The sequence below is a fragment of the Methanooceanicella nereidis genome, assembly GCF_021023085.1.
In the GTDB taxonomy this organism is placed as follows: domain Archaea; phylum Halobacteriota; class Methanocellia; order Methanocellales; family Methanocellaceae; genus Methanooceanicella; species Methanooceanicella nereidis.
Map to the genome: position 1 here is coordinate 114,151 of NZ_PGCK01000007.1, position 56,752 is coordinate 170,902.

At 43.6% G+C, this 56,752-nt stretch carries 64 protein-coding genes (1 of these 64 cut by a window edge); 21 read left to right on the top strand and 43 right to left on the bottom strand.

The features are described 5' to 3' along the window. The 3 genes from CUJ83_RS09565 to CUJ83_RS09575 all read left to right on the top strand — a co-directional run. On the top strand, window positions 1-5 hold the 3' end of the coding sequence (locus CUJ83_RS09565; RefSeq protein ID WP_230742080.1) for a DUF5683 domain-containing protein. It extends 304 nt beyond the left edge of the window; 5 of the gene's 309 nt are visible here — the last part of the coding sequence; its start codon lies off the left edge, out of view; the stop codon is at window positions 3-5. A gap of 129 nt (window positions 6-134) precedes the next feature. Next, window positions 135-617 (top strand): hypothetical protein, encoded by a 483-nt coding sequence (locus CUJ83_RS09570; protein ID WP_230742081.1) that lies wholly within the window; start codon window positions 135-137, stop codon window positions 615-617. Window positions 618-739: 122 nt separating this feature from the next. Next, window positions 740-1,228, top strand: a complete 489-nt coding sequence (locus CUJ83_RS09575) for a PHD finger domain-containing protein (RefSeq protein WP_230742082.1) — start codon at window positions 740-742, stop codon at window positions 1,226-1,228. On the opposite strand, the gene CUJ83_RS15725 is transcribed toward CUJ83_RS09575, so the two are convergent. The 9 genes from CUJ83_RS15725 to CUJ83_RS09615 form a co-directional block, all read right to left on the bottom strand. Further along, window positions 1,220-1,354 (bottom strand): hypothetical protein, encoded by a 135-nt coding sequence (locus tag CUJ83_RS15725; RefSeq protein WP_255668475.1) that lies wholly within the window; start codon window positions 1,352-1,354, stop codon window positions 1,220-1,222. The genes CUJ83_RS09575 and CUJ83_RS15725 overlap by 9 nt on opposite strands. Window positions 1,355-1,388: 34 nt before the next feature. Continuing rightward, window positions 1,389-2,159, bottom strand: coding sequence for an ABC transporter permease (locus CUJ83_RS09580; protein ID WP_230742083.1), 771 nt, complete (start codon window positions 2,157-2,159; stop codon window positions 1,389-1,391). Further along, window positions 2,152-3,096 (bottom strand): ABC transporter ATP-binding protein, encoded by a 945-nt coding sequence (locus CUJ83_RS09585; RefSeq protein ID WP_230742084.1) that lies wholly within the window; start codon window positions 3,094-3,096, stop codon window positions 2,152-2,154. Before CUJ83_RS09585 ends, CUJ83_RS09580 begins: the two co-directional genes overlap by 8 nt. 19 nt (window positions 3,097-3,115) lie before the next feature. Continuing rightward, window positions 3,116-3,904, bottom strand: coding sequence for a 2-amino-3,7-dideoxy-D-threo-hept-6-ulosonate synthase (locus CUJ83_RS09590; protein WP_230742085.1), 789 nt, complete (start codon window positions 3,902-3,904; stop codon window positions 3,116-3,118). Window positions 3,905-4,140: 236 nt separating this feature from the next. Then, window positions 4,141-4,638: a pyridoxamine 5'-phosphate oxidase family protein gene (locus tag CUJ83_RS09595; protein ID WP_230742086.1), complete on the bottom strand. Its 498-nt coding sequence runs from the start codon at window positions 4,636-4,638 to the stop codon at window positions 4,141-4,143. Window positions 4,639-4,768: 130 nt separating this feature from the next. Further along, window positions 4,769-6,205 (bottom strand): alanine/glycine:cation symporter family protein, encoded by a 1,437-nt coding sequence (locus CUJ83_RS09600; protein ID WP_230742087.1) that lies wholly within the window; start codon window positions 6,203-6,205, stop codon window positions 4,769-4,771. 228 nt (window positions 6,206-6,433) lie between these two features. Next, on the bottom strand, window positions 6,434-6,571 hold the full coding sequence (locus tag CUJ83_RS09605; RefSeq protein WP_230742088.1) for a hypothetical protein: 138 nt from the start codon (window positions 6,569-6,571) through the stop codon (window positions 6,434-6,436). 259 nt (window positions 6,572-6,830) lie between these two features. Continuing rightward, window positions 6,831-7,190 (bottom strand): ArsR/SmtB family transcription factor, encoded by a 360-nt coding sequence (locus CUJ83_RS09610; protein WP_230742089.1) that lies wholly within the window; start codon window positions 7,188-7,190, stop codon window positions 6,831-6,833. 117 nt (window positions 7,191-7,307) lie between these two features. Further along, window positions 7,308-8,069, bottom strand: coding sequence for an ArsR/SmtB family transcription factor (locus tag CUJ83_RS09615; protein ID WP_230742090.1), 762 nt, complete (start codon window positions 8,067-8,069; stop codon window positions 7,308-7,310). A 197-nt stretch (window positions 8,070-8,266) separates the two neighbouring features. Between CUJ83_RS09615 and CUJ83_RS09620 the strand changes: the two genes are divergently transcribed. The 4 genes from CUJ83_RS09620 to pdxS all read left to right on the top strand — a co-directional run bounded on the left by CUJ83_RS09620 (window position 8,267) and on the right by pdxS (window position 11,421). Beyond that, on the top strand, window positions 8,267-8,431 hold the full coding sequence (locus tag CUJ83_RS09620) for a hypothetical protein (RefSeq protein ID WP_230742091.1): 165 nt from the start codon (window positions 8,267-8,269) through the stop codon (window positions 8,429-8,431). Window positions 8,432-8,661: 230 nt separating this feature from the next. Beyond that, complete coding sequence (locus tag CUJ83_RS09625) at window positions 8,662-9,582, top strand: ABC transporter ATP-binding protein (RefSeq protein WP_230742092.1); 921 nt, start codon at window positions 8,662-8,664, stop codon at window positions 9,580-9,582. Between the two features lie 2 nt (window positions 9,583-9,584). Further along, a complete protein-coding gene (locus tag CUJ83_RS09630; RefSeq protein WP_230742093.1) occupies window positions 9,585-10,313 on the top strand; it encodes an ABC transporter permease subunit in 729 nt (242 codons plus the stop codon). Between the two features lie 211 nt (window positions 10,314-10,524). Further along, window positions 10,525-11,421 carry a pyridoxal 5'-phosphate synthase lyase subunit PdxS gene (gene pdxS / locus CUJ83_RS09635; protein WP_230742094.1) on the top strand — a complete coding sequence of 299 codons (897 nt, stop codon included), beginning with the start codon at window positions 10,525-10,527 and terminating at the stop codon, window positions 11,419-11,421. 13 nt (window positions 11,422-11,434) lie between these two features. Here pdxS and CUJ83_RS09640 read toward each other — a convergent pair whose 3' ends face one another. Then, entirely contained in the window at window positions 11,435-11,863 is a 429-nt protein-coding gene (locus tag CUJ83_RS09640) for a M67 family metallopeptidase (RefSeq protein ID WP_230742095.1), read from the bottom strand. Between the two features lie 128 nt (window positions 11,864-11,991). Between CUJ83_RS09640 and CUJ83_RS09645 the strand changes: the two genes are divergently transcribed. Continuing rightward, entirely contained in the window at window positions 11,992-12,615 is a 624-nt protein-coding gene (locus CUJ83_RS09645; protein ID WP_230742096.1) for a hypothetical protein, read from the top strand. A 263-nt stretch (window positions 12,616-12,878) separates the two neighbouring features. On the opposite strand, the gene nucS is transcribed toward CUJ83_RS09645, so the two are convergent. The 3 genes from nucS to CUJ83_RS09660 form a co-directional block, all read right to left on the bottom strand. Further along, window positions 12,879-13,631, bottom strand: coding sequence for an endonuclease NucS (gene nucS, locus CUJ83_RS09650; protein ID WP_230742097.1), 753 nt, complete (start codon window positions 13,629-13,631; stop codon window positions 12,879-12,881). 181 nt (window positions 13,632-13,812) lie between these two features. Continuing rightward, complete coding sequence (locus CUJ83_RS09655; RefSeq protein WP_230742098.1) at window positions 13,813-14,097, bottom strand: hypothetical protein; 285 nt, start codon at window positions 14,095-14,097, stop codon at window positions 13,813-13,815. 18 nt (window positions 14,098-14,115) lie between these two features. Further along, window positions 14,116-15,048 carry a deoxyhypusine synthase gene (locus CUJ83_RS09660; protein ID WP_230742099.1) on the bottom strand — a complete coding sequence of 311 codons (933 nt, stop codon included), beginning with the start codon at window positions 15,046-15,048 and terminating at the stop codon, window positions 14,116-14,118. 117 nt (window positions 15,049-15,165) lie between these two features. On the opposite strand from CUJ83_RS09660, the gene CUJ83_RS09665 reads away from it, so the two are divergent. The 4 genes from CUJ83_RS09665 (at window position 15,166) to CUJ83_RS09680 (ending at window position 18,630) form a co-directional block, all read left to right on the top strand. After that, entirely contained in the window at window positions 15,166-16,065 is a 900-nt protein-coding gene (locus tag CUJ83_RS09665; RefSeq protein ID WP_230742100.1) for an ABC transporter ATP-binding protein, read from the top strand. Window positions 16,066-16,091: 26 nt separating this feature from the next. Beyond that, window positions 16,092-17,057 carry a GNAT family N-acetyltransferase gene (locus CUJ83_RS09670; RefSeq protein ID WP_230742101.1) on the top strand — a complete coding sequence of 322 codons (966 nt, stop codon included), beginning with the start codon at window positions 16,092-16,094 and terminating at the stop codon, window positions 17,055-17,057. A gap of 13 nt (window positions 17,058-17,070) precedes the next feature. Beyond that, entirely contained in the window at window positions 17,071-18,039 is a 969-nt protein-coding gene (thiL, locus tag CUJ83_RS09675; RefSeq protein WP_230742102.1) for a thiamine-phosphate kinase, read from the top strand. 93 nt (window positions 18,040-18,132) lie between these two features. Next, complete coding sequence (locus tag CUJ83_RS09680) at window positions 18,133-18,630, top strand: nitroreductase family protein (RefSeq protein WP_230742103.1); 498 nt, start codon at window positions 18,133-18,135, stop codon at window positions 18,628-18,630. Between the two features lie 16 nt (window positions 18,631-18,646). On the opposite strand, the gene CUJ83_RS09685 is transcribed toward CUJ83_RS09680, so the two are convergent. From CUJ83_RS09685 to CUJ83_RS09780, 20 genes are all read right to left on the bottom strand, one after another. After that, the gene (locus tag CUJ83_RS09685) at window positions 18,647-18,970 is read right to left on the bottom strand and encodes a PDGLE domain-containing protein (RefSeq protein WP_230742104.1); all 324 of its coding nucleotides are present in this window, start codon (window positions 18,968-18,970) and stop codon (window positions 18,647-18,649) included. Window positions 18,971-18,979: 9 nt separating this feature from the next. Then, window positions 18,980-19,702, bottom strand: a complete 723-nt coding sequence (cbiM, locus tag CUJ83_RS09690) for a cobalt transporter CbiM (RefSeq protein WP_230742105.1) — start codon at window positions 19,700-19,702, stop codon at window positions 18,980-18,982. A gap of 299 nt (window positions 19,703-20,001) precedes the next feature. Further along, a complete protein-coding gene (locus CUJ83_RS09695; RefSeq protein ID WP_230742106.1) occupies window positions 20,002-20,832 on the bottom strand; it encodes an energy-coupling factor ABC transporter ATP-binding protein in 831 nt (276 codons plus the stop codon). A 9-nt stretch (window positions 20,833-20,841) separates the two neighbouring features. Further along, window positions 20,842-21,780: a cobalt ECF transporter T component CbiQ gene (cbiQ, locus tag CUJ83_RS09700; protein ID WP_230742107.1), complete on the bottom strand. Its 939-nt coding sequence runs from the start codon at window positions 21,778-21,780 to the stop codon at window positions 20,842-20,844. A gap of 9 nt (window positions 21,781-21,789) precedes the next feature. Beyond that, a complete protein-coding gene (gene nikR / locus CUJ83_RS09705) occupies window positions 21,790-22,212 on the bottom strand; it encodes a nickel-responsive transcriptional regulator NikR (protein ID WP_230742108.1) in 423 nt (140 codons plus the stop codon). Between the two features lie 193 nt (window positions 22,213-22,405). After that, entirely contained in the window at window positions 22,406-23,527 is a 1,122-nt protein-coding gene (locus CUJ83_RS09710; RefSeq protein ID WP_230742109.1) for a TIGR04084 family radical SAM/SPASM domain-containing protein, read from the bottom strand. Window positions 23,528-23,630: 103 nt separating this feature from the next. Further along, entirely contained in the window at window positions 23,631-24,182 is a 552-nt protein-coding gene (locus CUJ83_RS09715) for a hypothetical protein (RefSeq protein WP_230742110.1), read from the bottom strand. A 637-nt stretch (window positions 24,183-24,819) separates the two neighbouring features. After that, complete coding sequence (locus tag CUJ83_RS09720; protein WP_230742111.1) at window positions 24,820-25,749, bottom strand: alpha/beta hydrolase; 930 nt, start codon at window positions 25,747-25,749, stop codon at window positions 24,820-24,822. Between the two features lie 26 nt (window positions 25,750-25,775). Further along, window positions 25,776-27,389 (bottom strand): methyl coenzyme M reductase system, component A2, encoded by a 1,614-nt coding sequence (gene atwA, locus CUJ83_RS09725; RefSeq protein WP_230742112.1) that lies wholly within the window; start codon window positions 27,387-27,389, stop codon window positions 25,776-25,778. A 4-nt stretch (window positions 27,390-27,393) separates the two neighbouring features. Then, complete coding sequence (locus CUJ83_RS09730; RefSeq protein ID WP_230742113.1) at window positions 27,394-28,269, bottom strand: Mrp/NBP35 family ATP-binding protein; 876 nt, start codon at window positions 28,267-28,269, stop codon at window positions 27,394-27,396. Between the two features lie 13 nt (window positions 28,270-28,282). Further along, the gene (locus CUJ83_RS09735; protein WP_230742114.1) at window positions 28,283-28,681 is read right to left on the bottom strand and encodes a NifB/NifX family molybdenum-iron cluster-binding protein; all 399 of its coding nucleotides are present in this window, start codon (window positions 28,679-28,681) and stop codon (window positions 28,283-28,285) included. Then, the gene (locus CUJ83_RS09740) at window positions 28,656-29,153 is read right to left on the bottom strand and encodes a DUF134 domain-containing protein (protein ID WP_230742115.1); all 498 of its coding nucleotides are present in this window, start codon (window positions 29,151-29,153) and stop codon (window positions 28,656-28,658) included. The genes CUJ83_RS09735 and CUJ83_RS09740 overlap by 26 nt, the downstream gene beginning before the upstream one ends. Before the next feature lie 214 nt (window positions 29,154-29,367). Continuing rightward, window positions 29,368-30,513: a TIGR04083 family peptide-modifying radical SAM enzyme gene (locus tag CUJ83_RS09745; RefSeq protein WP_230742116.1), complete on the bottom strand. Its 1,146-nt coding sequence runs from the start codon at window positions 30,511-30,513 to the stop codon at window positions 29,368-29,370. Window positions 30,514-30,637: 124 nt separating this feature from the next. Continuing rightward, on the bottom strand, window positions 30,638-31,141 hold the full coding sequence (gene larC2, locus CUJ83_RS09750; protein ID WP_230742117.1) for a nickel pincer cofactor biosynthesis protein LarC2: 504 nt from the start codon (window positions 31,139-31,141) through the stop codon (window positions 30,638-30,640). 15 nt (window positions 31,142-31,156) lie between these two features. Continuing rightward, window positions 31,157-32,935 (bottom strand): hypothetical protein, encoded by a 1,779-nt coding sequence (locus CUJ83_RS09755; RefSeq protein ID WP_230742118.1) that lies wholly within the window; start codon window positions 32,933-32,935, stop codon window positions 31,157-31,159. A 233-nt stretch (window positions 32,936-33,168) separates the two neighbouring features. Next, window positions 33,169-33,741, bottom strand: a complete 573-nt coding sequence (locus CUJ83_RS09760; protein ID WP_230742119.1) for a hypothetical protein — start codon at window positions 33,739-33,741, stop codon at window positions 33,169-33,171. A 68-nt stretch (window positions 33,742-33,809) separates the two neighbouring features. Continuing rightward, a complete protein-coding gene (locus tag CUJ83_RS09765) occupies window positions 33,810-34,481 on the bottom strand; it encodes a flavodoxin family protein (RefSeq protein WP_230742120.1) in 672 nt (223 codons plus the stop codon). A 67-nt stretch (window positions 34,482-34,548) separates the two neighbouring features. After that, the gene (locus CUJ83_RS09770) at window positions 34,549-35,313 is read right to left on the bottom strand and encodes an SDR family NAD(P)-dependent oxidoreductase (RefSeq protein ID WP_230742121.1); all 765 of its coding nucleotides are present in this window, start codon (window positions 35,311-35,313) and stop codon (window positions 34,549-34,551) included. 44 nt (window positions 35,314-35,357) lie between these two features. Beyond that, window positions 35,358-35,582 (bottom strand): DUF8156 family protein, encoded by a 225-nt coding sequence (locus CUJ83_RS09775; RefSeq protein ID WP_230742122.1) that lies wholly within the window; start codon window positions 35,580-35,582, stop codon window positions 35,358-35,360. Window positions 35,583-36,000: 418 nt separating this feature from the next. Further along, complete coding sequence (locus tag CUJ83_RS09780) at window positions 36,001-36,255, bottom strand: DUF3006 family protein (RefSeq protein WP_230742123.1); 255 nt, start codon at window positions 36,253-36,255, stop codon at window positions 36,001-36,003. Between the two features lie 139 nt (window positions 36,256-36,394). On the opposite strand from CUJ83_RS09780, the gene CUJ83_RS09785 reads away from it, so the two are divergent. The 4 genes from CUJ83_RS09785 (at window position 36,395) to CUJ83_RS09800 (ending at window position 41,552) form a co-directional block, all read left to right on the top strand. Beyond that, complete coding sequence (locus CUJ83_RS09785; RefSeq protein ID WP_230742124.1) at window positions 36,395-37,876, top strand: lamin tail domain-containing protein; 1,482 nt, start codon at window positions 36,395-36,397, stop codon at window positions 37,874-37,876. A gap of 102 nt (window positions 37,877-37,978) precedes the next feature. After that, complete coding sequence (locus CUJ83_RS09790) at window positions 37,979-39,268, top strand: LuxE/PaaK family acyltransferase (protein WP_230742125.1); 1,290 nt, start codon at window positions 37,979-37,981, stop codon at window positions 39,266-39,268. Beyond that, the gene (locus CUJ83_RS09795; protein ID WP_230742126.1) at window positions 39,268-40,833 is read left to right on the top strand and encodes an acyl-CoA reductase; all 1,566 of its coding nucleotides are present in this window, start codon (window positions 39,268-39,270) and stop codon (window positions 40,831-40,833) included. The genes CUJ83_RS09790 and CUJ83_RS09795 overlap by 1 nt, the downstream gene beginning before the upstream one ends. A gap of 353 nt (window positions 40,834-41,186) precedes the next feature. Then, window positions 41,187-41,552: a HEAT repeat domain-containing protein gene (locus tag CUJ83_RS09800; RefSeq protein ID WP_230742127.1), complete on the top strand. Its 366-nt coding sequence runs from the start codon at window positions 41,187-41,189 to the stop codon at window positions 41,550-41,552. Window positions 41,553-41,573: 21 nt separating this feature from the next. Here CUJ83_RS09800 and CUJ83_RS09805 read toward each other — a convergent pair whose 3' ends face one another. Then, a complete protein-coding gene (locus tag CUJ83_RS09805; protein WP_230742128.1) occupies window positions 41,574-42,005 on the bottom strand; it encodes a hypothetical protein in 432 nt (143 codons plus the stop codon). A 523-nt stretch (window positions 42,006-42,528) separates the two neighbouring features. Here CUJ83_RS09805 and CUJ83_RS09810 point away from each other — a divergent pair. Beyond that, complete coding sequence (locus CUJ83_RS09810) at window positions 42,529-43,809, top strand: HlyC/CorC family transporter (protein WP_369424086.1); 1,281 nt, start codon at window positions 42,529-42,531, stop codon at window positions 43,807-43,809. Between the two features lie 343 nt (window positions 43,810-44,152). Here CUJ83_RS09810 and CUJ83_RS09815 read toward each other — a convergent pair whose 3' ends face one another. The 3 genes from CUJ83_RS09815 to CUJ83_RS09825 all read right to left on the bottom strand — a co-directional run bounded on the left by CUJ83_RS09815 (window position 44,153) and on the right by CUJ83_RS09825 (window position 46,473). Further along, complete coding sequence (locus CUJ83_RS09815; protein WP_230742129.1) at window positions 44,153-44,998, bottom strand: mechanosensitive ion channel family protein; 846 nt, start codon at window positions 44,996-44,998, stop codon at window positions 44,153-44,155. Further along, window positions 44,999-46,033 carry a hypothetical protein gene (locus CUJ83_RS09820; RefSeq protein ID WP_230742130.1) on the bottom strand — a complete coding sequence of 345 codons (1,035 nt, stop codon included), beginning with the start codon at window positions 46,031-46,033 and terminating at the stop codon, window positions 44,999-45,001. Between the two features lie 89 nt (window positions 46,034-46,122). Next, window positions 46,123-46,473 carry a hypothetical protein gene (locus CUJ83_RS09825; protein WP_230742131.1) on the bottom strand — a complete coding sequence of 117 codons (351 nt, stop codon included), beginning with the start codon at window positions 46,471-46,473 and terminating at the stop codon, window positions 46,123-46,125. 194 nt (window positions 46,474-46,667) lie between these two features. Between CUJ83_RS09825 and CUJ83_RS09830 the strand changes: the two genes are divergently transcribed. Both CUJ83_RS09830 and CUJ83_RS09835 read left to right on the top strand, forming a co-directional pair. Then, the gene (locus tag CUJ83_RS09830; protein ID WP_230742132.1) at window positions 46,668-46,856 is read left to right on the top strand and encodes a hypothetical protein; all 189 of its coding nucleotides are present in this window, start codon (window positions 46,668-46,670) and stop codon (window positions 46,854-46,856) included. Window positions 46,857-47,009: 153 nt separating this feature from the next. Continuing rightward, the gene (locus tag CUJ83_RS09835; RefSeq protein ID WP_230742133.1) at window positions 47,010-47,600 is read left to right on the top strand and encodes an HD domain-containing protein; all 591 of its coding nucleotides are present in this window, start codon (window positions 47,010-47,012) and stop codon (window positions 47,598-47,600) included. 23 nt (window positions 47,601-47,623) lie between these two features. Here the strand turns inward: CUJ83_RS09835 and CUJ83_RS09840 are convergent, their stop codons facing one another. From CUJ83_RS09840 to CUJ83_RS09855, 4 genes are all read right to left on the bottom strand, one after another. After that, on the bottom strand, window positions 47,624-48,613 hold the full coding sequence (locus CUJ83_RS09840; RefSeq protein WP_230742134.1) for a Clp1/GlmU family protein: 990 nt from the start codon (window positions 48,611-48,613) through the stop codon (window positions 47,624-47,626). A gap of 35 nt (window positions 48,614-48,648) precedes the next feature. Further along, complete coding sequence (locus CUJ83_RS09845) at window positions 48,649-50,778, bottom strand: amylo-alpha-1,6-glucosidase (protein ID WP_230742135.1); 2,130 nt, start codon at window positions 50,776-50,778, stop codon at window positions 48,649-48,651. Window positions 50,779-50,872: 94 nt separating this feature from the next. Beyond that, on the bottom strand, window positions 50,873-53,569 hold the full coding sequence (locus CUJ83_RS09850; protein WP_230742136.1) for a cation-translocating P-type ATPase: 2,697 nt from the start codon (window positions 53,567-53,569) through the stop codon (window positions 50,873-50,875). A 108-nt stretch (window positions 53,570-53,677) separates the two neighbouring features. Then, window positions 53,678-54,226, bottom strand: coding sequence for a TIGR00725 family protein (locus CUJ83_RS09855; protein ID WP_230742137.1), 549 nt, complete (start codon window positions 54,224-54,226; stop codon window positions 53,678-53,680). A gap of 213 nt (window positions 54,227-54,439) precedes the next feature. Here CUJ83_RS09855 and CUJ83_RS09860 point away from each other — a divergent pair, with 213 nt between their 5' ends. Continuing rightward, window positions 54,440-54,967, top strand: a complete 528-nt coding sequence (locus CUJ83_RS09860) for a hypothetical protein (RefSeq protein WP_230742138.1) — start codon at window positions 54,440-54,442, stop codon at window positions 54,965-54,967. Between the two features lie 83 nt (window positions 54,968-55,050). Further along, window positions 55,051-55,440 carry a tetratricopeptide repeat protein gene (locus CUJ83_RS09865; RefSeq protein ID WP_230742139.1) on the top strand — a complete coding sequence of 130 codons (390 nt, stop codon included), beginning with the start codon at window positions 55,051-55,053 and terminating at the stop codon, window positions 55,438-55,440. 11 nt (window positions 55,441-55,451) lie between these two features. Here CUJ83_RS09865 and CUJ83_RS09870 read toward each other — a convergent pair whose 3' ends face one another. Then, entirely contained in the window at window positions 55,452-55,964 is a 513-nt protein-coding gene (locus CUJ83_RS09870; RefSeq protein ID WP_230742140.1) for a HEAT repeat domain-containing protein, read from the bottom strand. Window positions 55,965-56,035: 71 nt separating this feature from the next. Continuing rightward, complete coding sequence (locus CUJ83_RS09875; protein ID WP_230742141.1) at window positions 56,036-56,704, bottom strand: flavodoxin family protein; 669 nt, start codon at window positions 56,702-56,704, stop codon at window positions 56,036-56,038. Between the last annotated feature and the right edge of the window lie 48 nt (window positions 56,705-56,752).

The following is a 56,752-nucleotide window of genomic DNA, read 5'->3' on the forward strand; positions in this document are numbered from 1 at the left end:
ATTGAGATTAAAAGGGCATATGGAAGCATATGCTCACTTTTTTATAGTTTATATCGGAAATATTTTTATATTAAGGTATAATAGCAATATCATCTGGACGTCCGGTCATGGGCGTTCCGGTCAGAGGTGAAATAATGAAATGTTATATCCATCCGGAGGCAGACTCTACGGGAACATGCGTCCGCTGCGGAAGACCGGTCTGCTCCGAGTGTGCGGCCAGTATCGATGGGAATATAGTATGCAGGCAATGCAGCCAGGCTCCTGTCACCGGTACTATTGCATACGGGACAGCCCCGGCCACTAAAAAAGACCCTGTGGTAGCGTTACTTTTATCACTCATAGGCGGTCTTGTAAGCGGTCTTCTCATAGGGCTTGGACAGATCTATAACGGCCAGGTAAAAAAAGGTCTTATTCTTATCTTTGGTAACTTGATACTTGGCGGCGTCCTTGTCGCGGGATATGTGCTAATATCCATCTTTACGCTGGGTGTCGGGGCATTTTGCTGCCTTCCAATATTATTCATACCGCTGATCTCCTGGATATATGCAGTCTATGATGCATATACGACTGCCGAAAGGATCAACAGGGGAGAGGTCGTAGAAGATTGGTTCGAATGAACCCATCTGTTTTTTTTATTATTCCTAAATTATGTAAAAAGCATCGAAATATTTAATAGAACATTCACGAATTATGCATAATATCGCTTAATGATCATGCGATAAGTGTTGAGGTGAATAAAATGAAATGTTATAAACACCCGGATGTCGACGCTGTGGGTACCTGTACCAAGTGCGGAAAATCTGTCTGCTCATCGTGTTCGATGAACGTCGCAGGAGCGCTCGTATGCATGTCCTGCGCTGAAAAGATGGCAGGACAGACAACCTATGCCGCACCTTCTGCCGCACCATCAGCAGGGCCGTCAGCCCAGCCATACATGGCCGCACCATCGCCGGCAGGGATCAAGATCAAGGAACCATTATTGGCACTGATACTTTCTTTCTTCCTTCCCGGATTGGGGCAAATATATAACGGCCAGATCAAAAAGGGTATAATAGCGATCATAGGCTATGCTGTAGTTATTTTTGCGATGATAGTACTATCATTCTTCATTATCGGAATATGCCTGATACCTGTGATATTCATAGTATGGCTATGGGGCATGTACGATGCATACACGACAGCGAACAAGATCAATCGCGGAGAACCGGTCACCGACTGGTTATCCTAAACCCATTTTTTCTTTTTTCTTTTTATTTTGCTTTTTTGAATGATCGTCATTTTGTTTCTGTCTGATCTTTAATGCATTATATCCAAGTATATCCTTAAGGCCGCATGCAAATTTTTTTGGCAGCATATAAAAAAATCACTTACTGTAATGAAGAAGATCCCTATGTCTTTAAATGATATCCGCTCTTGAAAAGACGTAAGCTAAGGAATAACGTTATCAGGAAACATATGATGATGGCCAGGAGGCAATAATAAGGGTCCGTCCTTAAAACGCCTATCATGGAATACCTGAACCCGTCGACTACGTAAGTGAGCGGATCCAGGTAGGACAACGTCCTGATGATCTCTCCCGGGACCATGTCTATGGAGAAGAACACTCCTCCCAGGAACAATAGCGGGCTTAATAGGTAGCTCATGACGTTACCCACATCTTCGATGTTGGAAGCCCATTGCCCCAGCATAACGCCAAAACATGCGAAAGTAGCGGATGTGAATATCATAAAGAGCATGAACAGGGGCACGTCGTACATCGGGATGCCGAATAACAGCATAGTCGTCGCTGAAATGATAATGCCCATAAACAGCCCTCGTGCCATGCCACCAAGGACATATGCTATCACCATTGACGAGTATCGCATGGATGTGGTCAGAGGGTCCTCGATATACTTATCCTCCCTGGACGAGTAGATGGAGTAGGCGGGATTAATGTATGCATGGATTATCACTTGCATAAGCACGATACCCGGCAGCATGAACTCTATATAACGGACACCGCCCATCGGCGGTATGACGGAGCCAAGCGCATACCCGAAAGCGAAAATGTATAGAAAAGCGGATATTATGCTGGGCAGGATAGTGCGGTTAGGCTTTCTTGTGAACCTGACTATCTCCCTGATGAGCATCATACGCATTGCCGTCAGGTCCTTAATCACGCATCTCACGACCTGTAAGCTTTATGAACACGTCCTCCAGCGTAGATTCCCTGATATGCATCGACCTGACCGAGACCCCGTGCGTCTTAAGGTAATCAAGAAGAGCGACTGCGGCAGTGCCGGTATCCGTCACCCTTACCGTCAATATGTCCTCTTTACGCGAATAGCTCAACACGCCCGGTATCATTTTAATATCCGGTATTTCGTTACCCGATATCTCTAACTCTATCCGGTTGATACTGTCCGACGATCTCTTTAACTCTTCAGGCGTGCCCAGCGCGATTATTTTTCCGTGGTCCATGATGGCGACGCGGTCGCACAGGCTTTCAGCTTCCTCGATATAATGGGTGGTCAACACTATGGTCGTGCCTCTGGCGTTGAGCTCTTTTAGCATTACCCAGAGATTACGCCTCAGCTGCACGTCGACGCCCGTGGTGGGCTCATCCAGGAACAGCACTTTAGGCTGTTGCATAAGCGCTCTTCCGATCAGCACTCTGCGCTTCATGCCTCCCGAGAGCTTATTACACAGCTGTCCGGCTTTTTCTTTTATCTCAAGGAACTCAAGGATCCTGTCAGCGCGTTCCTCTCTTTCTTTTCTACTAATGCCATAATAGCCTGCGTGATAAGTCAGGATCTCCTTGACAGTCAGGTTTTCGTCAAAATTGAACTCTTGCGGGACTACGCCTATTAACTCCCTTGACTCATACATGTCATTGACGACGTCTCTCCCGAAGATCGTCGCGTTGCCTGATGTGGGTATTGAAAGGCCTACAAGCGTACGTATAAGAGTTGTCTTTCCCGCGCCGTTAGGCCCCAGAAGGCCAAAAAACTCGCCGTCCTTTATTTCCAGATCAACGTTGTCTACAGCCGTCAGTTTATCAAATTTTTTCGTAAGCCCGTTGATGGCTATGGCAGGTTGGTCTTTTATATCTATCATAGGACTGAGTAAAAATGATCTATATCTCCATGGCTTCTTCAGGGCTTAGCCCTTCATGCACCACGGCACATATCCTTTTCACCATACGTGCAGGCTGCTCGTGCATGAATACGTTCCGCCCGATGGCCACTCCCTTTGCGCCTGCCTCAAGCGCACCGCGGATCTTATGCAATAGCTCGACATCCGTATTAGTCCTTAAGCCGCCGGCTACAAGGACCGGTACAGGACAGCCTTTTACAACGTGCTTGAAGCTGTCAGGGTCACCGGTATAGTTTGTCTTAATGATGTCCGCCCCTAACTCGGCGCCGACCCTGCAAACATGCGCTATAAGGTCTTTATCGTACTGGTTATGGATGTTCTTGCCTCTCGGGTACATCATGGCAAGGAACGGCAGCCCATACTCTTCACATTCTCTCGAGACATATCCTGCATCCTGCAACATCAGCTGTTCTTTTTCAGAGCCGATATTCACATGTATGGAGATAGCATCCGCACCGAGCTTCAAGCCTTCCAGGGGTGTGGTCACCAGCACTTTATGGTCGGGATCAGAGCTCAGATTGGTACTGGCAGAAAGATGTACTATAAGCCCGGCGGTTTTCGGGCATTTGATATAACAGTCCTTTACGATACCCTTGTGCATAAGTACGGCGTTAGCACCCCCTTCCACGGCGAGGGTAAGTACGTCCTTTATGTTAACCAGCCCGGTAACCGGTCCAAGCGTAATGCCGTGGTCCATCGGGACCATCACAGTCTTTCCTGTACGTCGGTTAAAGATTCGCTCCATACGGATGGTCTTGCCAACACTCATATTTTGCACCTTTATAGCTGATATGCGGTCCGGGTATGTCATACATCGAACCTGTCATCGTTATTCTTTTGAAATTAATTTCAAAATACCTAAATTGAATTCTTATATTCTATTATTATACAAAACATTTTCCCTTATTCATGTACAGGGCAGACGCTGTTTATTTTTACTTTAGAAGAAGAAAAATATATGGAATAAAACCAAAATTAACTATCAAATTATAAAAATAACTGGTATTAAAAAGCTTTTTTACCAGTCATTTCTTTGATGTCCAGTTTAAGCAAAATCATGGGTATATTCGATGCTCCGAGATAATCTATGCCTTTCTTTTCCCAGGGAATGCCAAGCAGGTCCTTTATACCTCTCTTATCCTTGATCGCTGTCTCCATCTCTACGTTTATGAAGTTCCGCTCAACATCGTTCTCCACTCCAACTAACTTTCCTTTTATTATTACGCTCCTGTAGTTTGTAAGGTCTCCGCTGGCCCAGTCAACCTCTACGGTCACATTAGGGTCTTTTCTTAACAGGTCTATTTTCTTCCCGGTGTTCGTGAAGTGAAGATACATGACGTCGCCTGAGAAATAATATTCCATAGGTAATGTATACGGATATGTCTCATCGTTGAAAGAAACACGGCATACGTTCTGTTCTCTTAGCAGATCGAGCATTTCCTGCCTGGTCATGTTGGGGAGATCGAATTTTTTACCATATCCTTTGGGAACCTGTTCTTGCATGCTAAACACCAAAACAATATGGTATTTTTATGAATAAAAGTGATTCATGCGGAAAAAAACAATAATTGCCCGAAAAATCAAATATCTTTATATGAAAAAATAAGATCAGGGGCTTATAGCCCCGGATGTATCATACTGTGGCCTTATCGGTATCCGGGCTTTCCGCACCCTTCTTACGCTCATCGAAGTACTTCTTTGTCTCCGCGACCACTACGCCGCTAAGACCTACGAGCGCGATAAGGTTCGGTATGGCCATCATGCCGTTGAACGTATCGGAAATATCCCAGACGAGACCGACCTTTGTAACGGAGCCGAATAAGACTGCTACCAGGAACAGTACCTTATAGAAATTCTTCATCCTGTTGCCGAAGAGATAGTCAAAGCACTGCTCCCCGTAGTATGCCCAGCCAAGTATTGTCGAATAGCCGAATAATACTGCACAGCATACAACTACTACAAGACCTACTATGCCGAGCGAACTTTCGAATGCCGCTATGGTCAGTCCTGAGCTTGTAAGAGTGCCGTCGTCCCAGATGCCGCTCGTAAGAACGACGAGACCTGTTATGGAACAGATGACGATCGTGTCGAGGAATACTTCCGTGATCGCTATAAGGCCCTGGTTGACCGGGCTCTTTGTCTTTGCCGCCGCGTATGCTATCGGGGCGCTACCGAGACCTGCTTCGTTCGAGAACACTCCACGTGCCATACCATATCTTACGGCACTGGCGACTGCATAACCTGCAGCACCGCCCACTGCTGCGTATGGGGTGAACGCGTAGGTGAAGACCAGTACGAGAGCATCGGGTATCTTTGAAAAGTTTAATATAAGTACGATAGAACCGCCTATGATATAGAATATCGCCATGATCGGCACAATTATAGAAGCTACTGCTCCTATTCTCTTGATACCTCCGAAGGTAACAAGCGCGGTAATAAATACAAGTATCAGACCTATTACAATGCTCAGCACTCCTACTTCGCCGAATACGGGCACTGAAACAGAACCGCCGACATCAAGCTGAGAGGTTATCGCCATTGTGACGGAGTTTGCCTGTACCATGCTTCCTATGCCGAACGCGGCTATCATGCCGAAGAACGCGAACAATCCTGCAAGCCATTTCATGCCAAGGCCCTTCTCGATGTAGTACATCGGACCGCCCGACATTGTGCCGTCCTCGTTCTTGACCCTGTATTTCACAGCCAGTACTGCTTCCGAATATTTCGTGACCATTCCTACGAGAGCGGTCATCCACATCCAGAATAATGCTCCGGGTCCTCCAAGGACTATCGCTGTAGCGACACCTGCTATGTTGCCGGTGCCCACCGTTGCCGACAGAGCCGTACACAGTGCCTGAAATGCGGGTATGTCCCCTTCAAGCTTGTCTTTGCGCGTTTGCACGGAATTTATCGCCCTGGAAAATGCCAGGGGTAGCTTGCTGAACTGTATGCCTTTTAATCTTAAAGTGAGGAATAACCCGGTACCCACCAGGAAAAATAACATAACGGGTCCCCACACTAAAGAGTTCACTTCATTAACGAAGTTCTGAATAATATCCAGTATCGCCATTACCAATCCTCATTTTTAGTATGAATAACAATGACAAAAGTGATGGATAATTTTAAATAAAAAGCTATCGGTCAAACAGCCATTACTGTATAAAATTATACGATTTTGTATATAATTCTTAAAAAGTATTTTAAAAAATCTAAATTACTATATTATATATTCACAAAATTGATTACCAATAAAATATAGTTACAAAATTTATTGAATGGATCATTAAAATATAAAACCTTATTTTGGCTGATTTTTTAATTTTGACGGCTCGTCTTTAGAAGCTTTTGTAGTCTTAACATCCGATATTTGGATGCACTCCTCAGTATCTTCGATAGCTTCACCGCTTTTATCGAGTTCCTTTTCGCCGGTCTCCATCGGTTTCACCTTAATTCGCTATAATATGCGGGATTTAATCTTATTTAGATAAGGAAATCAATAACATTAACACAAGTATCCAGCGTATAAAACCTGATGAACTGGCTGTAATAGCGTTTTTAGCTTTGATGAGGAAAAGTTGCTGTTTTTATCTTATGCTCTTGAGAGTCATGTATATTCTGTATTTACCTGTACTCAAAAAAATTATCATAAACTAAAAACTCTAAAAATGCTGATGATCCTTGTCCTGAAAACCGTATCACTCATGGTGAACGTGTTTCCAGCCTTCTTTGAATAGCGTGAGGACGTGCTCGTCGTCCAGCGAGTAATATGCCGACTTTCCCTGTTTCCTGTACTTGACCAGCCTTAGCGCTTTTAAGATCCTCAACTGGTGCGACGTAGCCGAATGCTCCATGCCTATCACGTTCGCCAGGTCACATACGCACATCTCCCCGGCCGAAAGCGCGTTTATGATCTTCAACCTCGTAGGGTCTCCCATAACTTTGAATATCTCCGACAGGCGCTCAACGGTCTCTTCACTCATCTGTTTTGACCTGGCCTTTCGGACAGTTTCCGGATGTACGCATCGCACTTCACAATCATCGTCGGGTTTTTCCATTATCCGCCCTTCAAAAATTTTAACCTATGATATATTTTTCACATTTTGATGAGAATGATCAACTAAATTTACAGTTATCTATTATATAATAAAATTATTTATCCTGATGGTACAGGTCTAGATCACTTTAAAATATTCATTTAATTTCCATTTTACCACAGTGGGTAGATAGAATATCTTTTTTTGTATCGATGCCGATTCCAGGTCCAGGACAAGACTTTTTATGTTTCTTTTCATATCCCTGTATTCGACCTGGTAGTATCTGCCCTGATACCTTAGTATGAACAATGAAGCCGCTGTAAAGACCAGCCATAAAACGGCCATTATATCTGCCGGTATGTTATATAAGTACTCATTCACGAGCATTGATATCAATATTATCATGCCGGCTGCATATATCCCGCCGGTCAGAAGATACGTCTTAAACCTGAACTCCATGTACAGCGCCAGCAATATAGCAAAATACCACAGTATGAGCACTGATAATGCTATGATTATGATCTCGACGCTGAAAAGAACCCCGTACATGAACAGCGCTATCAGCGGCAGCCAGAGCAGCTTTCCCTTTATCTCGCTCTTGATGTCTATCCCCTGTATGGCCGGGATCTCTTCGGATGTCATTTGAAATCCGTCTTTTCCTAGCTGTATTTTTACGTCCTTTAAATAATACCGCTTGACTCTGCGATTGCCTTCCGATTCCCACTTGCCTTCGACGATGTCATATTCTTCCATTGCCTTAAGCCGCCTCACTATGAACGGCTCGCTCAGATCCATCTCCATGGCAAGCTCACGCGGGTAGTATGGCCTTACTTTCAGTCTTTCTATGATCTTTAGGTTTGACTCATTGTTGAGGAGCCTGGCAATGTCCCTGGCTGACACAAATTTCAATAACCGCCAATATGATAAATATTTTATTGATTATCCTGCTAACCCCTATAAATTGTCTATAATATTTATTGGGATGTAAAATAGAAAACACAAATTAATTCTTTTTTATATGTAAATATTCCAAATATATACTGCAAGTATTTAAATGATAATCCTTTATGGACTCATTGATATTCTGGAGATAAACGATGCCACAGATAGCGGACATCCTGGTTAGTTACCTGTATGCGGTCATAATATCATTCGTATCGATAATAGCTCTATTTCTCATGCCTCCGGCCGGTATTGCCATGTTCTTATATCTATCCGGGTATTTGAGGCATGAATTGAAAGGGCATGATGTGCCGCACTAAATTTGAAAATATCATTTACTTTTTCAGTCAATTACAGGCGATTAATACTATGAAATGCCCGTACGATCCATTGACCTTCGATAGTTCATGATAGTTCAACATCATTGATGTTTTCCGAATTTACCTGTCACGGTCAATATATGACAGGATTCTGTCAAAATTTTTCTTATATACTCTCAAGTCCGATATTTTGCTGACATATCATCATTCGAACATTACAGTTGATAAATATGATAACGGCAAAAGGACTGACAAAATTATATGACGGAAAACACGGCATCCGGAACATTGACCTGTACGTCAGGAAAGGAAGCACTTTTGGTTTCCTCGGAAAGAATGGCTCCGGCAAGACTACGACAATAAAGATCCTGATCGGCTTATTAAAGCCCGACTCCGGCATCGCAAGTGTAGGGGGGTACGATGTATCATCTGACCCGATGCCAGTAAGAAGGATGATAGGCTATTTGCCTGAGACAGTCGGATTATATGAGTATCTTACAGCATTCGATACTCTTGACTATACTGCAAGGCTCCACCGCATTAAGGCCGGCGACAGGAAAGAGCGTATTGAGCATATACTAAAAGATCTCGACCTCTACGATTCAAGGAATATCAAGATCGGAAATTTTTCAAAGGGCATGAGACAAAAGCTCGCGCTGGGACGGGCGCTGATAAATGATCCGGATGTCCTATTCCTCGATGAGCCGACATCCGGCCTGGACCCACAGGCTTCGCGTAATATCGAGGCTCTTATCAAAGATCTCAAAAAAGAAGGAAAGACAGTCTTTATCACTTCACATATATTATCCGAAGTTGAAAAAATGTGCGATAGCGTGTCAATCCTAAAGGAAGGTACAATACGCGCTTCAGGAAGCATGGCCGATATTAAGGCAAAATACTCGAGCCCGTCGATACTGGTCAGGGTATCCGGCGCCCCTTTAAATGCAGAGAAGGCTGCGGGCATCCTGGTATCGATAGGGGCGGAGCAAGTTGAGGTCCTGGACGATTGCGTATCGCTGAAGACAGGCCGCCCGGAAGAACTGATGCCTGCAGTGAACAGGGCGCTGCTGGAAGCGAACATCCCGGTAGTAGAGCTAAAGAGAATGGAACCTGCGCTTGAGGATGTATATTTTAAGGTCATGGAGGAATAAATATGGTAAGCGTTATCGGGGACCTGGCAAGGAAAGAGATACTATCGTACTATCGAAGCAAACCGGCTATCATCAGGAATATATTAATGCTGGCGATATTCTCTGTTGTCCCTATCCAGCAGATACATGCCGTTCTCGTCAGCGGAGGGTATACTGCATCAGCGCTTACAGGCGCTCTTGAGTATTTGCTACTGTTCGCGTCGTTTTACGCTGTGGTAGTATCCAGCACAATATCCGCGATGGCATTTCCTCTTGAGAAGGATCAAAAGACGATAGAGCACCTGCTATCTTTGCCTCTGACGGATGGCGAAATATTCCTGGGGAAAGTTTTCGCGGCAGTGATATCCGGATTACTTTCTCTGGCTTTTATATTCTCAATAATAGTGGGATATACGTTTTTTGCGGACGGAAGCAGGATCGTGTGGGATAGCGGGCTTCTGACACCATCGCTGATATTAGTCGTGTTCCTCCTTGCCCCCATGGTCGTAGTATTGTCCGTGTTCCTGATAGTCGCTGTGTCAGGCTTCGTTTCCAGCACGAACGAGGCATATATGTCTAGCTTCGTCGTCCTCGGAGTTTTACTCGGCCTGATATTCGCAAAGGCCTATCTCCCTGTAGAGCCGTTGATCTTCAATTTGCTTTTACTGGCCGTACTTTTAACGGCGATCTTTTTAGCCTATTTTATCAGTGTAAAGACATTCAACCGGGAAAGGCTGATATCAAGGGCTTGAAATAGGGCACCGACGCTGACAGGCGCTAATTTTTTTTGAAATTTCATCAGCGGATAAGTTTTTCATAGCTTTATCGGTAAGCTTATTTGTTCAAACATAAAAGTATATATCAATTATATGCAATCTCAATTTGAGTTTTTGAACGGAACTCGTAGTATTTAAATATTTAAAATCAGTTAATTAACGCAAATAAATTTATGAAGGTACTATCATGAAGTTAGAAGAGTTACGTCACGGCACCACCCTGTTAAAGAGAGGATTCGCCAAAATGCAGAAAGGCGGAGTGATAATGGATGTGGTGAACCCGGAACAGGCTAAGATCGCGGAGGATGCGGGAGCCGTAGCCGTAATGGCATTACAGGCCGTCCCTGCCGACATAAGAAAAGCCGGCGGCGTAGCAAGAATGGCGGACCCGGCCATCGTCGAGGATATAATCAACGCGGTCACAATACCTGTCATGGCAAAAGCCCGAATAGGGCATTTTGTCGAGGCAGAGATACTGGAAGCATTAGGCGTCGACATGGTTGACGAATCAGAGGTATTAACGCCCGCCGATGAAAAATACCACATCGAAAAGACAAAATTCACAGTACCGTTCGTTTGCGGTGCCAGGGACCTCGGAGAGGCCTTAAGAAGGATCGCCGAAGGCGCAGCCATGATAAGGACTAAGGGAGAGGCAGGCACCGGGGACGTATCCGAGGCAGTCAAGCACATGAAGATGATACAGGGCCAGATACGCGAGCTTAAGGGCAAGACGCATGAGGAGCTTGTCAGGTACGCCAGGACAATTGAAGCGCCTGCAGACCTTCTTATCGAGACCGCAGAGCTACAGAGGATCCCCGTCGTGAACTTCGCAGCTGGCGGTGTCGCGACGCCGGCCGACGCGGCATTGATGATGAGGCTCGGTGCCGACGGAGTATTTGTCGGGTCGGGCATATTCAAGTCAGAAAACCCGGAGAAAATGGCGAAGGCGATCGTAGAGGCCGTAAACAATTACGACAACCCCGCGAAGCTTGCCGAGATATCAAAGGGTATCGGCACCCCGATGAAAGGCATAGGCGTCAGCACCATGCCAAAGGAAGAGATCATCCAGACACGCGGATGGTGATCCCCGATCGACCTTAAGGCAGGCTCGCCTGCCAATCTTTTAATATTATTTTTATCTCTTTTAGGCATTCATCAAAATTGAAAGCCCTGATCTCGTAATCCCTGCCGACAATAAAATGCATCAGGCCCGTGATCTTCATATTCTCAATGTCTTTACCGGATGGCTCGCTGCTATGGTATATATGAGAATGGTACACGCCTGTTATTTCCTTTCCCTGCGAATCTATCGTTTTCCAGACGTGATATAGTCTTTCGGGGTCTATCATGAACTCGTGCCCCGACCCGAGCTTATTTATCATAGGGATCGCTTCTTCGATATCAATAACGTCATCGCGAGTCTTTCCTACAAGTATCCCGCACGCCTCCTCTGGTCGTCTTTCTTTACAATCACCTAATATCTCGTCTATGATGAAGCAAGGTATTTCAATATATTTGATTTTCATGTCCTAAAATAATTATCGAGGCATCTATATTTTACTATGACTATTGTAAAAAAGAGCAAAGAGGTTAAATTTGAGCAAATATAATTCAATCTGCCAGTAATAGAAAACATCAAAAATCAATAAAGAGGTTGATAAACCTGACATCAAAGACAATCAGGCTAACGTTCATTACGTTAACCATCATAGCGTTCATCCTGTCAGCAGGATGCGTGGGTTACTTAAAGAACCCGATCAAATCGACGCCAACCCCGGCGCCGACGGTAACGGCCACACCATCCCCGGAACCCACAAAAAAGCCGGTCAATGAAACGGTAGAGCGCCATTACCAGTATATCGAGAAATTTTATGCCGGCATAGAAAAATTTAACCGCGGCATAGACTTCATATATAAAAGCCAGTCTTATGCAAACGACATGGACTGGAATAATGCAAGTTCCTATGCGTTAAAAGCCCGCGACAGCATGGAGGATGCTAAGGTCTTGTTTAAGGATATGGAGCAATATGCATTGAACGACAACGAGCTAAGGTTAAGCCAAAAGTGGTACGAGACAGCTGACCATAGTTCGGTTTGCTATGGATATCATAGCGATGCTTATATTGAGCATGAATTCCAGGATTCGAAGGAGACTCCTAACTACATAAAATTCAACTATTACGTAGAACAGGCAAACCACTACAATTCGCTTGCACAGCAAAGCAGGATGCAGGCAGAAGAGCTGCAGAGCGGTGTCAATACCACCATATACGTATAAAGACACTGCTTAATTCTTTTTTATGATTTTTAGGGGTAAAAGTATCCCGGTCATATCCGATTTGAATAAAATTTATTGCTTATTTGGAAAGGATATATGGCATTTAAAGTTCCCGCCTGATTATGGCTGATCAGGTGCGAATCAACCCATCCAAATAAGCGGTTTGACTTAATACCGTATTATAAATTTATAGTTTTCGGAAATAGATTTTTAAACGGTCAATAGTTTATTTAATTAACTTAACAATTTATATAGATGTATTTTTAAAATATGTCCAGTGATGCCTGTTTTTTATCTTTCAGCTCGAATTCCCATTCAACCTTCCTGTACTCGAGTCCTTTTTGCTCAATGAGCGTTTTTGCGAGTTCCGATACTCGCGGTGCGCAGAGTATCCCTCTCATTTTTATCTCTCCGTTCTTCTTTCTAAAGTCAGTCAGGTATGCCTCTAACTGGTACACTGCCGACGGAGTTATCGATGACCTTTTTACCTCTATCACCACGGTGGTGCCTTCCCTGTCCTCGCATAGCAGGTCTATGAATCCCGAGTTGGTGACCTTTTCGCGACTTACGACCCTCAGACCTTCCTCTATTACTGACGGATCCTCGACTATCTTATTGACAATGTCCGACTCCTCACCGATGATATTTAATTCCGCACCGTCATCAAGCTGGAATACGCTTAGAGAATGAATATGCAAAAAATGCACGTGCATATGCTCCTGTGGGCTGGTTCTTTTCGCCTCTATCGTCAGGCCGTCATCCAGCGCATATCTTATCTTCGTGCCCGGCGGCTGCCAGTTTAACGGCTCCCTTTTTTGATTGTTATGGACCATGATGGTGCCGTCCGCTTTTATTATTAACAGGCGGTCCCCATAATCTAAAAAAGATTTCGCACGCCCGGAATACTCTACCTTACAGTTACCTACTAACGTGACCATCAATTTTTTAACGCCTGACCGGGATTCTTCCAGCATGGTAAAAGCTTCTTCCGCCCCGGGATTGATAAGATATTTCATTGCTTCTGATACAATACCTAAAAGTAAATAAATTGAACGAAATGGATTGCAATATTATGTAAAAAAGGTATATGTATTTTTGTGTTTCTGTTTTTTTCATGAGGTCAGCATCTACCAGCCATCCGAAAAGAAACAACACCAAAAAATCAAAAAAAGCCTAAGAATAAAAAAGAAATGATCTTCACTCAAGAGTTTCCATTATCCTGGGACACCAGATCGTCTTTCCTGCCGGGCATCCTTTCTCGGAGCCGATATTCTGGCATTTAATACAGTCTCCCATCTCTTTGGCGACGTTCTGGTAAAGCTTTCCGTAATCTTCAACGCTGTAATCTTTCATCTCATTATCGATAAGATCCTGTCCTATCGTCGATAAAGCTTCCTTGAAACCCTCTACATATCCTTTCAAATATTCTTCGCTCTTTCCCTTTTTTTCTATCGTATCGATCTTTTCCTTGATCTCAGTCATCATTATCACCCGATATAACTACATTTTATTTTTCCTTTCTTTCAATGTCGCCAGCATGATCGGCAGTGCGATCGTCGCGTCACAGTAAACCTGGACGGCTTTGGCGTTATCTCCTACTTTGCCCCAGCTTCTGGCCTCGTCGAGAGTCGCTCCCGATAGCCCTCCTGTCTCAGCGCGGTCCATCGTCACCTGTATCACATAGTCGAAACCGCCCCTGGGCGTTACGAGCATGCTCTGCAGCACATAGTTCTTCGGCACGCCTCCGCCTATGAGCAGCGCTCCCGTCCTCTTTGCCCCATAGCAGGTATCCATGAATTCCCTCATATCCGCGAAGGCATCCACAGTAAGCTTATTCATTTGCTTATATAGCCATGCCTGCAGGCCTAATACGGAATCCTGTATGGCAGGACAGTATATCGGGACTCCCATGTCATATGCGCTCCTCAGGATGGAATGTTTATCATCGAGGTTTTTACCGATCTCGGATAACAATTCCCTTATCGAATATACTTTTGACGGGTCCATGCTCCCGTATATGCCCTGCATCTTTTCCTCGAGGACACCGAAGCAACCCTCGTCCAAAAATACGTCATAGATACGGTTAATATGCTTGTTTTTCAGCTCTATGTCATCCGCCGTGTCGGAGCCCTTTTCATGGTAACCGCCTACTGCCTCGATAGCATCATGGACCATGTTAGCTCCCGTCGTGACAAGAATGTCTATGTGTCCATCACGTATCATATCAGAAACAATATTTCTCATTCCCGCGGGCACCATGGCGCCTGAAAGCCCGAAAAATTTAGTGACGCCGTCATCCTGCATCTCTTCAAGTATGTCACAGGCCATTGCGAGCCTGCCCGCGCCGAAAGCACATCCGTTCATCTCTTTCACGAGATCGTTCACTGTCATGGTTCCGCGAATATTGGCATGTTGAATTCTATTCTCGTACATCTCTGGTCTCTCAACTAATATGCACAGGGTATTATCAAGTTTGTCTATAACGTCCTCCAACAAGTTATTGTATATTTATGTAGTTATTAGTAATCTACAGGATAAAGTGATAGCGTGGTGGAAGCTCACGGGCTGGTCAAATATTTCGGGAGCGTAAAAGCTCTGGATAATTTTGAGATGTCGGTCAGAAAGAACACTGTTCATGGTCTTGTAGGGCCTAACGGTAGCGGAAAAAGCACGATCATCAGGATACTTTCCGCGGATCTAAAGCCTGATTCTGGAGACGTGACCATACTCGGTGTTCCCGTGTCCAGTGTCCGGGAGATCCGGTCTATGGTAAGCCTGGTGCCTGAACTTTCTGCCATACCTGACAGGCAATCACCCAAAAAGATATTTGAAAAGGCCGGAAGGTCGGCCCGCTTACACAGGGAAGAGATCCAGTATAGAATATCCGTTCTATCCGAGATTTTAGAGCTTGACAGCTTACTTGACAGGAATGCCGGAGAATTATCACTGGGCATGAGGAGACGCCTTTGTCTGGGCTTATCCCTTATTAAAGATTCCAGCGTATTGCTGATGGACGGCTCTCTGGCAGAGCTGGACCCCGGGTTTTGCGTGAAGTTCATGGAGGTCATACGGGAACAGAACGACAAGACCGTCGTCCTTACTGCGAATAACATGAGCGTCATTGACCGGGTATGCGACGGCGTAACGATCATACGCGACGGGACCACTCTTTTGAATGAGAGCGTGATGTCGATAAGGCATAAAATAGGCAAGCCCGCAGTCACGATAAAAGTAAGCCCGATCAACAGGGCTAAGCTTGAAGCAGCGCTTCGCCAGCAAATGTACGTGAACAATTTATATACGGGCGAAGATTCCATTATTGTTGAAGTGGACGATATAATTCATATCCCTGTCGTGATCCGCCATGCTGCGGCGCATACGGAAATATACGAGGCAAGGCAGACCATGACAGGCATTGAAGACCTGTATCATACCTTCATAGGGTCTTAACCGGACCTTCATTGGTGTGTCGATGCATGGAAGATAATTTATCAAACGAGTATAGCGGCAAGGATACAAAGATAAGGTACGCCAGGCTGGATGACGCGTCTGCCATATGTAACATACACAGGTCACATATCGACAGCTGGTACCGGCTATTTGACGGAAAAAGGTACGAGACCGGTTACGAATCGATGACTTTGAGCGAAAGATGCGGCACCGGCGGCCCATGGATGAGTGTCGAGACCTGCTCCATCCATTTAAATAATCTTATCCTGCGGAGACATTATCCCATAGTTTTCGAGCATCGCGGCTCGCTGCTCGGAGAGATGGAGCTTTTTATAAGCCGTGAGGGCAGCACATTTGGAAAAAACGCACATATCGGACTTCTATATGTTAAAAAGGGCCATACGAGAAAAGGCATAGGAAGAGCCCTGGTCGATAAGGCTATAGATATCGCCAGGGAGAACGCATGCGATACCGTGACCGTGTCATCGGGAATGAGCACGGAAGGGTTCTATGAAAGCTGCGGCTTTAAGAAGACTTCGGCGCTAGGAGAGGTCAGGATAAAGACCCGTGATCATGACGTAGACATAAGGTCATTGAAAGCCCCGGTAAACATCCAGTCATTCGTATGGGGTAAAGAGATGCGTCCGGGCAGGTATCAGAGTTCCGCGTACCACATCTTTGAAATGCATGACAATATCGCCTTACCGGTATATGCGAATATTTCCCGGCAAAATATATATTACGAGGTCAATGGGAAAAGTTCGGCCGTATCCTGTTTAACCTATGACACTACGCCTCCGAAGACTATATTTTTCGGGTGGACCGATGGGGCCACACTTGCGGAAATGTTATTATCGTCCCTGACGATTTTACATAAAAGGGGCGTGGAAACGGCACATACGATAATGACCATGGAAGAGCATGAGTCAATATCGGATAAGATCGAATCTGATGTTACCGGCCTTCGCAGCATGATGCTGTACCGGCTTTAAAGGATGATCTATCATGAAAGTGAATGAGATAGGCGAAATTGGGCTGATCAATCGTTTTTCTAAGATCCTGCGTTCCGAATACCTTGGCGATGACTGTGCCGTCCTTGACCTCGGCGAAGATTATCTGGTGGTCACGATAGACATGCTCCACCGTATCACGGATTTCCCTTATGAGATGACGCCGTATGATATTGGCTGGATGAGCGTGGCTGTAAGCCTGAGCGACGTGGCGTCCATGGGCGCGAAGCCGACAGGAGTAGTCGCCGCCGTAGGGCTTCCCGGGGATACCGAAGTCGAATTCGCGGAAGGTATCATTTCAGGCATGAGCGAATGTGCAAGATCTTACGGTACGGAGATAATCGGCGGCGATACCGACCAGCATGCAGAGCTCACTATCGTAACTACGGCACTGGGCAGAGTGGATAAAGATAAGGTAAAACTACGCTCAAAGGCAAAGGTAGGCGACCTGCTTTGCGTCACGGGATACGTGGGCACTCCAGCAGCGGGATATAAGGTAATAATAGAGGAAAGAGCAGTTCCTGAAGACGATAAAAAATTACTGTCAAAATATTTCTTCAAGCCGATGCCGCGTGTGGAGGAGGGCATTAAACTTTCAAAGTACCCGTTCGTCACGTCCATGATAGATATGAGCGACGGCCTGGGCAAATCAATATACGAGCTATCGACAGCGAGCGACGTGGGCTTTTTAGTGGATGCGGATAGCCTGCCTTTAAGGCCAGAGACAATAAGGCTGGCGAAAGATCGTAAAGAGTTACTGGAAATGGCTATATGCTTCGGCGGTGAGTTCGAGCTATTATTTACCGTCAGCCCCGATAAAATAGATGATATAAGCGATGTAGCGTTTACCATTATCGGAAAGGTGGTCGAAGAAGGGCTTACTCTGGATGATAAGGGTAAAAGAAGCGAGATCGTCTGTAAGGGATACGAGCACCTGAGGAAAAAAAGAAACGACGTCCATTAAAAGACCCTCCCGGAACATGGCGGAGATCAAATGGGTGTGCATCGGTGCTATTTTAAATAATCTTAAATATTTTAAATTCACATATATTTAATTATGGACTTTACTCTTGTTATTAAAACCCGAAGAAGCATAAGAAATTTTCAAGTCAATGAGATACCTGAAAATGACATCAAAGAGATACTGGAATGCGCAAGGCTTGCCCCGACCGCAAGGAATGTGCAGCCATGGCTCATAGGGACTGTCACGGATAAGGGGATCTTAGCCGGGATCGCGGACGCGACCGACCACGGGAAATTCATAAAGGATGCCGCAGCCTGTTTTGCTGTGTTTTGCGTTAAAAGCGAAAAATATTATCTTGAAGACGGCTGCGCGGCCACTATGAACATTATACATGCTGCAGCTGCAAAGGGCTTAGGTACATGCTGGGTGGCAGGCGATAAAAAGCCCTATGGTGAGACTATAAGAAAATTATTGAACGTTCCTGATGATTATACGCTCGTATCGCTTGTAGCGGCAGGGTACGCCGCCGATCATCCGAGGCCGTTGAAAAAGACAATGGAAGAAGTGACTTTTAGAAATAAATATGTTTAAAAAGAAACGGAATTATCTATTCCGTTTCATTTTTTGCCACGAGCTTTCCTATTACGTATATTGTTCCGCCGCAGAGAATGACTCCAACGACCGCCGATAATATATATCCGATTATCGCGCCTACGGTCGTATCATTGTCTGCGAACCCGTAATCCGGCAGGGGCGCATAATTCCAGAACGATGAAAGTTCTTCCAGGCCGGAAGGTAAGTATCCTATCTTTTCTTCCAGTTCCTCGCTTCCCCATTCCCCGAAAGTTTCACCGGTCGCTATTAAGCCCAGCGGCACTAAGATGATCAATATCGCCAGCGCAATTATAAGGTTTCTTAAAGTCTTATCCATATTATCGCCTCATGCCGATACCGGGGGTTTATCGGTCTTAAATCTCTTCGTTCTCTTCTTTTTCTCCATCAGCAGCGATGGGTCAGTCTTCTGTATATACGCCAGTATCACGGCGGTAATGATCGCCTCGACAAAGCTGAAGAATATTATATGCTCTGCTAACATTGCTGGCATGGTTATCTCAAGGCCGTATGGCATATACAGGGGATTGCCGCTGGCATCCTGATGGAGCATCGGCTGTATCCCGAACATGAATCCCGTAGCTCCGGCTGCTATGGTAAGCGACACATATGCTGCTATCGCCGCAGCGGCTATTCTTTTCTTTGAGGTCACCTCTGATTTTCCGCTAATGAACTTATAAATGTAATACGCGATAAACGGCATCAGGAAGGCCATATTTAAACAGTTCGCGCCGATCGCGGTTATTCCCCCGTCGCCGAATACAAGTGCCTGGATGATCAGTGCGACTGAAATCGAAACAACGGCCGCCCACGGTCCCAGCACTATGCCTATTATTGCCGCCCCTACCGCGTGTCCCTGGCTTCCTCCCGGTATCGGTATGTTGAACATCATTATCACGAACGAGAACGCTGCCGCTAATGCAAGGAGAGGCACCTGTTTTGACCTCAGGTCATTCTTGAGCCTGTAACCTGCATAAGCCCAGATAGGTATCATTATCAAAAAAGCTGCTATATATGTGTATGGCCCTAAATAGCCGTCTGGAATATGCATTAATATCACCTAAATCTATTCTAGTAACTAAAGTTATAAAAATATATCGATTAGTAACACTAACTATGAACATTAAAATTTATATTATTACATTTTTTAAACATTTAGATCCGATCTTAATTTAGATAAATTAAAATTATTACCTATGCACTTTGTTTTTATTATTGGCTTATTCATTGTTTTTTATGATGTAAAAATATCCGGGTAAATTATATTTGGCATGATATGTTATAAATATCACTAAAAGTAACATAAATAAAAAATATTGTAACACAAATTACTTAAAAATATTTTATATTTTATGTTAAATGATCATGTTCATGCTCATTGCTATGGCCATGATAGTGCTGGTGCTTTATAGCGCCATGGCGATGCATATGTTTATGGATAAGGTTTGTATTTAGCAGGATGTCCAGATCGTTTATGACGACAGAAGTCTCGTTGTCTGTCCTGACCATATGATCTTCTCCCATCACGATCGCCCTGTTACTTATCTGCTCGACTATGTCCAGGTCATGAGTTGCGGTTATGATGGTCTTTCCGGCATCACCGAGTTCCTGTAAGAGCTCTATGAGCCAGAGCTGTGTTCTGGGGTCCAGGCCGCCCGTAGGCTCATCGAGAAGAAGCACGTCGGGATTGGTCGCAAGTACGGATGCGATACTTACCTTTTTCTTTTCGCCTCCGCTTAATGTGTGCGGCGCCCTTTCTTTCAGTTTTTCAATACCGACAAATGACATGACGTCATCTACACGGGACATAATCTCATCCTTTGGCATATCAAGCTGTAATGGCCCGAAGGCTATCTCATCATATACTGTCGAGGAAAATAGCTGTATGTCGGAGTTCTGGAACACAAAACCCACTTTCTTCCTGAAGAAAGTGCAAAAATCGTCTTCGGCAAGGGTGTCGAAAGTGTCTTCAGTGACCTCATTCCCGAACGCAAAAAATTCTCCCGATGTAGGATATATTAAACCGTTCAATATCGCTAAAAGGGTGGACTTTCCGCTGCCGTTAGCCCCCATGATGACTACGCGCTCGCCCTTACCTATGCTCAGGTCAATATTTTTAAGCGCATCTATGTTTCCCGCATATGAATACGAAACATTCTTTAGCTCAAATATCGGCTGCATGATAAAACCTTAAATATGTATTATATTACTCGAGATCAACACCAGCGCCACGCTAAAGGTGATACAGAAGAACCCCGCAACATAGTCGCGCGGCATCATATTATACTCCTGCAATATCTTGATCTCGCCGTTAAAACCCCTCGAGATCATTGCCTGGTGGACTTTTTCGCTCATATTGATGGATCTGATAAGCGTGTATCCTATGCGCTCCCCAACCCATTTTTGCTCTTCTATCGTGCTTCGTTTTTTTATCGTCCTGCTTTTCTTCGCTATGTGCATGTCCCTGATGATATCCATGAACAGGAAAATGTACCTATAGCACATGTCTAGCGTAATGACATATATCTTCGGGACCTTTAAGGACCTCAGCGACTTGAAAAGCACCTGCCGGGGCGTAGTTAAAAATAACAGGACGACAGCTGATACACATGCCGCGACCCTTAAAGTGAACGTGACAGCAAGGATCGTGCCCTGGGATGTGACCGATAATGTTTCCGGTAGTCCGATCGGACCCAGATACGCATCTTTTCCACGATACATAATATCCAGGATACTATCCCCCGGAGTGAAAAGATTGAATATCATCGGCAATACTATCAATCCCGTGAATATGGGGATGAACAGCCATACCCGTTTAATGAAATATGTTATCTTTATCTTGCTTAAATATGCGAATACCAGGGTTAATGAATATACCAGGAATAACAGGTATAAGTCCCTCACGACACTTACGGCAAAGACGATCGAAAAGATCGATATAAGCTTAACGCGAGGATCAAGACCTTGCAGTAACCCGTTTCTTTTTGTAAAGCCCTCTGAAACGATGGTTTCCTGAAAAAATGAAAATATGCCGTCAACGGTTTTTCTAATGAAGTTTTTCTTTTTTGTTGTCGCTCCTGAAAATGTTTCGGGAACCTCTTCGACCTCTTTCATCCATCCAGGGATCATCGGATCGCCTTATAGCTCGGTATTGGGTGATATCGTGGTCAGTTTGACGTGCTTGACGCCTTTAAGGGACATCATCCTTTCAGCGATCTCTTTTACCTGCTTTCCGTTCCCGCGGAGCATGATGATCTCAAGGCAGTTATCATGGTCAAGATGCACATGGACCGAAGACTGTATCATGTTCATGTAATCGTGCTGTAGGTCGGTAAGATTGTTGACGAGGCCTCTCTGGTCGTGGTCATAGATCAGGGTTATGATACCTATTCTGTCTCCTTCTACCTCATTCATCCACTCGTAGTGTAAAATATAATTCCTGATGGCGTCCCTTATACCCTCAGACCTTGAAGAATACCCTCTCTTTGCTATTATCTCGTCAAACCTGTCAAGCAGATTATCGGGAAGTGACACGCCGATACGCATTAGTTCCTGTTCCATGTTAAGCTCCTGTATAATTTGTAATATTAATTATAGCAATATTATTACTTTTGATGTTAAAAAGTTTTTGATGACCTATTTATAAAATTAAAATGCAACTAATGTTGTGCGAATACTATATTTTATGTCTATTTTTATATAAAATCTTGGATTTAAACTGATCACGTTTTTCTTAACACATTTAATAATATTTTTATGGTATTATCTCGCAACTGTTGAACTTAACAAATTCGAAATCCTGCTCCTCGATCCTGCCTTTATCTATTAAGTCCTTGACCTCAGGTAGCGTTTCTCTCAGTGCGTTTAATAAATATTTTATCGTAGAGCAAACTTCGAAAAATCCCTTTTCTCCCCATTTCATAGTAACATTAGAATACAGGCATCTTCCCCCGCAGATGTCAAGCACGTCACAGTTTTTACAGGGTCCGGCGATATATGTCGGATCTAACTTATACGGATCGCTTGAAAATATGTTTCCCGCATAAAAATCTTTAAGGCCCGACATGACGGGACATGGTGAAATATTGCCATCCGTCTGGATATTAAATTCAGCCCATCCTGCGCCGCATCTTAACAATGAGGACTCTCCGGTGAGCATTGACCTCATCACCCCCAGGAACGGGTAAATCTTCAATACTCGGCCTTCCTTTCTCATGGTATCGACCCACTGGCCGATAAGTGCCTGAATTCCAGGATTATAGCTCTGTGTTGCCCATTTAGAAAATTCCCTGCGCTTATAGTCGTTATACCAGAAAAGAGCGTTAAGCTGCCAGTGTACGCTGTCGAATGACAGTTCCGGCGAATTTAGCAGATGGTTGACCTGTCCGTATATATCGGTCTGCTCCATCACGGTCATTCTTGCGATCATTTCCCCGCGGTAGCCATTTTCCCTGATCTGCCTGATATTATCCCTTATCTTTGCATAGACACCCATTCCCCTGTAATAATCGGTAAGGGATTCATCACCGTCTATGGATATGGAGATGGTCGGCAGCCTGTTAATATATTCCGGCTCGAGTCTATCGAGCATCATACCGTTAGTGTGTAATAGAAACCTTTTCGCATGAAGAACATCCATGAGCTCTTTCATCTTATCTATCTCTAGAAGAGGTTCTCCGCCATAGAAGATGACAGTAGCCTCAGGGTCCTTTTCGATGAATTTTTTTAAGGCTTCCGTATCATAGTTTATCCTTTCCGGGATAAAATAATCAATGTCAAGGCCATCGTTATGATCGTTAAAATCATCATAGCATTCCCCGTAACAATACCTGCATTTAAGGTCGCAACCGGTGGTAAGCGTAATAAAAAAATTCACGATGCACTGCCTCTCGCTTGAAAATTGACATCAAATATATGTATCTTATATTTAAAGATATCGGGTATTAGTGAACTCATGGATAAAATATTGGCCTGTATGCCTATCGCATATGATCCTTTTTTGACCTGCTGGCTATCCTCTGGTTTATCGTATCCTCGGCCCACTTGATATAATCTCGCTTTCCATTATCCCGCATTATCAGTGCGCCCTTACATGTCTCATGTATCATCATCTGCCCTTCTTCCCGTGAATAATGTTTTTTTAACAGGTCAACTTTCAGGGCATTCCCGATATATGAGCCGTCCCTTGAATTCCAAAAGTCCGTGACAAGCGCAGGGCTCCTGGCAAATAGGTACAGGTCGCAGGCTCGCTCGCCACCCGGGATCGTGATCGCTCCTGCATAATGGTTTTTATCCTGGAGATAATGCGTGATCTCATGCCCTATGATGTATATGCTGCTGTTCTTTGTCAGCCTTACCGTACCGCTCTGAGGGTCATAGTATGCGCTCTTTGAAGCTTTACCGAACTTGATATTTTCCACTTCCGGGAAAAAGCCGTCTACTACGAACTCTATCCTTCGCTTTAGCTCCGGCGCCTTAATGAACGCATTCTCTATCTCTTTCGAATAATCAATAAACGCCAGGGCTTCCACCTATTTTTGATTATTCCTTATCCATATTATTTTTTGGGTATACAGAAAAATTTTTAGATCTGCCAGTTGACTGCTCAGGTATTACCGGGAGAATATTGAACAAACTTATTAATTTAAATATCAAGTGCGGTTGTTTAAAAATAAAGACTCTCTCATACTATCAATAATATCGGGATGTATCCTATTCATAATTTAATTAGGTCTTTTCTACCACGAAGTGCACGAAGGCGGGTAAGGTGCACAAATTTTGTTAACCACGAAGCGCACGAAGGCGAATAAGGAACACTAGACTGTTAACCACGAAGCGCACGAAGGCGAATAAGGAACACTAGACTGTTAACCACGAAGCGCACGAAGGCGAGTAAGATACACTAATTTTTTTAGTATATGATCATCTTCTAAAAAAGTCTTTTGTGTTCCTTGTTCGCCTTTGTGCGCTTTGTGGTGAGAGTTAGTGGTCCTTGTTCGCCTTTGTGCGCTTTGTGGTTGGAAGTCGTGTCCTTGTTCGCCTTTGTGCGCTTCGTGGTGAAAAAACTTCTTGTTATCTTTAACCCATTAGGACTTTCAAAAAACTCATGGAGATGAGGAATATGTTGATTTTGCAATATATTTTAAAACGATGTCCGGGATATTTTTATCAGGCCGCATTTATCGGAAGTCTTTTGGACAGCCATTTTGCGACGATGTCCTGACCCTTCTCAATGATGTCATAATGTCCCGATGATTCTACGAGCGATATCTCCTTAACATAAGTCTTAAAGCTAGTCAGTATATCATAGGCGCCTTTTACGTCAAAGAACGGGTCATGTGTCGAAAATATCATCAACACCGGGATATTTACCTTTTTAGCCATCTGTTTTTCCATGCCCACGCCGCAAGCTTTGAAGAATGATTTTCCATAGGTTATGTCCTTATTCAGGGCACCCGAATCTTCCAGGGAACCGATGATGTTCTTATCGGCAGGGATATGGTACCTGTTACAAAGCTGCCTGTACTCATCTCCCGAAAGGAATTTATAGCGTCTGGAAGTGCCGCTTATCATACGAATAATATCTTTGAAAGTCGATGACAGAATATGGGGACGCCTGATCTTACTTATGCTTTTTTTGATCCTCGTCGAATACTCGGAGATTATTAAGCCTTTTACTTTATCAGGATTTTCAGAAACATAATAAAGCGATAGTATGCCGCCGAAGTTATGCCCGTACAGGTATATGGCCGCCCTGTCATATTTTGACCTTACATCGTCGATAATAAGATCAAGGTCTTTTATCAACCTGTCAGGCTCCATACTTTCCATGGAGCCTGTAGACCGGCCATGGCCTCGAAGGTCGAACGCATAGAATGTAGTGCCTCTGTCCATCAGTTTCTTAATGGGTATCCTGTTACCGTACGGATCGGATCCGCTGTGCAACCCGATACCATGTAAAAATATGATGACGGAAGTCACTTCCATACCGGGGGGTGACCACTCCCTGAAAAATAGTTTTTCACCATCTTCGGCTTCAATAAAGCCATGCCTGCAGACAGGCATGAACATCTCAGCGCGGCTTGCTTCGGTATGCATAATGTCACTATTCTTTTTTTATCATCCTATGCTTTTTGCTTGATCTCTTCCGTCTTTTCGGCAGGTTTATCGGTCACATCAGGCAGTACTTTTTCAGGGTCGCCGATTGACACTATTTTACCCGATTTCATATATGCGACTCTATCACATATCATCTTTACGAATTCCATATCGTGAGAGACGATAACGAACGTCTCGTTAATATCTTCTCTCGCCGAAAGTATTGAGCTTACCACGAATCTTTTCGTTATCGGGTCCATCGTGCCCGTAGGCTCGTCGAGCACGATCACTAGCGGCTCTTTTATCATAGCCTGTGCCAGTGCTACCCTGTGCCGTTCACCCTCGGACAGCTCTTCCGGGAATTTATTTAATATCTCCTGCCCTCTCTTCTCGTTAAAGCCCACTATCTGCAGTGTTTGTACCGCCTTCATCTCCGCAAGCTCGGCTGGAAATTCCAGGCCTATTGACTCTGTCATGTTCTCTATTATGCTCCTGTGCGGATACAGGTCATATTCCTGGTGGAGCAGCCCTATATATGGTTTCGCCCTGCCTCTTGCATAGTAACCGGGCTCGCACATATTGATCCAGTCGTCGCCGATCTTCATCTCGACGATGCCGTCAGTAGGCTCAAGATTTCCGGTAAGGATATTCATCAGCGAGGTCTTTCCTGCGCCGCTTGTGCCGACGATGCCGAAAATCTCTCCTTCCTTAATGTCGAACGTCACTCCGTTCACTGCATTGATGACGCCTCTGTCAACGGAAAAGTATTTTTTCGTGAGATCCTTTACGCTAATTATCGTGTCGCCTGCCTCTATCTGCTTTTTCTCAAGTACGTCGGCCTTACCCATGAACTCCTTGATTATTTCGGCTGGCGGGCCCACCCTTTTAATCTTCCCTTCCTCGAGGAATATTACCTTTGATGCCATCTCCTCTATCACGTCGAAGAAATGCGACGTTATAAGCACTGTTATGCCAAAGTCTTTTGATAGGGCCCTGATGTTATGATGTATGCTCCCTGCGGTCTTAGGGTCAAGTGTACCGGTAGGCTCGTCCGCAAGTAACAGCATAGGCTCCTTTGCAAGCTGCCTTGCAAGCACTACCCTTTGTTTCTCCCCGCCCGAGAGGTCTCTCGCTATATGCATCATACGATGAGATAGCCTGACCTGGTCTATCAGCTCAGCGGCTCTCTGTATCTTCTCGCCCTTATAGTCGATGTCGTCCAGAGCCTTTAACACATTCTCTATAACTCTGTAATCGCCATATATGCCGAAAGTCCTCTGTATCATGATAGCTATGCGTCTCGCTATCTTTGATCTGACTTCCTGGCCGCTATCGTCGAGTATGTCAAACGAATCCGGCTGTAGCGTGCCGTCGCAGCGAGGGCATATCTTACCCGCATTTCCGGGAGGTTCTATCCTTCCGCATTTATCGCACATCGAAACGTGGAATATGACCTGTCCGGTGGCAGGTATGGAAGTGTCTATGCCTCTAAGGACGTTCAGCAGGACGGTCTTTCCTGAACCGCTTCTGCCGATTATGCCTATGACGTCTCCTTCCTCGATCTCGAGATTGACGTTATCCAGAGCTATATCACCGTCATAGTCTACGGTAAGGTTCTTGACTTCGACTAACAGGGCCATATTATCAACCTTCTATGGATCTTACGATATTTTCCGCTATCTCATTGGTATTTTTGATGATCAGGGAAGGCTCTTCGTTTGTTAAGATATCCGTACCCCTGTTTTTCACATCCATCGGGATACTGCCAAGGGAACCTATGCCATACTTACCTGCAAGGTCCTTTACGGTATCCTCGCCGAACGGATAGATCCTCTTGCCGCAATCAGGGCATTCGATGTAAGCCATGTTCTCGACTATTCCGAGGATCTTCGTTTCGAGCATCTTTGCCATGTTGATTATCTTACTGACATCAAGTACCGAGAGATTAGATGAAGTACTGACTATTACAAGCCCGTTCAGGGGAATAGTCTGCATAATGCTCAGGGGCTCGTCGCCCGTACCGGGCGGCAGGTCTATTAACATAAAGTCCAGCTCGCCCCATTGAACGTCCGCTAAGAACTGGTTGATTATTGAACTGCGCATCGGGCCTCTCCATATGACCGGAGAATCGCTTGACGATATTAGTGATTCGACAGACACCACTTTTATCCCGTGAACAGCTTCTATCGGTATCAGCCCGTTAACGTCCGCGCCCATCCTTATACCTTCTACGTTCAGCAGATGCGGCATATTGGGGCCGCTGATATCCGCGTCAAGCACTCCTACCCTGTAGCCTTTTTTAGCCAGGCTGAGCGCTATTCCGGCAGTCACTGTGCTTTTTCCCACACCGCCTTTACCGCTTACGATCGCGATACGATATTTTATAGCGCTAAGGTTTTTCGCTATTCTTATCTTTTGTTCCTGCTGTTCGAGGTTTACCTTATCTTTGCATGTGTCGCATGCATCAGAACCCTTGCTTGCACATGTATCACATGCCGTTTTCCCTGATGTTTCCGCCATTATCAATACTCCTTTAATGTGAACAGTTACAGGTGCCCCTGTCAGATAATTCGTCCAGCATGCCCTCAGTGAGGTCCTCTATAGCGTCTCTAACCGTGCCGATAGCCCCGCCATATACTTTTATGCCGTTGCCGGTAAGCGACATTAACGGCCTGCCCCCGATCCCCGAGACAAGAACAATATCAACGTTGTTCGCTTTTAATAAGTTTGCAGGTGCGGCGCAATTATGGGCGCCTTCATGAGAAATATTCTCTATGCTTGTCACGCCTTCTATAATGCCCTCAGTAATGTCGATCAAGGTAAAGTGTTCACATGACCCGAAATGTGCGCTGATCTCCGAGTCTATTCCATGTGGTGTCATTGAAGGTACTGCTATTCTTGTCATACTAGTCATTCCTGTCTTCTTTTTCATTTACATCCAGATCTTTCGGGCAACAATAAGATTCATCTATGATCCTTTTTCCCTTGCCGTCACCGCATTTACGGTATATCTGGATAGATGAGCAATGCGGGCATCTCTCAGGCCTTTGAGATCTGTCCGGAACATTCCACGTTTTCGAGCAATTCTCGCAAACGAACTCTACTACACAATCGCCACTTTTTACGTAGTCTCCTCCGGAGATCTTGATGGCCTTACCGTTGACAAGGGCATCCGCAACTTTTTTCCGGGCTTTTTGCAGGTCGGTCCAGAAGGTCTTTCGCGATATGCCCATCTTGTCAGCGGCTTCATTTTGGTCTACTTGAAGGAGGTCACAAAGTCGTATAGCCTCTAGCTCTTCTATGGATAAGTTAATAATATCGAGGTTGCAAAGCGGTATCTCTCTTGGCTTATAATATGTGGCTTTGGGTAAGCAAGAGACCCTTCTTTTAACTTTATTGACCATCAAATTACACATATGCGATGTAATAGATAAACTTTTCTATTTTTTATATAGTTACTTATTGTTTTATATCTGCAAAATAACGTGATGAATAAGGATAATTACTTATTTTCATTCGTTATTGAAAAATTTTCATTAATAAGATGTGCAATTTAAAACTGAAAAAATATCCGGCAATATTAAAAATAAATTGGATAATGGATTGAGATCATGATCTTCATAATCTCTTTAGCATTATCGACATTATTCCCGCTCTGGAACCCTTCTCGGGCCCGAACCCGAACGGGGCCATTCCCATGTCGGGGGATCCGAACATCTCCTTATTGACCCTGTCCGTTATCTCCTCGAATATCCTCTTATATGCGACACAATGCGGGTCGACGCTCTTAATTTCGCCGTCAGCCGGAGTCATTGCGTTATAGGGGCATCCGCCTCTGCAATAATTGATGTGGGCACATTCCTTACATTCCCTGTCGACAAGCTCTTTAAACTGATGCATTGTCTTCCATGCTTCGGAACGGGCAAGGTCTTCCATGCCCGGGCGATCATAGACATTGCCCATAACATATTTCGGCATTCCTACAAACCTATAGCACGGGTATATGCTTCCGTCAGGCCCCACCGCAAAAGTATCTCCCATACAATCAACAAAGGTGCATACTGTGCCATGGCCTGTGAAGACACACTTGCACAGGTGGTCGATGTTCATGACCTCGAAACTGCCGAAATTTTCCAGGTATTTATCAAGCAGATAGACAAGCAGTTCTCCATATTCTTTCGGGTCCAGGGCCCATTTTTCAGGCTCATCGCTGCGTAAAGACGGCAGTGCCGGATGCAATTTTAGTGTCCAGCCGTTCTCCATGAAGAAATCGACGATCTCATCCCTGTGTTTAACCGATTCGGAGGTGAACGTGCAAATGAACTTTACTCCAAGGCCGTTCTCTGTGGCGATCTTATAGCCTTTCATCGTTTTATCGTAATACCCTTTTCCTCTCTGGACGTCGTTTATCTTTTTAGGCCCGTCAAGGCTCGAGCCAATGGGAATATCATACTCCGCCAAAATTTTGGCCAGTTCCAGCGTCATCTTCCAGAGATTTGTCTGAAGCGCAAAAGCCACTTTCCGATGGCTTAAGCCCTCAGCCAGCAACGGTAAAGCTTTCCTGTAAAAATCCGCTCCGGCGAGAAGCGGCTCTCCGCCGTGAAATGTAAAAGTCACCGGATCGTCGCGGAAACCCTTGAGCCATTCGACCACTTCTTTGACGGTCTCTATACTCATTTTTGGAGAGTTTTCATCGGAACTCCAGCAATAGTTACACTTTGAAGGACAGCCTAATGTAGGGATAAGCATTACGTGAAAAGGCATTTTTATACCACTCCTTAATTTTTAACCTCTTACTGATATTAGTAATTTCCTGTAGCTTCTGTCATATGTTTTTTTATAAAGATAAAATGAAGATCATGCTATATCGCCCGATCTTTAAACGATCTTATCGATCTATACTAATGTGGATGTTTTCGCTTTCAAGTACTTTACCAAAAGCTTCCGCCTCGATCATGGACTTAAGCTTTGACAGGGCAATATGTTTGCTCTTTTCAGAAAGCTCCATCGCCAGGGACTTGATATCCTCATATTCCGCTTTTAATGATATGACACGATCATTTTTCTTAAGATATTTTACCCTGACTTTTGCCTCGATGACGTCCTTTCCGTCCGATACGCTTATCACTTTTGTTTCGCTTTCATATGGAAGCATCCTGTGCCTGGACTCGAATATGCGGACGCCTATCGTACCGAACTCTATGGCGAGCAGGTCGCAGACCGCTTCAAGCCTGTCCTCTTCGACATCGACGAATACGATATACTGCATCCTGTTCTTTTTAGTAAAAGCGTTAACAACGAAAACGTTGTTAGCGCCGGCGCTCATCGTCCTGTCAATGACGTAGGGCACTATCTCTCCCGATACGTCGTCTACTGCTGCCATCACCAACATTTTTATCATCCATGTCTAAAGCTCGGACATTATCCTGGCGGATCTCCTGCCTACTTCTATCGCCCTCTTTTTACCTCCAGGTATGGCCGACGACACGTAAGCGCCCGCTATCGCTTTCTTCGCCGCTTCTTCGGGAGACAGCTTACCCATGGCCGTTGCGACCGCTACAGGCACTATGATATTTATGATCGAATGTCCTGACAGCTGGAGCTCTACTACCGGGACAGAGGCCAGAGGTAATACCTCAAGTATCTCTTTCTTCTTATTCAGGACCGCGTCAGGTATCACTTTATGCGACAGGCCTTCGAACACTATCTTTTGCCCGTTCACCGTGACCTCGACGTTCGCATCTGTGTCGAAACCGCAATACTTATTGAGGAAGTCGCTGGGCTTTCTGCGGGCACAGCCTTTATACTCGGTGATCTTGATGCTGACTTCCTTACCGGTCATCCCGCTGAACACCGCGCCGCAGGCAGCCTCGACGTTCTTGACCTTTTCATCATCGAGCTCTCTGATTATATCCTGAAGGTCCTTACCCTCTTTTAACCTATCATAAGTGAACTTAGCTCTTCTGTATACTGCACCGGCCCTTGCGCCGTCCGTGGCCAGTATCATCGCTTTTGTGACGGGGCCTCTTCTTACCTGCTCCGATTTTCTGGCGATAGTATTGGTGGCTACTTTTGCGAATTCCGGCTCCAGCCAGAATTTATCTTTTATTTCCCTTATCCTGTCGGCAGCCTTTTCAATGTCGCCGTGCGAGCTTATCAGCACTTTCATGGCAAGTACGGCATCTGCCGCCATATGGCCAAGAGGTGGCTGTAACGGCCCGCCAGAAAACCCTGCGCCAATTACAAGTGACTCTTCGAACGCGGACAGCATCTCCTCGAAGGCTATCATGCCTACGACCGAAGGTCCGCCTATGTCCTTTAATATGACTCCGAGGTCACCGACAAGCCTTGCAGTATCATATTCCTCGCCCGTGCCCCTTATATGAAGCGTTTTCGGGAGCCCTGCGGCTTCGACCGCGCCCAGACCGGCAATATATGCGCTGTTATACACTCCCATTTCGCCGTATTTTTCACCTACCTCCGAGTCCGGGTGGACTATTTCAAGCACCGCCGCAGCGCCAATTATTGCCGCGATTATCGGGCTGGGGGGCATACCTACATTTGCATATGCTTTTAGCATCCCCTTTGTCCCGGCCTTCGCTCCGTTCATGGCGAGCTCCGGGAATCCCACGTCCTCTCCGAGAGCGCCGTGACCGTACAGGGGGCCTCCGCCCACTCCCATGGGTAACAGGCTTCCGTCTATCCTGGATACCTTATTATCGAATATGTCATCGTAAAGCGCTTTCACCGCCGCATATCCTGATATACGGTTATTTGATTTCGGCGTCGGGATGGCTATCACTCCGCATCGGTCCACTCCGGCGATTATTCTAGCCATCGCCCCGAGTTTCCTGTTCCCTGCGGGCACTCCCGCCTGCGCGTTTGAGCCTGCAAAATAGCACATTGCCGCAGCGATAAGCGCAGCGTTCGCAGTATCAGCTCCTGCAAGCTTTGCCGAGTCTATCGCCTTACGCAGGACATCATCTATTGGAAGGCTTTGCACATTATGGTCCGTGAGCCTTATGTCTGTGCCTCTTACAACATCCTCAACTATGCTGTTAGCGACACACACTGCCGCTATGTTCAACATTCCATGACCTTTGGTCAGGGCTTCTATCCGGTCGTTGGTCATCATATCGATGTCGGATGTCGAAGCCATGATGGCTGCAAGGATTTCTTTTTCCATAATGATCACGATCTTATGTTTCAAAACCGGTGCTTAAATAGTTTCATAAAAGTGTTCAAAAGTTATTTTATATAATATTAAAAATTCATTTCATTATTATTTATAAATAATTAACAAATTTAAAAGCAGGATTTTTACCGTAAATTATTAATTATTTACCTGCTTTACCTTATAATTTATAAGGTAAATTTTTCAATATTTACAAAAAAATTAGAATTATTTAAGTAAGAAATTTACTTTTTACTCCTTGCCATAAAGATACTTCCGACTACAAGAAGCGGCAATATCAGCAATGAAGGACATATGGACTTATTATTCGGCTCTGCTGCCGGCGTTGGCGTAACTTGAGACCCATAGGGTATCTCGAACTCTGCCAGGACCGTATCGCTCACGCCCTTATATATGACAAAACCGGTGACCTTGATATCCCCGGGGACCGCGACCTCGACAAATCTTTCGGATGACGTTTTTCCGGGGCCTATCAGGTCCATCGTAATATCTTCAGCACGGTATCTTTTTCCATTCTCATCGATGAACGCCATCTCGAACCATCCCGTGCTCGCTATCTGTCCTATATTCTCATAGTTATAAACGAGTTTAGGCCACTTGCTGTTTTCAGGGTCTTCTGTGTACTTGCCCGTCATGGACAGGTCTGTTATCGTGACCTGGACTATATTCAGCTTCATGGTCTTATTCAATGTGACCTCTTTATTGATCGGTATCGTCACATCCGCGGCCAAAGCCGGCGCCATGAACAGTAATGCAATAAGCAAGACAGCTAAAATATTAACTATCAGAGTTCGCATGCTCGATAAATCGCACTATAACTATATCAGGATTACGAAGAAAGAAATTAAGGGATTTTTTAATTTATTCAGGCCTTGATCCATCCCTTTTTCACAAAGTACTCATATTCGCTGGCCCACTCCTCTTTAAAGTTCATGACAGCGTACTTGAAGACATCGATGAACGCCTTTTGCCTGGCCTTTTGCTCCGGGAACTGCCTTCCGGTCTTGATCGCGTCAATAAGGTCTACGCCCATATCGCGGGACTTTTTACAGGCCTCTTCCATATTCCCTGGTATCTGCGGCATGGCGACGCTGACGCAGCCTATCGTAAACGCTCCGGACATGTTCATGAAATCGTTCATGAACTCCGCAGTGCTGTCCCCGCCCGAGCTTGCGGTCGTGACCACTGACATGCCATATTTTCCCTCAAGAAGCAGGCAATGCCTGCAGTCGCCCGTGCGATCCATAAAAGCCTTTAATTGCGCGGTCACGCTGTTGAAGTATACCGGGCTGGCCATTATTATTCCGTCTGCGTCCAGTATCTTTTCATATACCTTATCAAAATCATCCTTTTGCGGGCATTCGCCCGTTTTATAGCAATGACAGCATCCCGTACAAAAATTGATCTTCCTCTTAGTGATGTCTATGATCTCTGTCTCTGCCCCGGCACTCTCTGCGCCTTCCAGCGCGCTTTCCAGTAATTTTAACGTAAAGCTGTTCCTGCCCCTGGGGCTTCCCTGAATACCAATGACCTTCATCAAAGGGATATTTATCGATTAATGGATAAAGGGTTTATGGATATATAATCGCGTTTTTTGCGATGATCTATCGTTTTTTGCTCCTTTCGGTCATTTTCGTAAAAAACCTGCCTACGGCTACCGGGAACCTGTATGCGAGGAAAAGATATGCGGCGGTCTGGAAATTTGCTGCGACTACCGGCTTTTTCGACCTGATCTTTTTTGCCAGATCTGTGCCTATATCCGCAGGGTTCGCCATTGCCTCCTTCGGTATTCCCAGGGGAGAGGCCGACTTCGTGTCCGTTATAGGCGGATGCATCAGATCGACGCAGATGCCGTATTTTTCAAACTCCAGCGCCAGCGTCCTCGTCATAGCCTCAATGGCGCCTTTCGTGGACGCATAGCCATATATGCCTGAGAATCCGGTTATGCCCACACCTGAGCTCATGTTGTGTATTATACCGCTCTTCCTGGCTTTCATATGCGGAAGAACTGCCTCTATCATACGGATATACCCGAAGTAATTTACTTCAAACTCTTTCTTTGTTTCCTCCACGGACTTTTCTTCAAATGGCTTGAAGACGGCGATGCATGCATTATTGACGAGTATGTCTATCCTTCCCCATTTTCCCATTACTGCGTCAACAGCTTCTTTTACTTCCTTGTCCGATGTTACGTCACATTTCCGGAACAGCAGGCTGTCACTATGATCCGACATAAGCTGGGACAGGTTCTCGGCAAAAAGATCAAAGACCGCTACATTATACCCATCCTTCAATAATGATGATGCCATATGGAACCCTATGCCGTTATTCCCGCCGGTGATGATCACTACCTCATTGCCACTGCTCATATGTTTTCCGCCATGTATCGGTATTAAAGAAAATGTCCGTAGCCTTATAACTTATTGTTCCTTTCCAGTTCCCTTATTCTCATCTCCATCTCGATGAGTATGTTCATCATAGCGGCCTCCGTATTATTGGGATGGTTCACGAGCGTCTCCTCGCGCCTGCCGGCAAGCTCATAGAGCAGATAATCAAATATCTCCCTGCGGCCTTTATCCAGCGTCATGCGATACCCTTCCCATTTGGATGCGGCTTTCATTAGCTTAAGTCCCGGCATATTTTTCACCTCAAGCTTTACACTGGCAGGCGGGTAAATAAATGCGAAGAATAAGCGATTTGAAAATAATTAGATGGGAAAGCAGTTTAAGGCTCTTGATAATGCTTTAATAAGTCTTCCTTTATTGTCTTACATTACTTTTTAATCATGAAGCGCACGAAGGCGAACAAGGAACACGAAACTGCTAACCACGAAGCGCACGAAGGCGAACAAGGAACACGAAACTGCTAACCACGAAGCGCACGAAGGCGAACAAGGAACACAAAGGACCTTTTTTAGAAGATGATCATATACTTAAAAAATTTGTGAACCTTATTCGCCTTCGTGCGCTTTGTGGTTGGAAGCCGTGTCCTTGGTTGCCATTGTGTTCTAATTAGTAGAGCTTTAATGTCCTGATATAATACGTCCGGATAAATTTTTAGTCTTCTTTTTTTAGGTATGGATATCTCTCTTTAGGATATTTTTTACTTTTTAGCTTGTCGAGGAGCTTCGAGACTCTCTCTTTAGCCTCCTCTGTGCTTTCTATGTCTATTGAAATGTCGATGTCTACGATGTCGCCTTCTTTACAGCCTTCCGGCATGATGGCCATTGGCAGGTCGAAGGATATACGCTCGTCTTCCCTTAATAAAAGGACCGCGAATTCGCATTCTATCCGGTCTATGGTAGCTTTCATTCTAAACAACTTTATTATGTTCCCATATATTTGAATTATTCCAAAAGGACTTCCGGATTATTTTGCATATATTTGGAATTTATTTTATACCAATAAAAATATTTATTCGCGTTTTTATAAATTAATAGTCGGTATATTCATGAGCGTGACGAAAAAATCGCCTGTCCGTAAATATCATTGCTTCAGGCAGTTGATCATGGTGTTCATCACCCTGGTCCTGTTAGCTACTTTATGTTTTAATATTTTAGGCGCGGCCCAAGATAACGCCAATGTCTACATAAGCTCAGTATGTTTTAACGCTCCCGGGAACGATATTACGAACCTTAACGGCGAATGGGTAAGGATCGTTAATACGGGTAAAGAACCCATACCGATGGAAGGCTGGAAACTGTCCGACCAGGGAGAAAAGCATGTATACGCTTTTCCACCGTTTACGATAGGCCCTGAGACCACTATAACGGTCTATACGGGAAAAGGTCAGGATAGTGATCGCGAGCTATTCATGGGCTTTAGCGAGCCTGTCTGGAACAATGACGGCGATATCGCTACTCTGAAGGATAATTCTGGCAGCATCATCTCCCGTTATGATGATATTTCCGGCCTGCCTGCCGTGAGCCCGCTGTCTATACAGGCCACTCCGGCGGCATCACCTGCTGCAATAGATATGCAGGCTCCGCTATCGGAATTGTCAGTCCATTTCATCGATGTCGGGCAGAGCGAATCGATATTACTTATTTCGGGCGACTGGACAATGCTTATAGACGGCGGCACAATCGACCAGGGTGAAAAAGTATCTGGCTATCTAAAAAGCCATGGCGTAAAAGATATTGACGTCCTTGTGGCCACTCACCCTCATTCGGACCATATCGGCGGCCTCATACAGGTGATGAATGAGTTTCCCGTAAAAATGGTACTCGATAGCGGACAGATACATACGACAAGGACATATGAGCAATTCCTGACACTCATAGACCAAAAGGACATTCCTTATGTACAGGCTGAAAGAGGCCAAAAGTACATATTCGGGCAAAACCTGGAAGTCGAGGTCCTGAACCCGCCGTCGACATATATTGCCGATGACCTTAACGAGAATTCCGTAGTGCTAAAAGTGACGTTCGGGAACGTTAAGTTCTTGTTCACCGGGGATGCGGGCTTCGACGCTGAAAAGAACATGGCGGCATCCGGTGTCAGCCTCGATAGCGACGTTTTAAAGGTCGCGCATCATGGAAGCGCTTATGCTACCGGCGAGGCATTCCTTTCTAAAGTAACGCCTGCCGTCAGCGTCATCGAGGTCGGCGAGAATAATTATGGCCATCCCTCGCAGGAGACTCTTGACAGGCTGAATGCGGCAGGATCCAATGTGTACAGGACAGATCTTAATGGCGACATCGTCATCACGACGGACGGCACGACCTATAAGGTCACTGATGAGTCCGGCGCTTCAACGATTTTCAGCACTGTTCCGGGAGAGCCTTCTCCTGTAACGCCTTCGCCTCTGACAGAGCGCATTCCGGGACTTGATAGGCTGGTATACATTATCGTGTTAGCGGCCTTGATAATACTGGCCATACTGGTCATCTACTGGATACTGCCCAAAAAGAGACGTAAGAGAAGAAAATGATCTTTAATATCTGATCCTATTTTTTATGGCCTTTCACCATAATATTAAAATAAGTCGTTCTCTATTATCTTTTAATTTATTAATAGAGGAAGGCCTGCTCACATGTTCGACCAGTCGCTTATCGAAGGACTAGTGTCTCAAAATAATTATTACAGGGACCAGAAAGAGGTACGGGAATTGCGAAATAAGGCGATCCGGATGTCCCACAAGCATCATTTTGAGAACAATGCTTTTTACAGAAAGTTCTGTAAAGCAAAAGGGATCACAGAAGAAGTTTCGCCAAAAGATTTTCATGACCTGCTCGTACCTGACGGCGTCTTTAAGTCCTATGAGCTGGAAAATCCTGAGAAAGAGCCTTTAAAGTTCAAGAAATGGGTCGACGGCATTGCCTCTATAAAAACCGATTTTATCCCTAAAAAGACAAATAGCCTTGAAGAGATGCTGGAAGAGTACGACAGGAACGGGATGTTCCTCGGATATAGCAGCGGAACTTCGGGAAAACTGACATTCCTCCCCAGGGATGGATTTACCAGGTCAATGATAGTAAGGTCGTACGTCGAAGCCGTTGACGCTACGGTCAAGATCAATAAGGGAAAGGACCATTTTGTGCTCGGTATACCCGGAAAGACTTTCCTTCAGGTCGGGTTCAACGGGCGTACTACGGCAGAGGACCTTTCCCCCGGTAATATTTTTTTTGCGATGAAAGAGCTAAAGTCGGACATCGTTAGGATAAGGATGAGAGGCCCCCGAAGTCCGAAAGAATATGCGATGAACGAATTGATAAAAAGGATGATGCCGGGAATGGAAAATAATGCGGTGAGCGGTCTTGCCGGCGAGCTTTTAAAGAGAAAAAACGAACGCGTAATATTCATGGCACCGCCATTCCTGATAGTCAATACGGCTAGATACGTCCTCGATAACGGCCTTGACGCAAAATTATCCCAGGACAGCATACTGGCGTCTACAGGAGGATTCAAGGGCAGAAAGGTCACGAGCAGGGACGATATGAACAGGCTCATTAAAGAGGCCTTTGGCGTGGATGAGAACCGCTATATTGACCTCTATGGCATGACCGAGTCCAATTCCATCATGGTCGAATGTATGGAAGGGAATAACAAACACATTCCACCATGGATGGAAGTCGTACTATTTGACGATCATATGGAGCCCATAGAGCCGAAGGGTAAAGTTACCGGCTATTATGGTTTCCTGGAAGCTTCCAGCAGGTCTTTCCCCGGGTTCATAATGACAGGGGATAAGATAACGGTGGACTATGACGGATGCAGCGCATGTGATAAGAAGACTCCAGTGGTCTCCGGTATCGGAAGGGCGCCGTTGACGGAAGGCAGAGGGTGTGCAGGGGTCCTGTCAAAGACGGTGGGTGGCGCATAATGGTAAAAGAGTTCAAAGGTTACTATCTCCCCGGTTCTCTCGAAGATGTTGAAAAGAGCCTGGAAATCGAGGAAAGAAAGCTCGAGGACGCCGTGATACTTGTCCCAAGGGTAAATCCCGAACAAATAAAGAAAATTGTTAGCGGGTTGAAAGAAAACCGGGAAAAAATATCCGCTATGTCCGCTGAGGAGATAGCTGATATCTACGATAATGTATCTCAAAAATGGAAGAATAACGACTACGATAAAAAGAAGGCCGCTCTGCAGTATTTGCCCGAGCTTACAGGCCTTTCGCCGGAACTGATAGAATATTTCCAGTTCAGGTCGATATATAAGATCAATAACAAGACCATAAAATTCCTGTCAGATCTCAAGCTTAATGAGGATATTTTTAAGGATTTTGTGAACATTAAGCCGACAGACACTTATTTACGGGCATATGCCGGCATGTTCGATAAGCTTAATCTTAAAAAATATGCGGAGAATAAAAAGGACATAAGGCTAGTGACTTACATCACTCCCTCAAATGTCCCCGGCTTTATCGAAAGCCTCGGGATATTCCTCGGCAATATCGTTAAAGCGTCAGTGCTAATAAAAACTCCTACCGTGCAGCCATTGTTCGCCCCGCTGTTCGCGGAATCGGTCTCGGAGGCCAGCCCCATCCTTGGTGAGACGATAACTGTCATTCCCTGGAAAGGCGGCGATGAAAAGATCGAAGACACTATCTTTAGAAATTCCGACGTAGTGAGCGTGGTCTCGGGCACAGATACCGCATTGTCCGTAAAGCAAAGGATAGACCGGCTAAATAAAGAGGGGTATAACATTAAAGGCTGCTACCACGGCGGAAAATTCGGCGTTGACCTGATCGCCGGGGAGATGGCCACGAGGGAAGTCGCAGGGCTGGCTGCTATAGACGGCATAGGATATGAAGGGTATATGTGTGCTTCACCCGCCTTCGGTTTCTTTGTTGAGAAAGGGGGGAAGAACTCTCCGGAAAAGTTCGCGGAGATGATGGCGGAGGAAGGCGGAAAGATCGCTAAGGCCATACCTCAGAGAAATTATTTTAAAAAGCTTCGCGACAGGAAGATGGCGGAATTGATCGCCAGCGACGTCGATGGCTGTAAAATATTCACTTCGCCGGAACAGGATTTCGCGGTCCTGTATGAGCCAGTGCCGACATTAAAGTCAATAGGCCAGAACAGGCTGATACGTGTCATGCCGGTGGATCGTATTGAGGATATCATACCCAGGTTCATGCCATGGAAAGAATATTTGCAGACTGCCGGAATAGCCATACCCGACGATCGTTTACTTAAGATCGCCGATAAGATGGGTAAAGTGGGTTTCTCGAATCTCCGGATCGTCGGCACAGTACCTCTGCCCAGGCTGGGAGAAGCATGGGATGGTAATTTCCCGGTATATGAGTTCTATATTCCTGATTCCGTACACTGGGTATCCATTAATGCCGGGAACATGGAAAAAGAGATCACAGAGCTTCACAGGTTGAAAGAAAAACTGGTCGATAACGGTGTTTTCGGACTGGATGATCTTGTAAGCATGAATTAATAAAAATTATTTTTAATTTGTTTTAATCTTTTTTGCTAATCTTAAGCATATTATTTTTACATTAAATTTATTTTTTTATATAAAATTAAACATCATATTAAATTCTAATAAATTTTGATGTTTAATATATTAATTAACTTGCATATAAAAAATTATTGATACATTATTTTCTATTTTTAATACAAAGTTTAACACAAATTTAATCAATATAATTGTAAAAGACTTTTATCTAATTGTTAAAAAATATATTTATTATTATAATGTCAAATTATCAAAAAATTAATTTTGAATGAAAAATTTTATGATGTATTATTATTAATTTACATATTGGAATATATCGGGGGGTATATTCAATGAGCTTGCTAGATCTACTAAAAATATTCGAAGAACCAGACATACAAAAAATGGAAAATGAAAACGATGTGGAGGGACTATTAAATCTCATAAAGACCAAAAGAATAAGTCCCTTAAGAGTAAAGATCACCCAGGCCTTAATAAATATAGGGGAACCTGCGGTAGATCCTTTGATCAATGCCCTCGACGATAAAAAGTGGGAAGTCCGGGCATATGCAGCCGAAGTTCTCGGCCAGATCGGAAGTAAAAAGGCACTTGACGCATTAAACAAAAAACTTGAAGATGATAATTATATCGTCAGCGAGACAGCGCGCGAAAGCATATGGCATATAAATAAATGTGCTACAGTGGTGGATATTTTTTAATATCCCCATTTCATGCATTTATTAATCTATTTTTATTATCATGTTCTTGATCAACTGGTTTGAGTAATCGTTGAAGAGTATAATGCCTTCATGCATTAACATTATCGCATTTTCCATGTTGTTATTGCCTTCCAGTTTGATGTCTTTGCTTATCGGGTCAAGATATGTTTTAGGATTGTTGTATTTCCCCATCTTTATTTTACCGATCCAGGCCTCGATATTTTCAAATAGCTTACTTAATTCCTCATCTTTAGTCCTTTTATCGCCAAGGAAATTATTTGTGACAAGATAGAGGATAATAAAATTCTTGTAAAATTTACGGAACTCGTTAATTGCCTGTGACGGGTTGTTGATTAAATTATCATCAAGGTCGACAGCGTATTTTATCGTATCCGTGTAATTTGTATATATGAAAGTCCGGAGTATGTCCGGATTATTCGATTCAGTAGACACTCAATACCCCCGCATTTAATAAGCGATTCAGGGGTTATTTATTCTCTGATGATAAGAATTTTACGTTAGAGCGTGATATATCGAAAAAATTATATTTTAAGTTTTACAAATATTCGGATTAAATATATTAATAGGAAAAATTAGGTTTATATTGATACCACAATTACTTAATTGATCTTAACATACGGTCTCACAATTCTAATCGACTATCTACCTGAGTGGCTTATTGTATATTATCAATAGAAATTATTAGTAAACCCTGCTCATTATGCAAATTCTTTACTGACGGTGGTTTAGAAAATGCTCGCATAATAATAGTTTATAAAACTGATACATACAATATTGATCTGATCAAAACCCCTTATTAGATTATTAGGGAAAAAATTTATATAATACGGATATAATTGTTGATGCAACAAACTGATAGGAATAAAGATCATAGTGATTAGTGATATCATATTATCTAAAAGCATTTTATCAAAAGCTCTAACGTATTATTGATATCTTGTAGGATGGATATAATTTGGATTTTGGTATAACCCTTCAACTGATATTGTTGGGAATTCTTTTGTTATTGTCAGGGTTCTTTTCATCGTCTGAAACCGCCCTTACGTCAATTAATAAAATTCGTCTCAGGCATATGGTGGACGAGAAGGTAAAAAACGCGGACCGCATTCAAAAATTACTGGAAGAGCCCGGTAAACTGTTAAGCACCATACTGATAGGCAACAATATAGTCAATATCAGCGCTTCAGCCCTGGCCACATCCCTTGCCATAGAGTTCTTTGGTGATACGGGCGTAGGCATCGCCATGGGAGTAATGACGCTGCTCGTACTCGTGTTTGGCGAAATAACTCCTAAAGCGCTTGCGATACAATATTCTGAAAAAATATCGCTGCTGGTGATAAAGCCCGTATCTATCATAGTCTGGGTACTTAGCCCGATAGTGGCAATATTCAACTACGGTACGAACGGATTGATCAACCTTCTTGGCGGAAAGAGGGATAAAAACGCTCCGATAATCACTGAAGAAGAGCTCAAGACGCTGGTAAATGTCAGCCATGAAGAAGGAGTGCTTGAGGTCGATGAAAAAAGCATGATTCAAAATGTCTTCGAATTTGGCGACCTTCATGTAAAAGACGTCATGATCCAGAGAACGGATATAGTGGCTATCAATATCAATTCCACATTCGATGAAGTTACCGAGATACTGAAGACTGAACAATACTCGCGTTATCCCATCTACAAGCAAAGAATGGATAATATCGTAGGTATCCTGAACGTAAAGGACTTCTTTTTCTCAAAGGAATCAAAGGAGACTTTCGATATTAAAAAATATATGAGGAAGCCCTACTATACTTTCGAGTTCAAGAAAATATCCGAAGTATTCAGCGATATGAAAAAGTTCAGGGTACACATGGCCGTAGTGCTGGATGAATACGGCGGCACCGCAGGAATTGTGACGATAGAGGACCTGATTGAAGAGATCGTGGGCGAGATCCAGGATGAGTACGATATTCAGGTGAACGAGATAGAGGAGATAAAAGAGGGCGAATATCTCGTCGACGGCAGCACCAAGATAGACACTTTCAATGAGATACTGAACGTCAATATCGAGTCGGAATACTATGATTCCATAGGCGGGTACCTCATCGGCGAGTTCGGAAGGCTGCCTCAGGCTGGAGAAAAGTTAGAAAAGGAAAATATTGTCTTTACGGTCGAAGGCGTCGATAAGAACAGGATCAAAAAAGTGAGAATAATTCTGGGCGCGGGCTCGGAACCGGTTGCGGCGGAAGCGGAATGATCCTGTAATAATTTAACTGAGGAACAGAGCACGAAGTGCTCGAAGGTCCACTATTTTTCACCACGAAGCGCACGAAGGCGAATAAGGTTCACAAAATTTTTTTAAGTATATGCTATTCTTATAAAAAAGTCCTTTGTGTACCCTTGTGTTCCTTTGTGCGCTTTGTGGTGAGAGTTAGTGTTCCTTATTCTCCTTTGTGCGCTTTGTGGTGAGAGTTAGTGTACCCTTGTGTTCCTTTGTGCGCTATGTGGTGAATATAAGAGTTTTTACATATGTAATACTAGATCCAATACAAATCCTATTATCAAGGATATCTGATCATCACATATCCCGGTTTGATATATCATGCCAGCGAATGTTTCGAGTATGTGCTTTCCTGCCCGGATACCTGTTCGATGACTCCCGGCTCAGGTGGGCGGATATCATATTTTTCAAACTCTTTCCATACGCGTGACGTAACGTCCGACATGTAATCAAACTCTTTCCTGAGGTCATGCACGTATGCCTTAGCCCTTATACGCTTATAGAACGGGAAATCCTGTAAAAGAATGACATACGGATGGTCTTTATTGATAAAGAAATATTTTGACGTGATCACGGCTTCTTCGAAGATCTTCATAGCAAGCTGATAATCGGAGCGGGAATCGACGAATATGTCTATGATGACGAGCATCTCTATGTCCCCGGCGTTCGCGCTGGCGATTGCGTCCTGGAATATCAAGTAGTTCGGCAGCGTGACTTTATCCCCGAAGGGTGTGATCATCTTCGTAGCTCTCAAGCCGATGTCTGTGACCTCGCCGTAATAGTCCTTATATCTGATTTTATCTCCGATGTTGAATGGTTTTTCTATAGTGATGACAATGCCGCCGATTATACTGGCAAAGACGTCCTTAAGCCCAAAACCAAGAGCCGCACCCAGCAATCCTGAGAATGCAAGTATTTCGCTCGATGAAAGTTCAAATGTCATACCGAAAATTATCATTAACGAAACGGTCCATACGACGAACTTTAACAGCGGTATGATCATCTTGATAGTGATCCTGTAGTATCCGAGCTTTTCTGAGAAACGGGAGAATGTAAAGGTAATAAGCCTGGTTATCAAGTAAGCTAGGATAATTACGACTATGGCAAAAATTATCTTATCATAAGAGATCTGGGATAAGAGCTTTTGAAGCAGGTCTTCTTCCATTTAGATCACCTGCCTGCTTTTTCTGAGATAAGCTACGATACTGTAAAGTGCTTCCGACGTTATGGAATATGTATCTTTATCCTGCGTAATAAGCCCCTGTGTCATCAGCCTGTACAGGATCTTATCTATGTCCTCTCTGCTCCCTGCTATACCTTTCAGGTCTTCTCTGCTTACAGTCTTCATTGATAATATTATGCTTAATATGAACGACTCAGAATAATCTATGTCAATATTGAATATCGGCTCTTCGATCTTACTTGACTTAATTGTCGTCGCTTCCAGGCTCCTGTTCCATATGACCACGGCTGTGCCCGGATTCCCGAAAGAGACGTTGTATGTTTTTTTGAATACGACATCTTCAGGTGCGACGATTTCTTTTTTACGGTATAAGCCCTCAAAATTTTTATAGTTGATCTCAGGTATGGGCATATCTATAGTAAAAGGCCCGATCTTAACATTTTTCATATAAAAATGAATGAGGGGTTTATTTCGAGCTTCCACATCTTCTATGAACTTGACCTCGTCAGGCTGGTATCTGGACATGATCAGCTGTTTTATCATATCCTGCGAGAACTTTGGCACTTTTATTACCACGGGGAAGTAATGGTCCAGCTGGTATATCTCGTTAAGATAGTTCCATGAAAAAATGTTCCACGTAGTTATGAATATTTTATCGGGATCAACAACACGGTCTAAAAAATATTCCAGTACGTCGAATCCGCCGATCTTTCTCATATAAAGGTACTGGCAATCATCGATCAATACTATCGGCTCAGAATTGTCAAGTGCTGACAGCTCTTCTTTATTTTTAACGATCTTCGTTAACGATATTTTTGTTATTTTTTTAATAGAAAGCCTTTCTATTTCGTTTATAAGAGTCGTCTTACCTGCATATGGCTCGGATATTATTGCTATGTTCGTCTTTCTTCCGGTCTCGAGCGTATTTAAGGCTTTCCATATTTTATCTATCTCATCGCTAAAACCGATGATCTGCTGTTCCATTTTTATCTCTGGTTCTTTTTTATCCGCAGGCATATCAGACAACTTCTAAATTCTGTCGAAACGTTCGAGATCGTATTGATGATATTGTACATAATATTGAAATCATGGCTTAAATAATTATTTTAAACATTATTTAGACTTCGTAACCTGCATAATCCTTCGCATAGTTCTGGCTTTAATAATTTACCGGGACCATATTTTTGCAGAATAGAACCTATTAGCTCTTCACTGTTCAGATCTTTATCGGGATCATATCTTATGGATATCTTATCATCAGCCGTTACCGGGGTTTTATTAATGTCTCTGCGATAGATCGCTTTAATTCCGGTTATCCTATGACCGTTTAAATTAAGTGGAGTGCCATCATCATCTTTAGAACCGATAGGCTCGCACAAATAATATTCTTCTATCCTGCCTTTTTGTCTTGTCTTATATGTTGAGATAGCAATATCTCCGTATCTTGCTTCAAGCATGATGATACCAGCGTAATATGATCTTTGAACGTAAATTGAACTATCCATTTTTGTATGTTAACCTAAATATTTTATTCAGGAAAGATCAATTAGATTTATAGTTAAAATCATTACTATCTATTTTACCCATCACTATATAGTATACTGTAAAAATGTTATTCTATTCTTCTTTTTATTAGTTTTATGGTGATCAAATGTTAGCGATCCAATCCCCGATAATAAAAAATGATCCCTGTTTATTACGTGTAAGTAACGTGACATCGGCGTTAAGCTTCTATCGCTCTGCCTGTAAGAGGGTTATCGATGAAAAATATTTGCTGGAAAATGAGATGTCATTGTCGGAATGCAATAATAAAGGGCTTACATGCGTTCTTGAATACTAAGATATGCCCTCAGGAAAGATACTGTTTACAGAGTATATAGATCTGAACGATGATATTAACATGATGCCGTTAATATAGGAAGTCTAATTTTTAATCACTGTAAAAAACTAAAAACCTATATTTTATATCAGGCATATCTTAAATGGATATCTGATGGATGAACGTTTAAAAAAGCAGATCGATTTCATCGTAGAGATAGATAAGCTCAAAAACGTATTCCGGCAATCCTATCTAATAAACGACTCCAGGAAAGAGAACTCAGTAGAGCATTCCTGGCACCTTGCATTGATGGTCGTAATATTGTCCGAATACGCTGATATGAAAAATATTGATATTTTAAGGGCAGTAAAAATGAGCCTTATACATGATATCGTCGAGATAGATGCCGGCGACTCTTTTGCCTATGGCGAAACCTCCTGGAAAGAAAAAATCGAAAGAGAACGATCCGCTGCTAAAAGGCTTTTTAATATCCTGCCCTCGGATCAGGCAATAGAATTAAAAATACTCTGGGAAGAATTTGAAAATATGTCTACGCCGGAGGCAAAGTTCGCAGCTTCTCTGGACCGGCTACAACCGTTGCTCCAGAATTATTTTACTCAAGGAAAGACCTGGCGGGAGCATGGCGTTACCAGGGATAAAGTGATAAAAAGAAATGTACCGCTAAAGGATTTTTCAGCGGAGTTATGGGAACTTGCGGTTTTTCTTATAGATGATTCAGTTAAAAAAGGATATCTGAATAAATAAAATTAAATTATGCTTCTATAGTCTCAATATCGCTCTGGCTTTAAAGTACCTTTATCCTTGAAATTATTCAAGTTCAATTTATGGGTGCCAAACTGGGCTATTACGAACTTATCCGTGCTTGAGTAAATAGAAATTTTCTTATTTATAATATCGATATCCTTTATTAATCCAAGGCCCAGGAATTCTCCCGAAGTGCCTATTAATCCAATGATCAATCCTGCGAAATCATCCGGATGATAAATGTTCAACGATCTTACTTCTAAACTTTTCTTAAGTGCTGCAATATTCTCGATCTTTTCTTCCGCAATGACCAGCGCATCGGTATCATTTTTCTCCGCGTGGATGATCTTATCTTTGTTCACCGTAATATATGATCTGTCCACTATAGTGCCATTATTTAATATCGTTCGCTGGAATGATATATCCTTAAAATAATGCTCCGATAAAGAATATCCTTTAAAATGTTCCCTAAACGCTCTTTGCCTCAAGTAAGCCCTTTCAGATCTGGTTTTTTGCCTTGTCTCATTCGAGACCGGATAGCGCAATACCTTTATTCCAATTCTTTTATAACTATCCAGGTATTTAAGCTCATTATCATATTCCAGTGCGATCAAAAGATCGGGCATCACGGCATTTATCTTCTCGGTCTTCAGTGCTATGCCATAACTTCCTGTCGCCAGCCCGGTAGTGTTTATCATAACCGGTAAATCTCTTACCTTTCTCATCATCTTTGCAACTCCGGTCACCATTTGTAATAAATGTCCGGATGGAGACGTAGAACCACAAAAATAGCCGTCTATCATGGAATACTTATCGTTATCTCTTTCCCCCAGCGATACCACCGAAGGCGGACCGATGTCACTCTGCCCTATATCGGAGTCTATGACCGATATGCTTACTGATTCTGAAACTTTTTTTATGAGCGTGGATTTTCCCGTATCGTTTTTACCTATTACAATACATGTTTTATGTGTTTTAATGGTTTTTACCAGATCATTTATATCATACGGCATATCCTATCACGAGAGTCGGGCACCATTCTTACCTGCTAATAATATACATGTATGTCAAGTTCTCCTTTCTTACCAATGACATTGACAAAAGTGCTATCATTCACTTTTTTAAATTCGAGATCGGTCATGGCTTTACCGACCTTCAAGTTATTTATCTTTACATGATCGAGCCATACCGGTAATTCAGGCTTTATCATCGAAAGGCTATTATTCAAGGCATCCGGTACGAGCCCTAAAGAAGATATCAGCATATATGGTATCGATCCCGAAGACCATGCTTGCGGGCTGCACGCTACCGGATATTTTGTCGGTATACTGTATTTTTCTCTCTCATACCCGCCAAATAGCTCGGGAAGCCTGTATCTAGGCTGAAAACTTGCGGCCTCAAAAAGGCCGTTGAATAGAGTAAGTGCCTCATTTTTAAAACCATACTTACTAAGGCCCATTGCGATTATTGAATTATCATGAGGCCAGATCGTTCCATTATGATACCCCAGAGGATTATATCGTTTTTCATGGCTGGACATCGTCCTTATGCCCCAACCTGAAAACATATCTTCCTGAAAGATCCTGTTTACTATCCTTTCTGCTTTTCTGCCCTCTACGATGCCACACCATAAACATTGTGCCGGATTTGATGCTGTCACTTCGCAAATGCCTTCCTTATCTATGGCAAGGGCATAATAATCGTTCTCTTTTACCCAAAAACTGCGATTAAAATCCTTTTTTAGTTTTTCAGCATCTTTCTCGAGCCTTATCGCATCATGCTTTCTGCCGATCTGTTTAAATAGTTTTGATATGCGCTTTTTTGCAAGATACATATATCCTTGAAGTTCAACCGTGGCTATAGGCGCTTTTGCGATCGTCCCGTCCTTTCTGCTAATTGAATCAAAAGAGTCTTTCCAGCTTTGATTGTAAAGCCCTTTTTCCGATCTACAATAATATGAGGCGAATCCCAGGTCCTTCATGTCAGAGTACTTATCCATCCATGTTATGGCTGATTCGATCGTTTCGATCAGCTCATATAATATCCCTGTATCTCCTGTCCAATTGATATATTCCGATAATAGTATCAAATATAGCGGTGTGGAATCCGCGCTGCCATAATAGGGAGTATTCGGTATCCTGTTAAGTCTTGATTTTTCTCCTCTCCGCAATTCATGTAAGATCTTACCGGGTTCTTCGTCTCTCCAGTCGTCGAGACATTTTCCTCTATATAGAGCAAGCAATCTTAGTGTGCTTTTTGCTATATTAAATTCGTATGGCATGGATTGTATGGCCGATATGATACTATCTCGTCCAAAAAGCGTATCATACCAGGGGATGCCCCCCGAATAAAAGACCTGCCCTTCAATACTCATATTCAGCAACCTGAGGTCTGCCATGCACCTTTTAAAAACACTATTGAATATCTGGTTATCTGTCTGGAAATCCTTACATAAGGATCTCATATTATGATAAGATTCTCGTATATTATCGATCCTTTTTTTTACTAAGTCATCGTTGATGATGTTTTCATCATTACCGCTCCCATCATTCACATTAATTATAAAGGATATTTCATCTTCTTTACCGGGAGGGATAAAAAGCCTGTACTCCGGTGAACATTCTATGACGGAGTCAGGCTCTTTTAAGAATGATATTATTGTTTTCCGTATTATACCGTCCTTTCCGGAATATGCTAATCTGAGTTCTCCGTTTTTGCACTCATATGGCAACATATGACCATCCGGGCCTTTTTCAATACCCCTTACAGTAAAAATATCCTTAAAATCGGATTCAAAATGAAGCTGAACGCTTAAAGTTACTTCGAATTCATTATAGTTTTTTATCGTTATCTTTTCGTTCAAGAATCCCGGTATATTTCTTTCCCGACGTATAGTGATGGTGTTTTCCGGGATCTCTGCATCATTATTATCGATCAGATAGTGGTTTGTGGCCATTATTGTAGAAGCATAGTCTTTTTCATCACTGGATAGTATATTAGTTAGCTGTTGATCGTTCACTTTTAAAGTAAAACCGCTTAAAAAACGGCAATCATGATAATAAAGGCCATACCCCTGGTCTTTATCTACCGGGATGTCACCATTCGGTAAAGTTATTAAAGTCAGGTCGTTCTCACGTATTACAAGAGAATTTGAAATATCATAAGATCGATTTCCCATTATCTATCATTCTTTGTTTATACGGATATTATTCTCGGGAAATTTTTTTGCGGTAATAGGCAGATTTTTCCAGGTCAGGTTTAATCATATCATTTTATTTTTTTTCTTTTCCCAGAAAATTGCGTATCGCCTTATCTATCTCTACCACGAATATTACCGTGAGCGTGACCGGTATGATCATTGCCCAATCATTCATGTCCGGTGGTACCGTATTAAAAATGAACTGTAGCGGCTCCCAGTATAATACGGATATCTGAGCTATTATCGACGCGATAACACTGAAGAAAAGGAACTTATTGTTCAACGGGTTCATCAGGAACGCCGATGTAGTCTCAGATCTCATGTTGAAGACGTTGAAAAGCTGGAATAATACAAGGGTCGTAAATGCCATTGTCCTGGCCTTATCGATACTGGCACCTGTATTAAGTTGCCATAAAAATACACCTAAAGTCCCTATGGCAAGCACTATCCCAATAACTAGCAGCCTTTCTATCATCAGTTTTGATATCACAGGTTCATTTTTTTTTCGGGGCGGCTCGATCTCGATACCTTTTTCAGCCGGCTCAAAAGCCATGGCTACATCCTGAAGTCCGTTAGTGACCAGGTTTGTCCATATTATCTGGCTCGGGAGGAGCGGTAAAGGAAGTCTCAGTACCAGGCTCAATAATATTAATATCACCTGGCCCATTCCGCTGGATAACAGGAATAAAGTGACCTTCCTGATATTCGCAAAAACCACTCGCCCTTCTTTCACGGCCGCAAAAATACTGGCAAAATTGTCGTCGGATATTATCATTTCCGAAGTCTCTTTAGCCGCATCAGTGCCTGTCTTTCCCATCGCTACCCCGATGTGTGCCGCTTTTAACGCAGGGGTATCGTTGACTCCGTCGCCAGTGACCGCGACCACTTCCCCCCTTTTTATCAGTTGTTGTACTATCCTTAATTTATGCAGAGGGGAAACTCGAGAGAACACGGATACTGTTTCAAGCCTATCGAATAATTCCTCGTCCTGCATTTTCTCAAGCTGGTCGCCTGTTATGGCGTCATATTTTTCCCCATCGATGATCTCCAGTTTTTTAGCGATCGTGATTGCCGTGACCTTGTGATCGCCAGTCACCATAATTACCCTTATGCCCGATCTTTTTGCCTGTTTTATCGCTTCATATACTTCTTCGCGCGGCGGGTCATACATTCCTTGAAGACCGAGGAATACAGCGCCTTCTTCGAGATCTTTAGGCTCTATGTCTTTAACTTCTCTCGGGAAGGTCTTAAAGGCCATAGCCAGTATCCTCAACCCCCGGTAACCAAGTTCGGAATTGATCTCCTGGATATCTTCTTCGTTAAAATCCTTATGAGCGCCATCCTGATCCATCATTCTATTACACATTTTTAATATTCTGTCCGGGGCGCCTTTTATAAATGCTATGTTCTCATCTTTTTTTTCCTGTTTATGAAGGCTTGCCATGTAAAGCCTTTCAGATTCAAAAGGTATTTCGTCCAGTTTTGTATAGTCCAATAGTACTTTACCCTCTTCAAGACCGCCTTTCATTGCCGATGTTATAAGGCAGATCTCTGTCGGGTCTCCCCTATGCTTATAATTGCCTGTGCTCTCTTCAAGTTCCAGCATCGATTCATTTGCTAGTAAACCTGCCATAAGGCACATCATCAGCGCTTTGTTATCTTTGATGTCTTCTGTTTTACCGTCTTCAGGTACGATCTCACCTATTGGCACGTATCCAGTGCCTGTGACATCATAGAAACGGTCTCCTGAAAAAATTTTAGTGACTGTCATCTCGTTTTTTGTCATCGTCCCGGTTTTATCCGAAGCTATGACCGTGGTGCTTCCGAGTGTCTCTACAGCAGGAAGTTTTCTAATGATCGCATTCCTTTGCGCCATCTTTCCGACCCCGATGGCTAGAGTGATAGTGACTACTACCGGTAGCCCTTCAGGTATGGCTCCGACGGCCAGGGCGATACCGGTAAGTAACATGTCGTATAGGCTTTCACCTATCCATACACCCAATGCTATTGATATTATTGAAATGACAACGATCGCTAAGCCTATCTTTTTACTCATATTGTCAAGCTGGATCTGAAGAGGCGTCGGAGCGGCTTTAATGATCCCTACTTCGTGGGAAATTTTACCCAGTTGTGTGTTCTGGCCTGTCGCGATCACTATGCCTTTACCTCTGCCGGATAATACCAGGGTTCCCAAAAAAGCCTTATTTTTAGCTTCTCCCGGGCCTGTTTCTTTTTTGTCAACAGGTTCTGAAATTTTTTTTACTCCCAGGGATTCTCCGGTCAATGCAGCCTCATCTATCTCCAGCCGTATAGTCTCGAACAGCCGTATATCTGCCGGGACTTTTGTTCCCGAAGCCAGCAGCACGATATCCCCCGGGACCAGAGTCTCACTGTCCACCTCCTCAACGATCCCATTACGTATTACCTGTGCTTTGGGAGATGTCAATGTCTTTAAAGCCCTTATCGCGTTCTCGGCCTTATATTCCTGAATAAAGCCTATGATAGCGTTAAGGATCACAACGGCCAGTATTACGCCAGTATCCACCCAGTCCTTCAGTATGGTCGTGATAATTGCCGCTATGATAAGTATATAGATAAGAGGGTCCGTGAACTGATGAAGTACCATTCCCGGTATATTAAGGCCTTTCTCTTTTTCAAGCGCGTTAAACCCGTATTTTTCTAGCCGGGCTTTTACTTCTTCATTAGTGAGCCCTTTATCGCTTGATCTTAATGCCTCGAATAATTCCTCTTTAGTCTTGTTATAATACATTTATATCTTCAATATGATTGACTAGAAATATTAAATAATATGCTCATATTATTTAGCGATTTGAAAACTTTAGTATTAATATTAAAACAGACCAGGAATATGTTGTCGTCAATTATGTCTTTTGGAATATTTTGGTATATTTTTTAATAGTTCTATTACTTCTTGTTCAGATGTTACGCTAAATACCCTGTCTTCAGGCATATCCTCATATCTTATTGTCCTGTCTATTTTTCTACCGGACAATTCGCCGCTCCATCCTTCCACTTTATAGGCTATTATCAGTCTCTTTAATATCCATGCGAAAGATATCTCAGACAATGTCCCGGCTCCGCCTCCGATGGCTACGACCGCATCACCGTTAGCCACGATAGCGTTCCTGGTGTGGTCAAGGCCAGTAGCTATCGCAATATCAATATGCTTATTAGCTTTCCCGGGGTCATATCCGGGAAGGATGCCGATGATATCTCCTTCTTTATAATTTGCCGAGCTTTTCGCGCCTTTTGAGACAGCCTCCATCACTCCGCCGAGCCCTCCGGATAATACACGGTATCCGTTATCGACAAGCGATCTTCCCAGCCTTTCTGCCAAAATATAATTTTGCGAACCTTCTGGAAGATAGCCGTCACCTATCACGGAAATAATATGCCTTCGCGTCAATTTTACCCCTCAATGATATTTTGGTATCATTCTATATACAACTTAGGAAAAATCCAGCACTAAACTAAGTAAATATTTTTCATTTTTTTACACTTACAAAATGTTAAAAATAATTATTTTGATATTAAGCGATTCACCAACAAGCATTTATTAGTCAGGGTTGTTAGCTGTGTGTACATTGGGGGTTTTAAAATTCTATGGAGGTAAGCACCAATGTTCGATCTATTTAGCAGATCAAAAAACAGCGATAAACGCGAACCAGTAAATGGAGGTGTAGCGGACACACAGCTCATCGAGACAGAGGACTCTTTCAGCCTGTACGAAGGTACTGATTTTAAACGAAAAGTGTATGCTCTAAGATCCGCTATCATCGAAGCTATAAATAAACTGGATAAACGAATGTCCATAGACAATGCAAAAAACCTCTCAGACCTGACTGCAAAGGCCATTTACTATAAGGATCTGCGGGCTATCACCCTGATAGACGTTGTATTATCCGAAATAAAGAAAGTCATGGATGATAAGATGGCTTCCCTCAAAGAACCGGAAGACCCGTTCGAAGATATGGAAATGACCGGGAACTATATGCGTTCGTGCATGGCGCTTGTACCGGTGAACTCGATGTTATGCACTATTAAGGAGATCCTGAAAAGCGCCATTCAGGAAGCTGATAATGACATCAGCCATAGAGTAAATGATATACAGAGATTCGTAAAAGATTATGAAAACAGCGTATCATGATCTTTTTATTTTTCTCTTTCGATTGACGTTACAACTACCGATATCATTTTTATATTACCGTCGCATTACTTCATAATGTTATTATGCCTGGAAACGAAGAGGATAATAGATCGGAAAGCGAAAAGCAGCCCATCATAATACCGCAGGCTGAGCCAGGATGCAGCCATGAGAACCGGATATCCATAAACATGGACATAAGTGAGCTTACTATCGACGATATCGATCTTAAGAACGGTATCCATCTTTACCATAATGGCTTGATAGACGAAGCAATGGCCGCGTTAAAAAAATATCTGTCAAAATTTCCCGATAACACCGAAGCTCATCTTATCCTTGGCGATATCTATGAGCGTAAAATGATGTATGATGAGGCCGTCATCGAATATTCCGAGGTCTTAAGGCTTAACGAGAAAGATGATATGACACGCTTTAAGCTTGAAAATGCATTAAAACAAAGATCGATGAGAAAATAACATGATATCTTTCATTTTTTCTCTATCCTTATCTGCCCGGCCAGTATCTTTTTCACCTTATCCCTGATGATGTCATCTTCATCATTCTCGGCTTCCAGTAACGGCCTGATAATATCATAGTTGTTTTTCTTTTGATAAAGGTTCCCTAATGCAAACTCTGCGCGATCCGCGACTTCCTGATCATCGTCTTTCAATCTTTCTACCAGCATTTGCACTACTTTAATATCCTCTATCATGTTCAAAAGCCAGGTCCCAAGCGCCATTGCGGCCTCTTTTCTTACCATTCTGTCTTTATCGTTCAATGAATGGGCGATATATTTGACAACACATTTTTTCCCCGTATTAAATCCAAGTACTGAAAGAGAATGTATCGCACTTTGCCTGACTACCGGGTCATTATCAGAAAGGGTCTCTATTAGCGGCTCTATTGCTGCCTTATCGCCGATATTCTTTAGCTGAAGTGCCGCAAATGAACGTATGTCCTTATCATCATCCTTTAGTTGTCTAATAAGGTCTGAAATCATGTTCTTACGTTCCGGTATTTCGGAAAAATTCAGGAATTAAATGAAATAAAAAAGGTAACGTAAATTTATCTTTACCTGCTCCATCCTTTCTGTACCCAGTGCTCGTAGTTACTGGCCCATCTTTCTCTATTTGCGCTGACCGTGTACCAAAAGCTTTCCTTAAAGAGATTATGTATCTTTTCCTGTTCCGGATATCTGCGCTTTTCTTTTATGGCTTCGACAAGGTCTTTCCCTAGCTCATAAGCCTTTTCAGAGGCCACGTTTATCGATGCGGGGTCTTTTCCTACGGCTGCACCGGCAGCGCCTATAGCGGTCGCGCCGCATTTTATAAGGAACTCATTCAAGTAATCTAATACGATGTCTTCGTTACCGCCGCCAGTAGTGCACAGCGCAAATCCGTATTTTCCTTCCAGCAATTGTAAATGTACGGCATCTACCATCCTGTCCATGAACACTTTCATCTGGCCGGTGACGTTATCTATATAATTGGGACTGCTGAGGACAAGCCCTTCGGCGGCCATGATCTTATCCATGACCTCCTGGAAATCGTCGGTCTGGGCGCATTCCCCCTTTCTGTGGCAAGTTGCGCAGCCGAGGCAATATTCGATGTTCAGCTTTGTTATATCGATCATCTCTGTCTCAGCGCCTGCTTCCTGCGCGCCTTTCATAGCGGATTCTACAAGTTTGCGCGTCGAGCTGTTCTTTCCCCGGGGGCTTGAAAGGATACCAATGACTTTCATAAATAGAATGTCTATCTGTTTTGTTTAAATAGTTTATTTAAAATATAA

What these genes read in the sequence shown, in the direction of transcription:
- CUJ83_RS09795 (WP_230742126.1), top strand. Translation starts at nt 39,268, where the DNA reads ATGGTAAAAGAGTTCAAAGGTTACTATCTCCCCGGTTCTCTCGAAGAT.
- atwA (WP_230742112.1), bottom strand. Translation starts at nt 27,389, where the DNA reads ATGGCCCTGTTAGTCGAAGTCAAGAACCTTACCGTAGACTATGACGGT.
- CUJ83_RS09660 (WP_230742099.1), bottom strand. Translation starts at nt 15,048, where the DNA reads ATGTACGAGAATAGAATTCAACATGCCAATATTCGCGGAACCATGACA.
- CUJ83_RS09785 (WP_230742124.1), top strand. Translation starts at nt 36,395, where the DNA reads ATGAGCGTGACGAAAAAATCGCCTGTCCGTAAATATCATTGCTTCAGG.
- CUJ83_RS09875 (WP_230742141.1), bottom strand. Translation starts at nt 56,704, where the DNA reads ATGAAAGTCATTGGTATCCTTTCAAGCCCCCGGGGAAAGAACAGCTCG.
- cbiQ (WP_230742107.1), bottom strand. Translation starts at nt 21,780, where the DNA reads ATGATCCCTGGATGGATGAAAGAGGTCGAAGAGGTTCCCGAAACATTT.
- CUJ83_RS09820 (WP_230742130.1), bottom strand. Translation starts at nt 46,033, where the DNA reads ATGCCTGCGGATAAAAAAGAACCAGAGATAAAAATGGAACAGCAGATC.
- CUJ83_RS09575 (WP_230742082.1), top strand. Translation starts at nt 740, where the DNA reads ATGAAATGTTATAAACACCCGGATGTCGACGCTGTGGGTACCTGTACC.
- CUJ83_RS09585 (WP_230742084.1), bottom strand. Translation starts at nt 3,096, where the DNA reads ATGATAGATATAAAAGACCAACCTGCCATAGCCATCAACGGGCTTACG.
- CUJ83_RS09670 (WP_230742101.1), top strand. Translation starts at nt 16,092, where the DNA reads ATGGAAGATAATTTATCAAACGAGTATAGCGGCAAGGATACAAAGATA.
- CUJ83_RS09870 (WP_230742140.1), bottom strand. Translation starts at nt 55,964, where the DNA reads ATGATTTCAGACCTTATTAGACAACTAAAGGATGATGATAAGGACATA.
- CUJ83_RS09590 (WP_230742085.1), bottom strand. Translation starts at nt 3,904, where the DNA reads ATGAGTGTTGGCAAGACCATCCGTATGGAGCGAATCTTTAACCGACGT.
- thiL (WP_230742102.1), top strand. Translation starts at nt 17,071, where the DNA reads ATGAAAGTGAATGAGATAGGCGAAATTGGGCTGATCAATCGTTTTTCT.
- CUJ83_RS09680 (WP_230742103.1), top strand. Translation starts at nt 18,133, where the DNA reads ATGGACTTTACTCTTGTTATTAAAACCCGAAGAAGCATAAGAAATTTT.
- CUJ83_RS09630 (WP_230742093.1), top strand. Translation starts at nt 9,585, where the DNA reads ATGGTAAGCGTTATCGGGGACCTGGCAAGGAAAGAGATACTATCGTAC.
- CUJ83_RS09755 (WP_230742118.1), bottom strand. Translation starts at nt 32,935, where the DNA reads ATGGAAAAAGAAATCCTTGCAGCCATCATGGCTTCGACATCCGACATC.
- CUJ83_RS09760 (WP_230742119.1), bottom strand. Translation starts at nt 33,741, where the DNA reads ATGCGAACTCTGATAGTTAATATTTTAGCTGTCTTGCTTATTGCATTA.
- CUJ83_RS09790 (WP_230742125.1), top strand. Translation starts at nt 37,979, where the DNA reads ATGTTCGACCAGTCGCTTATCGAAGGACTAGTGTCTCAAAATAATTAT.
- larC2 (WP_230742117.1), bottom strand. Translation starts at nt 31,141, where the DNA reads ATGTTGGTGATGGCAGCAGTAGACGACGTATCGGGAGAGATAGTGCCC.
- CUJ83_RS09865 (WP_230742139.1), top strand. Translation starts at nt 55,051, where the DNA reads ATGCCTGGAAACGAAGAGGATAATAGATCGGAAAGCGAAAAGCAGCCC.
- CUJ83_RS09740 (WP_230742115.1), bottom strand. Translation starts at nt 29,153, where the DNA reads ATGGTCAATAAAGTTAAAAGAAGGGTCTCTTGCTTACCCAAAGCCACA.
- CUJ83_RS09685 (WP_230742104.1), bottom strand. Translation starts at nt 18,970, where the DNA reads ATGGATAAGACTTTAAGAAACCTTATAATTGCGCTGGCGATATTGATC.
- CUJ83_RS09765 (WP_230742120.1), bottom strand. Translation starts at nt 34,481, where the DNA reads ATGAAGGTCATTGGTATTCAGGGAAGCCCCAGGGGCAGGAACAGCTTT.
- CUJ83_RS09770 (WP_230742121.1), bottom strand. Translation starts at nt 35,313, where the DNA reads ATGAGCAGTGGCAATGAGGTAGTGATCATCACCGGCGGGAATAACGGC.
- CUJ83_RS09595 (WP_230742086.1), bottom strand. Translation starts at nt 4,638, where the DNA reads ATGCAAGAACAGGTTCCCAAAGGATATGGTAAAAAATTCGATCTCCCC.
- CUJ83_RS09625 (WP_230742092.1), top strand. Translation starts at nt 8,662, where the DNA reads ATGATAACGGCAAAAGGACTGACAAAATTATATGACGGAAAACACGGC.
- CUJ83_RS09695 (WP_230742106.1), bottom strand. Translation starts at nt 20,832, where the DNA reads ATGCAGCCGATATTTGAGCTAAAGAATGTTTCGTATTCATATGCGGGA.
- pdxS (WP_230742094.1), top strand. Translation starts at nt 10,525, where the DNA reads ATGAAGTTAGAAGAGTTACGTCACGGCACCACCCTGTTAAAGAGAGGA.
- CUJ83_RS09655 (WP_230742098.1), bottom strand. Translation starts at nt 14,097, where the DNA reads ATGACTGAGATCAAGGAAAAGATCGATACGATAGAAAAAAAGGGAAAG.
- CUJ83_RS09775 (WP_230742122.1), bottom strand. Translation starts at nt 35,582, where the DNA reads ATGCCGGGACTTAAGCTAATGAAAGCCGCATCCAAATGGGAAGGGTAT.
- CUJ83_RS09780 (WP_230742123.1), bottom strand. Translation starts at nt 36,255, where the DNA reads ATGAAAGCTACCATAGACCGGATAGAATGCGAATTCGCGGTCCTTTTA.
- CUJ83_RS09850 (WP_230742136.1), bottom strand. Translation starts at nt 53,569, where the DNA reads ATGTATTATAACAAGACTAAAGAGGAATTATTCGAGGCATTAAGATCA.
- CUJ83_RS09600 (WP_230742087.1), bottom strand. Translation starts at nt 6,205, where the DNA reads ATGGCGATACTGGATATTATTCAGAACTTCGTTAATGAAGTGAACTCT.
- CUJ83_RS09605 (WP_230742088.1), bottom strand. Translation starts at nt 6,571, where the DNA reads ATGGAGACCGGCGAAAAGGAACTCGATAAAAGCGGTGAAGCTATCGAA.
- nikR (WP_230742108.1), bottom strand. Translation starts at nt 22,212, where the DNA reads ATGGAACAGGAACTAATGCGTATCGGCGTGTCACTTCCCGATAATCTG.
- CUJ83_RS09815 (WP_230742129.1), bottom strand. Translation starts at nt 44,998, where the DNA reads ATGGAAGAAGACCTGCTTCAAAAGCTCTTATCCCAGATCTCTTATGAT.
- CUJ83_RS09620 (WP_230742091.1), top strand. Translation starts at nt 8,267, where the DNA reads ATGCCACAGATAGCGGACATCCTGGTTAGTTACCTGTATGCGGTCATA.
- CUJ83_RS09640 (WP_230742095.1), bottom strand. Translation starts at nt 11,863, where the DNA reads ATGAAAATCAAATATATTGAAATACCTTGCTTCATCATAGACGAGATA.
- CUJ83_RS09745 (WP_230742116.1), bottom strand. Translation starts at nt 30,513, where the DNA reads ATGCCTTTTCACGTAATGCTTATCCCTACATTAGGCTGTCCTTCAAAG.
- CUJ83_RS09840 (WP_230742134.1), bottom strand. Translation starts at nt 48,613, where the DNA reads ATGCCGTATGATATAAATGATCTGGTAAAAACCATTAAAACACATAAA.
- CUJ83_RS09845 (WP_230742135.1), bottom strand. Translation starts at nt 50,778, where the DNA reads ATGGGAAATCGATCTTATGATATTTCAAATTCTCTTGTAATACGTGAG.
- nucS (WP_230742097.1), bottom strand. Translation starts at nt 13,631, where the DNA reads ATGAAATATCTTATCAATCCCGGGGCGGAAGAAGCTTTTACCATGCTG.
- CUJ83_RS09835 (WP_230742133.1), top strand. Translation starts at nt 47,010, where the DNA reads ATGGATGAACGTTTAAAAAAGCAGATCGATTTCATCGTAGAGATAGAT.
- CUJ83_RS09735 (WP_230742114.1), bottom strand. Translation starts at nt 28,681, where the DNA reads ATGAAAAAGAAGACAGGAATGACTAGTATGACAAGAATAGCAGTACCT.
- CUJ83_RS15725 (WP_255668475.1), bottom strand. Translation starts at nt 1,354, where the DNA reads ATGCTGCCAAAAAAATTTGCATGCGGCCTTAAGGATATACTTGGATAT.
- CUJ83_RS09610 (WP_230742089.1), bottom strand. Translation starts at nt 7,190, where the DNA reads ATGGAAAAACCCGACGATGATTGTGAAGTGCGATGCGTACATCCGGAA.
- CUJ83_RS09730 (WP_230742113.1), bottom strand. Translation starts at nt 28,269, where the DNA reads ATGGCGGAAACATCAGGGAAAACGGCATGTGATACATGTGCAAGCAAG.
- cbiM (WP_230742105.1), bottom strand. Translation starts at nt 19,702, where the DNA reads ATGCATATTCCAGACGGCTATTTAGGGCCATACACATATATAGCAGCT.
- CUJ83_RS09720 (WP_230742111.1), bottom strand. Translation starts at nt 25,749, where the DNA reads ATGCATACCGAAGCAAGCCGCGCTGAGATGTTCATGCCTGTCTGCAGG.
- CUJ83_RS09830 (WP_230742132.1), top strand. Translation starts at nt 46,668, where the DNA reads ATGTTAGCGATCCAATCCCCGATAATAAAAAATGATCCCTGTTTATTA.
- CUJ83_RS09800 (WP_230742127.1), top strand. Translation starts at nt 41,187, where the DNA reads ATGAGCTTGCTAGATCTACTAAAAATATTCGAAGAACCAGACATACAA.
- CUJ83_RS09570 (WP_230742081.1), top strand. Translation starts at nt 135, where the DNA reads ATGAAATGTTATATCCATCCGGAGGCAGACTCTACGGGAACATGCGTC.
- CUJ83_RS09860 (WP_230742138.1), top strand. Translation starts at nt 54,440, where the DNA reads ATGTTCGATCTATTTAGCAGATCAAAAAACAGCGATAAACGCGAACCA.
- CUJ83_RS09825 (WP_230742131.1), bottom strand. Translation starts at nt 46,473, where the DNA reads ATGCTTGAAGCAAGATACGGAGATATTGCTATCTCAACATATAAGACA.